Annotated in this window: 46 protein-coding genes (1 of these 46 running past the window's edge); 15 read left to right on the top strand and 31 right to left on the bottom strand. The window is 37.4% G+C overall.

The genetic code is table 11. The features are described 5' to 3' along the window. Positions 1 to 367 precede the first annotated feature (367 nt). Together LVD47_RS14860 and LVD47_RS14855 are read left to right on the top strand one after the other, a co-directional pair. The gene (locus LVD47_RS14860; protein ID WP_236978208.1) at positions 368 to 1654 is read left to right on the top strand and encodes a cytochrome-c peroxidase; all 1287 of its coding nucleotides are present in this window, start codon (positions 368 to 370) and stop codon (positions 1652 to 1654) included. A gap of 435 nt (positions 1655 to 2089) precedes the next feature. Continuing rightward, positions 2090 to 2470: a group III truncated hemoglobin gene (locus LVD47_RS14855; protein ID WP_236978206.1), complete on the top strand. Its 381-nt coding sequence runs from the start codon at positions 2090 to 2092 to the stop codon at positions 2468 to 2470. A gap of 64 nt (positions 2471 to 2534) precedes the next feature. On the opposite strand, the gene LVD47_RS14850 is transcribed toward LVD47_RS14855, so the two are convergent. Then, on the bottom strand, positions 2535 to 3920 hold the full coding sequence (locus LVD47_RS14850) for a vanadium-dependent haloperoxidase (protein ID WP_236978204.1): 1386 nt from the start codon (positions 3918 to 3920) through the stop codon (positions 2535 to 2537). A 20-nt stretch (positions 3921 to 3940) separates the two neighbouring features. Next, a complete protein-coding gene (locus LVD47_RS14845) occupies positions 3941 to 4429 on the bottom strand; it encodes a hypothetical protein (protein ID WP_236978202.1) in 489 nt (162 codons plus the stop codon). A gap of 212 nt (positions 4430 to 4641) precedes the next feature. On the opposite strand from LVD47_RS14845, the gene LVD47_RS14840 reads away from it, so the two are divergent. From LVD47_RS14840 to ilvD, 4 genes are all read left to right on the top strand, one after another. Next, positions 4642 to 5319, top strand: a complete 678-nt coding sequence (locus LVD47_RS14840; RefSeq protein ID WP_236978201.1) for a response regulator transcription factor — start codon at positions 4642 to 4644, stop codon at positions 5317 to 5319. A gap of 94 nt (positions 5320 to 5413) precedes the next feature. After that, positions 5414 to 6808: a sensor histidine kinase gene (locus LVD47_RS14835; protein ID WP_236978200.1), complete on the top strand. Its 1395-nt coding sequence runs from the start codon at positions 5414 to 5416 to the stop codon at positions 6806 to 6808. Between the two features lie 378 nt (positions 6809 to 7186). Beyond that, positions 7187 to 7783: a Crp/Fnr family transcriptional regulator gene (locus tag LVD47_RS14830; protein ID WP_236978199.1), complete on the top strand. Its 597-nt coding sequence runs from the start codon at positions 7187 to 7189 to the stop codon at positions 7781 to 7783. Continuing rightward, entirely contained in the window at positions 7783 to 9477 is a 1695-nt protein-coding gene (gene ilvD / locus LVD47_RS14825) for a dihydroxy-acid dehydratase (RefSeq protein WP_236978198.1), read from the top strand. Before LVD47_RS14830 ends, ilvD begins: the two co-directional genes overlap by 1 nt. A gap of 32 nt (positions 9478 to 9509) precedes the next feature. Here ilvD and LVD47_RS14820 read toward each other — a convergent pair whose 3' ends face one another. The 12 genes from LVD47_RS14820 to fabD form a co-directional block, all read right to left on the bottom strand. After that, the gene (locus LVD47_RS14820) at positions 9510 to 10139 is read right to left on the bottom strand and encodes a nucleotidyltransferase family protein (RefSeq protein ID WP_236978196.1); all 630 of its coding nucleotides are present in this window, start codon (positions 10137 to 10139) and stop codon (positions 9510 to 9512) included. Position 10140: 1 nt separating this feature from the next. Beyond that, positions 10141 to 11166 carry an XdhC family protein gene (locus LVD47_RS14815; RefSeq protein WP_236978194.1) on the bottom strand — a complete coding sequence of 342 codons (1026 nt, stop codon included), beginning with the start codon at positions 11164 to 11166 and terminating at the stop codon, positions 10141 to 10143. Then, a complete protein-coding gene (locus tag LVD47_RS14810; protein WP_236978192.1) occupies positions 11163 to 12374 on the bottom strand; it encodes a molybdopterin molybdotransferase MoeA in 1212 nt (403 codons plus the stop codon). Before LVD47_RS14810 ends, LVD47_RS14815 begins: the two co-directional genes overlap by 4 nt. Positions 12375 to 12383: 9 nt before the next feature. Continuing rightward, positions 12384 to 13463 carry a HesA/MoeB/ThiF family protein gene (locus LVD47_RS14805; protein ID WP_236978190.1) on the bottom strand — a complete coding sequence of 360 codons (1080 nt, stop codon included), beginning with the start codon at positions 13461 to 13463 and terminating at the stop codon, positions 12384 to 12386. 124 nt (positions 13464 to 13587) lie between these two features. Then, positions 13588 to 14211: a molybdenum cofactor guanylyltransferase gene (gene mobA, locus LVD47_RS14800; protein WP_236978188.1), complete on the bottom strand. Its 624-nt coding sequence runs from the start codon at positions 14209 to 14211 to the stop codon at positions 13588 to 13590. Beyond that, positions 14192 to 14674: a cyclic pyranopterin monophosphate synthase MoaC gene (moaC, locus tag LVD47_RS14795; protein WP_236978187.1), complete on the bottom strand. Its 483-nt coding sequence runs from the start codon at positions 14672 to 14674 to the stop codon at positions 14192 to 14194. The genes mobA and moaC overlap by 20 nt, the downstream gene beginning before the upstream one ends. A gap of 227 nt (positions 14675 to 14901) precedes the next feature. Further along, positions 14902 to 16113: a hypothetical protein gene (locus LVD47_RS14790; RefSeq protein WP_236978178.1), complete on the bottom strand. Its 1212-nt coding sequence runs from the start codon at positions 16111 to 16113 to the stop codon at positions 14902 to 14904. A 156-nt stretch (positions 16114 to 16269) separates the two neighbouring features. Beyond that, positions 16270 to 17253 (bottom strand): GTP 3',8-cyclase MoaA, encoded by a 984-nt coding sequence (moaA, locus tag LVD47_RS14785; RefSeq protein WP_236978176.1) that lies wholly within the window; start codon positions 17251 to 17253, stop codon positions 16270 to 16272. Between the two features lie 229 nt (positions 17254 to 17482). Further along, the gene (locus LVD47_RS14780) at positions 17483 to 17728 is read right to left on the bottom strand and encodes a MoaD/ThiS family protein (RefSeq protein WP_236978168.1); all 246 of its coding nucleotides are present in this window, start codon (positions 17726 to 17728) and stop codon (positions 17483 to 17485) included. Positions 17729 to 18462: 734 nt separating this feature from the next. Continuing rightward, the gene (gene abc-f / locus LVD47_RS14775; RefSeq protein ID WP_236978166.1) at positions 18463 to 20385 is read right to left on the bottom strand and encodes a ribosomal protection-like ABC-F family protein; all 1923 of its coding nucleotides are present in this window, start codon (positions 20383 to 20385) and stop codon (positions 18463 to 18465) included. A gap of 6 nt (positions 20386 to 20391) precedes the next feature. Continuing rightward, a complete protein-coding gene (locus LVD47_RS14770; RefSeq protein WP_236978164.1) occupies positions 20392 to 20946 on the bottom strand; it encodes a YqgE/AlgH family protein in 555 nt (184 codons plus the stop codon). Between the two features lie 11 nt (positions 20947 to 20957). Next, a complete protein-coding gene (gene fabD, locus LVD47_RS14765; protein ID WP_236978162.1) occupies positions 20958 to 21836 on the bottom strand; it encodes an ACP S-malonyltransferase in 879 nt (292 codons plus the stop codon). A 213-nt stretch (positions 21837 to 22049) separates the two neighbouring features. Here fabD and LVD47_RS14760 point away from each other — a divergent pair, with 213 nt between their 5' ends. The 3 genes from LVD47_RS14760 to LVD47_RS14750 are packed head-to-tail and all read left to right on the top strand — an operon-like array spanning position 22050 to position 24680. Then, the gene (locus tag LVD47_RS14760; RefSeq protein ID WP_236978154.1) at positions 22050 to 23111 is read left to right on the top strand and encodes a sensor histidine kinase; all 1062 of its coding nucleotides are present in this window, start codon (positions 22050 to 22052) and stop codon (positions 23109 to 23111) included. Positions 23112 to 23121: 10 nt separating this feature from the next. After that, positions 23122 to 23823 (top strand): LytR/AlgR family response regulator transcription factor, encoded by a 702-nt coding sequence (locus LVD47_RS14755; protein ID WP_236978146.1) that lies wholly within the window; start codon positions 23122 to 23124, stop codon positions 23821 to 23823. Continuing rightward, complete coding sequence (locus LVD47_RS14750) at positions 23820 to 24680, top strand: fructosamine kinase family protein (protein ID WP_236978144.1); 861 nt, start codon at positions 23820 to 23822, stop codon at positions 24678 to 24680. Before LVD47_RS14755 ends, LVD47_RS14750 begins: the two co-directional genes overlap by 4 nt. Here LVD47_RS14750 and LVD47_RS14745 read toward each other — a convergent pair. Next, positions 24670 to 27042, bottom strand: coding sequence for a T9SS type A sorting domain-containing protein (locus tag LVD47_RS14745; protein ID WP_236978142.1), 2373 nt, complete (start codon positions 27040 to 27042; stop codon positions 24670 to 24672). The two genes, LVD47_RS14750 and LVD47_RS14745, sit on opposite strands and share 11 nt — an antisense overlap. A gap of 94 nt (positions 27043 to 27136) precedes the next feature. Here LVD47_RS14745 and LVD47_RS14740 point away from each other — a divergent pair, with 94 nt between their 5' ends. Continuing rightward, on the top strand, positions 27137 to 28564 hold the full coding sequence (locus LVD47_RS14740) for a hypothetical protein (RefSeq protein WP_236978135.1): 1428 nt from the start codon (positions 27137 to 27139) through the stop codon (positions 28562 to 28564). A gap of 707 nt (positions 28565 to 29271) precedes the next feature. On the opposite strand, the gene LVD47_RS14735 is transcribed toward LVD47_RS14740, so the two are convergent. From LVD47_RS14735 to LVD47_RS14695, 9 genes are all read right to left on the bottom strand, one after another. Then, positions 29272 to 30690: a glycosyltransferase family 2 protein gene (locus LVD47_RS14735; RefSeq protein ID WP_236978133.1), complete on the bottom strand. Its 1419-nt coding sequence runs from the start codon at positions 30688 to 30690 to the stop codon at positions 29272 to 29274. Next, on the bottom strand, positions 30691 to 31773 hold the full coding sequence (locus tag LVD47_RS14730; RefSeq protein WP_236978124.1) for a hypothetical protein: 1083 nt from the start codon (positions 31771 to 31773) through the stop codon (positions 30691 to 30693). Between the two features lie 4 nt (positions 31774 to 31777). Then, positions 31778 to 32980: a YaiO family outer membrane beta-barrel protein gene (locus tag LVD47_RS14725; protein WP_236978122.1), complete on the bottom strand. Its 1203-nt coding sequence runs from the start codon at positions 32978 to 32980 to the stop codon at positions 31778 to 31780. Continuing rightward, positions 32977 to 33348 (bottom strand): response regulator transcription factor, encoded by a 372-nt coding sequence (locus LVD47_RS14720; protein ID WP_236978120.1) that lies wholly within the window; start codon positions 33346 to 33348, stop codon positions 32977 to 32979. The genes LVD47_RS14725 and LVD47_RS14720 overlap by 4 nt, the downstream gene beginning before the upstream one ends. Before the next feature lie 105 nt (positions 33349 to 33453). After that, positions 33454 to 36033: a response regulator gene (locus tag LVD47_RS14715; RefSeq protein ID WP_236978118.1), complete on the bottom strand. Its 2580-nt coding sequence runs from the start codon at positions 36031 to 36033 to the stop codon at positions 33454 to 33456. A gap of 109 nt (positions 36034 to 36142) precedes the next feature. Continuing rightward, positions 36143 to 36598 carry a hypothetical protein gene (locus tag LVD47_RS14710; RefSeq protein ID WP_236978116.1) on the bottom strand — a complete coding sequence of 152 codons (456 nt, stop codon included), beginning with the start codon at positions 36596 to 36598 and terminating at the stop codon, positions 36143 to 36145. A gap of 202 nt (positions 36599 to 36800) precedes the next feature. Continuing rightward, on the bottom strand, positions 36801 to 37289 hold the full coding sequence (locus LVD47_RS14705; RefSeq protein ID WP_236978114.1) for a hypothetical protein: 489 nt from the start codon (positions 37287 to 37289) through the stop codon (positions 36801 to 36803). 12 nt (positions 37290 to 37301) lie between these two features. Beyond that, positions 37302 to 38072, bottom strand: a complete 771-nt coding sequence (locus tag LVD47_RS14700) for a (Fe-S)-binding protein (RefSeq protein ID WP_236978112.1) — start codon at positions 38070 to 38072, stop codon at positions 37302 to 37304. Between the two features lie 139 nt (positions 38073 to 38211). Continuing rightward, positions 38212 to 39537, bottom strand: a complete 1326-nt coding sequence (locus tag LVD47_RS14695) for a 4Fe-4S dicluster domain-containing protein (protein WP_236978110.1) — start codon at positions 39535 to 39537, stop codon at positions 38212 to 38214. Positions 39538 to 40072: 535 nt separating this feature from the next. Between LVD47_RS14695 and LVD47_RS14690 the strand changes: the two genes are divergently transcribed. Beyond that, positions 40073 to 40567: a phosphoribosyltransferase family protein gene (locus tag LVD47_RS14690; RefSeq protein ID WP_236978108.1), complete on the top strand. Its 495-nt coding sequence runs from the start codon at positions 40073 to 40075 to the stop codon at positions 40565 to 40567. Here LVD47_RS14690 and LVD47_RS14685 read toward each other — a convergent pair. The 4 genes from LVD47_RS14685 to LVD47_RS14670 form a co-directional block, all read right to left on the bottom strand. Further along, positions 40564 to 41418 carry a patatin-like phospholipase family protein gene (locus LVD47_RS14685; protein WP_236978106.1) on the bottom strand — a complete coding sequence of 285 codons (855 nt, stop codon included), beginning with the start codon at positions 41416 to 41418 and terminating at the stop codon, positions 40564 to 40566. The genes LVD47_RS14690 and LVD47_RS14685 overlap by 4 nt on opposite strands. A gap of 231 nt (positions 41419 to 41649) precedes the next feature. Further along, positions 41650 to 44280 carry a TonB-dependent receptor gene (locus LVD47_RS14680; RefSeq protein WP_236978104.1) on the bottom strand — a complete coding sequence of 877 codons (2631 nt, stop codon included), beginning with the start codon at positions 44278 to 44280 and terminating at the stop codon, positions 41650 to 41652. Between the two features lie 197 nt (positions 44281 to 44477). Beyond that, positions 44478 to 45383 carry a citrulline utilization hydrolase CtlX gene (gene ctlX / locus LVD47_RS14675; RefSeq protein WP_236978097.1) on the bottom strand — a complete coding sequence of 302 codons (906 nt, stop codon included), beginning with the start codon at positions 45381 to 45383 and terminating at the stop codon, positions 44478 to 44480. Between the two features lie 3 nt (positions 45384 to 45386). Further along, positions 45387 to 46187 carry a queuosine precursor transporter gene (locus tag LVD47_RS14670; protein WP_236978087.1) on the bottom strand — a complete coding sequence of 267 codons (801 nt, stop codon included), beginning with the start codon at positions 46185 to 46187 and terminating at the stop codon, positions 45387 to 45389. A 105-nt stretch (positions 46188 to 46292) separates the two neighbouring features. Here LVD47_RS14670 and LVD47_RS14665 point away from each other — a divergent pair, with 105 nt between their 5' ends. The 3 genes from LVD47_RS14665 to LVD47_RS14655 all read left to right on the top strand — a co-directional run bounded on the left by LVD47_RS14665 (position 46293) and on the right by LVD47_RS14655 (position 49583). Then, positions 46293 to 47465, top strand: coding sequence for a hypothetical protein (locus tag LVD47_RS14665; protein WP_236978078.1), 1173 nt, complete (start codon positions 46293 to 46295; stop codon positions 47463 to 47465). Further along, entirely contained in the window at positions 47443 to 47778 is a 336-nt protein-coding gene (locus LVD47_RS14660) for a translation initiation factor (RefSeq protein WP_236978076.1), read from the top strand. Before LVD47_RS14665 ends, LVD47_RS14660 begins: the two co-directional genes overlap by 23 nt. 380 nt (positions 47779 to 48158) lie before the next feature. Beyond that, complete coding sequence (locus LVD47_RS14655; RefSeq protein ID WP_236978074.1) at positions 48159 to 49583, top strand: T9SS type A sorting domain-containing protein; 1425 nt, start codon at positions 48159 to 48161, stop codon at positions 49581 to 49583. A 94-nt stretch (positions 49584 to 49677) separates the two neighbouring features. On the opposite strand, the gene prmC is transcribed toward LVD47_RS14655, so the two are convergent. The 3 genes from prmC to LVD47_RS14640 all read right to left on the bottom strand — a co-directional run bounded on the left by prmC (position 49678) and on the right by LVD47_RS14640 (position 52963). Next, complete coding sequence (prmC, locus tag LVD47_RS14650; protein WP_236978066.1) at positions 49678 to 50508, bottom strand: peptide chain release factor N(5)-glutamine methyltransferase; 831 nt, start codon at positions 50506 to 50508, stop codon at positions 49678 to 49680. Then, positions 50480 to 51622 (bottom strand): carboxynorspermidine decarboxylase, encoded by a 1143-nt coding sequence (gene nspC, locus LVD47_RS14645; protein ID WP_236978063.1) that lies wholly within the window; start codon positions 51620 to 51622, stop codon positions 50480 to 50482. The genes prmC and nspC overlap by 29 nt, the downstream gene beginning before the upstream one ends. A gap of 147 nt (positions 51623 to 51769) precedes the next feature. After that, positions 51770 to 52963 carry a saccharopine dehydrogenase family protein gene (locus LVD47_RS14640; protein ID WP_236978061.1) on the bottom strand — a complete coding sequence of 398 codons (1194 nt, stop codon included), beginning with the start codon at positions 52961 to 52963 and terminating at the stop codon, positions 51770 to 51772. Between the two features lie 243 nt (positions 52964 to 53206). On the opposite strand from LVD47_RS14640, the gene LVD47_RS14635 reads away from it, so the two are divergent. After that, on the top strand, positions 53207 to 53918 hold the 5' portion of the coding sequence (locus LVD47_RS14635; protein WP_236978060.1) for a Gfo/Idh/MocA family protein. The gene runs 557 nt beyond the window's last position; the window shows 712 of its 1269 coding nt (coding positions 1–712); it begins with the start codon at positions 53207 to 53209; its stop codon lies beyond the right edge, outside the window.

Genomic DNA, 53918 nt, shown 5'->3' with positions numbered 1-53918 from the left:
CTGACACCTTTAATGATGCCTTTTCCTTTATCGCTCACTACCACAGTTCTTAACCGCAGCAGCATAAAGGCGGTTTGAAACCAATGCCTGTGGACCGATTCCGAGGGGCCCCTCCCTCATCTTTTACTCAGCATAAGTAATAAACAAAGAACTTTTCCTTTGTTCAATCCTTGTCAGGACACTCAATATCCTGAATTGTGAATGAAAAAAATTTCTTAAAATTATCTAGATTAACAGTCTAGAACTGTGGATTTCTATTTTTTTATTATTTTTGTATCAATGCAAAATACGATATCCCATGGCCAGAAATTTACTTTTTTTCACAGTTATTTTAATTCCATTTTTTTATTCCTGTACTCAAGACGTTATGAACGTCAGCAATTTGGATGTCAAATTGGAAAATAGTGTCAGGGATGCGGCTCCTAACAATGCTTTGGATTATTGGATATTAGCCAATTCCAAAGATTATAAAAATATACCTCAGGATCCAAAAAACCCTTTGACAGAAGAAAAAGTCAAACTAGGAAACTTTCTATTCTTTGAAACAGGTATCGCTTTAGATGCCCGTTTTGATGCAGGGTTACAAACCTATTCGTGTTCCTCGTGCCATATTGCAGAAGCGGACTTCAAACCCGGAAGGATGCAAGGAATAGGTGATGGAGGAATTGGTACCGGGAATGCGGGTGAAACCCGCCTTAAACATGAAGTTTACCCGGATGCTGCTTCCCTCGATGTACAGGGAATTCGGCCCCTGACGGTACTCAATGTAGCATATTCTGCTAAAAATACAAATTGGAACGGATCATTTGGATCCAAAGAAGCAAATGAGGGTTATGAACACCGTTTTTCAGAGGATGTAGATGAAGGATTAAGCCTGAACAAATTGGGCTTTGAAGGGTTGGAAACTCAATTGCAGGAAGGATTTAAATTACACAGGTTCAAGATGAACCAAACAATAGCAGATACTCTAGGATATACCACTTATTTCGACGAAGCCTTCCCTGATGTTCCGGAATCAGACCGGTATACTCCTCAAAACGTTGCGTTGGCAATGGCAGCCTATTTGCGAACCATTAATACAACGGAAGCACCTTTCCAAAAATGGCTAAAAGGAAATAAATACGCTATGACCGAGCAAGAAAAAAGAGGTGCATTATTATTCTTCACAAAAGCGAATTGTACATCCTGCCATGCGGGTCCGGCTTTTAGCGATACACGGTTTTTTGCAGTCGGCGTTAACAATCTAGATGATTTACCAACCTTTGTAGATGAACCCCGTGCACGCAATAAAAACTTTGGACGAGGATTTTTTACAGGAAATGCCGATGATCTCCATAAGTTTAAAGTTCCTACATTGTATAATCTTACGGGAACACCATTTTACTTCCATGGAAGTAGTAAAAGAGACTTAAGAGAAGTAGTAGAGTATTTTAACGATGCTATCCCTGAAAATCCGGACGTCCCGGAGGAAGTAATCGCTTCCAATTTCAAACCCCTGGGATTGACGGAAACGGAGATAGATGATATAACAGCCTTTTTGGCAAATGCATTGGATGATCCAACGGTCGAACGCTACAAACCCACCTCCCTGCCATCCGGGAATTGTTTCCCGAATAATGACCCGGTGTCGAGAAGGGAAATGGGGTGTGAGTAATACGGCAAAGGAATTATTGGCCATTATTCCAATCATTGAGAAATGTAAAATTGGCTTTTAATGCTAAAATTAGACCTCTCCAGAGCAATAGGTAGTTCGTATCAATTTTATTTTATCGTATTCTTGAATCTCCTATTGAGAGATTACCATAGGACTCTACCTTTCACAATAGCAAGGATATTTTATAGCGATTCATACACGCAAATAAATTACGCGCGAAAAACCGGTGATCCTCACCAAGAAAGAGATAATTATCAGTACCCGTTTGAAATAATTTAAATATAAATAATCCTTTATTTCACCCACCGACATGCAGTCTTTTAAACATAAAAAAGGGTTGACCGAAATCAAATTGGGTTCCAATAAATGCATGAATATCCTTACATTTGCATTATTACCTTTATTGAAAGAAGTAGCTAATTTAATAGTACCCAAATGAAAAAGAAAAGGGATATACAAACCGTCAAAGAGATTGAGATCTTCGTTGATACCTTTTATTCCTCCGTCCGTAATGACGACTTGTTGGGTTCGATTTTCAGTGATTCAATTGGAGATAATTGGCCTTCCCATTTGCGTAAGATGTATACATATTGGGAAAATGTTTTGCTTTACAATTACAAGCCTTCTGACAGTAAATACTCATCACATTCAGACATGTTACTGAATAAAATACACTACGATCGCTGGATACAATTGTTCGAAGAAACAGTTGACCAAAATTTTGAAGGTCCTATTGCCGAGAAAGCCCTGCAAAAGGCTCGCAAAATGATCGAAATTTATTCATTCAAGTCAGCCTACTACAAAGGCAATTTCTGATAACCGGAAAACAATGACGAGAAGATTTTAAATTTTTAAAGAGCGTATTTCAAAGTTTAGGATTTTATTTTATCCAATCAATCTCCATATTGACTTTTCTTCCTATCTTTTTACCCAATTTCGTTCCCGCCTCTGAATCCATCCGGAAATGAACTCCCATCGGTATACGTGAATAAGCATTTTCTTCACACATCTCCTCAAAATTATTGAAGGATCTCGGCGTTCCTTTAAACTCAGTCCGATCCTCGTGACAGCGATCAGTCATTGAGAAGTTATACCCCATAATATTGGAAAGTACAGTTGCAGCTGCAGCACTAAATGTCGCATGTCCGGATGGATATGTAGGAAAAGGAGGAGTAAAGTAATGTGATCCATCCGGACACATAATAGTATTCCATGATGAATCCTGTATGACATTCCGGATATAATCTATCGGTCTGAGGTAATTAAACCGAAATTTCTCGCCCCAGGACCTAATCCCCGCATCGCAAAGTGCTATACCCAATTTTGCATATAGGTACAAAGCCTTTTCCATATTGTCGATATGTCCTCCTTCAATAATCTGATTTCCAATTGAAATCCATCTACCGGCAGGAGTAAAAGTAACAATGGGACAGTCATCACTCCAAAACTCGGCTATCCAGCGATCTTCGCCATTGTGTCCTTGTTTGATACGGTTGACAAGATTTCGGGTTTCCAGTGCCTGTGCATAGATTTGTGAATTAGGATTATCACTATAAGGCAATGGAGGGTCACATTTGTCATCCTCATCCGCTACAAAAGTTCGTACCTTCCCCCACCTCGGCGTCAAAGCCGGTGTATAATCCGGATAAGTGGGTTGCCAAAGACCTTGCCCTAAAGGAGGATGGTAACCAGGATCGATGGTACGGAGATAACCTCGGTGCCCAAAATCATCACGAGTTGACCAATCATACACAGCATCAGCTATTCTACGTCCATGGGATATCGAACGCTGACGGACCTCAGAAAAACCCTCTATTCCTATTTTATCGTAAATACTATTGGCCAATGAAATCATTCGGGCTTGCTGTTCTGTAGGAGCCGTTTCAAAATAATGCTGAAAAGCCCTTTCATAGGCAGCATTTAATACCAATTCCCAATTATACTTTTCCCCAAAAGAAATACCTGGAACAGATAAGCCAGGCAATTGACTTGCTATTGAACGAAAATGGTCCGACTTACCTGGTATCACAGCTTCATATGCCGTCACCCCAATATAGGCCATTGTCCGGGATGATACCGTAGGCCTGTATCCCGGCGTATACCGTTCTATTTCCAGTAAAAATTTATTCCACTGCAGAGCAATTTCCGGAGTGTGAATGGTGTCTGTATCATCGATATCAATTGGATGGTCCTCCTTACAGGCAGTGAAAACAATTAGCAAAGATATACACCACAATAAATGCTTATTTCGTAAAATCCTGTTCATAATAGTCTGCTTTAACTCTTTCATATACACTCTCGTGATTGTATGGAATGGACTTTTGTCCTAACCTTTTCCAGGGCATCTTTGGATCTGATGTCTCCCAAAAGCTTTTCCATTTCCATCTTCAATTCCTGGTTTTGAAAATTCAAAATTCTGATAGAATCCGCCATTATGGCATCATATACTTCCATTGCATCGATTTTCCCATGTATGTCATCTCCCAGACGATCATATGAATCCACTTTTCGGAGCATAGATGCATTCTTAAGACTTAATAAGGTCTCCCTTTCTTTTATAGGAATATCGCATGGTAACAAATTCTCCACTTCATGTAAAGTAGCTATCCAATGAGATTCTGTTCCCCATTGAATTTCATATATTTTACAAGAATTCGACTTTATAGTACGGGCGAAATGTAATATCTCTGACCGTCCTCCCTCCTTGCAAGAATTTAAGGTTGTTAATACTACAACTCCCAAACCGACTAATTTAATTTTCTTCGGTATATCCACTTTCTACTCCACTATTTTACAAATACATTTTAATGAATCTATAAAAATCCCATTTTTGGAAATGAGAAAATTTTGAACAAAGATATTTCAACTTTCGTTTGATTATTCTTATCAAATCCTTAGAATCTACTTAGAATTCAATGGCTAAAGTGGTTTGTTAAGTGGAAATATCGCATCTTGTACATTGACAGTATTCCAGTAAATCATTACTTATGAAAATACTTTTAATAGAAGACGAAATAAAAGTAGTGTCATCCCTTTGCAAAGGATTAAGTGAAAATGGGTTTTTAGTGGAGTATGCATATAATGGGAATGATGGGTATGCCAAAATATTACAAAACGATTATGATATTATCATTACTGATATTATTATGCCCGGCATGAACGGGTTTGACCTGGTTCAGAAAAGTAGATCACTGGGGATAAAAACTCCAATTATAATGATTACGGCACTTGGAGACACTGAAGACAAAATAACCGGCCTGGAAGTAGGGGCAGACGACTATATAGTTAAACCTTTTGAATTCAATGAACTCCTGGCTAGAATCAGAGCTTTATCACGACGAAACAACGAACTCAAATCCAATAAGGGAATCCTTCGTTTTGAAGATCTGGAAATCAATACGAATAATTTGGAAGTAAAACGCCAGGGACAATTAATAGAATTGACACCTAAAGAATTTGCCCTAATTGAATACTTCCTTCTAAACCAGGGGCGTGTCATATCAAAAACAGAAATCGCTGAAAAAGTCTGGGACATCAACTTTAAGACACAAACCAATGTAATAGAGGTATATGTATCTTACCTGAGAAATAAAATTGACAAACCGTTTAATAATAAATTAATTCATACGCTTTTCGGGTCGGGATATATCTTAAAAAAAGATTGAATCGCTCCAAATATACGTTTAAATTAAATTGCGAAGGTTTTCGAGTGTCTGCTATTGACAACTAACAAGCAAAATAAAATAAAGGGAAAATCCAATGCAAATCCGCAAAAAAACCACCTTACAATTTATTCTGATAGTAGCGGGCATATTGATTACTTCATTTCTATATATCCACTTCCAGTTTAAAACGTCACTTCAAAAAGAATTCTATCAAAATCTCGAATCCAAAGCTTTGATGATGGGCAAAATGATCATCGATGATAAACCTACCGTCCGGCCACTTAATACCCCGCGCACTATCGGATCAGATAGTTTGGCAGAAATGTATAAAGAAAACATATCTATATTTGATACTACAGGAACCCGCATTTATTCTTTCCATCCATCTCTGATATCTTTACCTTCAAGTATAATTACAGAAATTTTAAAATCTGAAAAGCATAAATTTTTAATTGGGGATCTGAATGCCCTTGGAATAAAATACCTGGATCAAAATAGTCTACCTTATATTGTTGTAGCTGAAGCAAATTTCAACCCCATACACCTCAAACGACTTACTCAAATTCTATATTGGGTATTCTTCCTTTCGATCATCCTTGTGGCATTGGGAGGATGGATATTATCCCACCAATCACTCCGACCCCTCAACCGCATTATGAACCAAATTGATCTATTTGAACCTTCTAACCTTAATCAACGAGTAACTGTACCAAACCAAAAAGATGAGTTGTCCAGATTAGCCATTACATTCAATAAATTGCTTGAAAGAATTGAAAATGCATTTAATACTCAAAAGATGTTTCTATCAAATATTTCACACGAATTAAAAAATCCACTAAATGTTATAACCTCACAAATTGAAATTATCCTGAATAAAGATAGAAATACGGAGGATTACAAAAAAGTACTTTCGTCAGTTTTATCGGACACCCGTGAACTTAATAAAATAGCTACTAAGTTAATGCAGCTTGCCCGTATTACATCGGACAATACTCCTGTTAAATTTACTCCGTGCAGGATCGATGAAATTTTGTGGCAGTCAAAAACACAGCTAATTAAACAACAACCGGAATATACTATAAAGCTGGATATCCTTAACTTACCTACAGAAGAGTCACACTTAAATATTGAAGGTAATGAACATTTATTGAAAATAGCTATCATAAATCTGATGGACAACGGTTGTAAATTTAGCCCTGATAAATCTGTAAGCGTATCACTTTCATACCATGAGGCCAAAGAATTTATCGTTACAATAACTGACACAGGACCCGGAATTTCTAAAAAGGACCTACCATATGTTCGAAATGCTTTTTACCGGGGAAAACGCAATTCTTCTATAAAGGGTTCTGGAATTGGCCTGGCTCTGGCTGACAACATATTTACTATGCATTCAATTTACATGAATATAGAAACCAATCAAGGAAAAGGGACTAGAATTGTGTTACATTTCCCATTACAAGCCCATGCGCCATACAATCATTCATAAAGGGATTGAAAATTAAACCCCGTTTTATTCCTTTATACAATTTATTTTATTAAAAAAATACCACTTTCATAATTTCTTATCAATGGATATACCAATAGGTAGGTCAAGTTTAATAAAAAATCAATTATCGGGAAGAAGTCCCCCATAATCCCGTTGAGTTAAACATTTTATTTTGCATACATACGACATCTATCGTCCTTTCCGGATTATATGTGAACCACAATTGTATAAAAGAAGGTCGGTGAAGAAATAAATTTTTTATGGTCACATAATAATTAATAAATCAAAAAATAAAACTTATAGGGTAACAGAAGAAAAATAAATATTTAATTATTTTATCTTTTTTGATGTATGTCAATATTTTACAAAAATATATTCATGATTTTTGTAAAAAAGATAATGAACTCAGCTCTAAAAGAAATCATCTCAAAAGTGATCCGGGTTAATCCGCCTGAACTGGAAGAAATAGGAAAGTTTTTTAGCCGCCAATCCCTTTCCAAAGGCGAATTTTTGTTAAAAGAAGGGAATTTTTGTTCCCACTTATATTTTATTGAAAAAGGATGTCTTCGGCTATTTTATATAGATTCCAAAGGACGAGAATTCACAAGATTTATGGCTTTTGAAAACACCTTCCTTTCATCAATGACCGCATTCATTTCAAGAGAACCTTCTACTGAGTACATTCAGGCTATGGAAAACAGTATTCTTTATTCTATTGGCTACGATGATTTTCTGGAATTGAGATCTTCTTTTCCCTCAGGGAACTATTTTTACATCTATATACTGGAATATGGAGTAACGGTTATTACAGCCCGTCTCAATAATATCCTTACAAAAAGTGCTTCCGAGCGCTACAGACAGTTACTCTTCAATAATCCCGAAATCATACAGAGATTATCTAATAATGATCTGGCAACTTATCTCAATATATCTCCCGAAACATTAAGCAGGTTAAAATCAAATTTATCATCATAATGAAACCATTAAATAAAACATCAAAAAATATTACACTGAATGATTCTCAACCTAATTCTCGGGCTATGCTTTACGGTATTGGTTTCCGGGAAGATGATTTCCACAAGGCCCAGATTGGAATTGCCAGTTTGGGTTGGGATGGAAATCCCTGTAACATGCATCTCAATGGCCTGGCAAAGGCTGTGAAAGATCAATTAGCACTATCAACGGAAATGATAGGTTTGGGATTCAACACCGTAGGGGTAAGCGATGGGATCAGTATGGGCACATCCGGTATGAGATACAGTTTGGTAAGCAGAGAAGTAATTGCCGATAGCATCGAGATCAATGCAGGTGCTCAATTCTACGACGGCCTCATAACAATCCCGGGATGTGACAAAAATATTCCGGGATGTATGATCGCTATGGGGAGGTTGGATCGACCATCAATCTTGATGTATGGCGGAACAATTGCTTCCGGATGTTACAAAGGACAAAAATTAAATCTCGTTTCTACCTTTGAAGCTTATGGCCAAAAGCTGGTAGGATCATTAGAAGAAAAAGACTTTCTGGAAATTGTGAGGAATGCCTGTCCGGGGGCCGGCTCATGTGGTGGTATGTATACAGCAAATACGATGGCTGCTGCAGCCGAAGTAATGGGAATCAGTCTACCCTATTCGTCTTCCAATCCGGCTCTCAGTCCTGAAAAACAAAGAGAATGTATTGATATAGTACCGGCTATGCAAAATCTGTTGGAAAACAATATAACCTTCCGCGATATCATGACAAAACAGGCCTTCGAGAATGCTATTACTCTCACCACAATCCTCGGGGGTAGTACCAATGCCGTACTGCACCTATTAGCGGTAGCAAAAAGTGTGGATATACACCTGGAACTAAATGACTTTAAGCGAATTAATGAACGTATTCCACTCCTGGGAAACTTCAAACCCAGCGGTCAATACTTAATGGAAGACCTCCACCATCTTGGTGGGATACCGGCCGTAATGAAATATTTATTGGAAGAGAAATTAATCCATGGAAATTGTATGACCGTCACGGGAAAAACAATTGCCGAAAACCTTGCAGAAGTAGAGCCGTTGGATTTTATAAATCAGGAAGTCATACGTCCCGTTCATATGCCCATCAAAAAAACAGGACACCTACAAATTCTTTACGGGAACCTTGCTGAAGAAGGGTGTGTGGCTAAAATTACAGGCAAGGAAGGTTCTTTGTTTACCGGTCCGGCTAAAGTATTTGATAAAGAAAACGATTTCCTGGATGCTATTTCAGCCAATAAAATCAAGAAAGGAGATGTAGTAGTTATTCGTTATGTAGGTCCCAGGGGAGGTCCTGGAATGCCCGAAATGCTAAAACCTTCCGGAGCTTTAATTGGTGCTGGTTTAGGTAAATCCGTCGCTTTGATCACGGATGGACGTTTTAGCGGAGGTACACATGGATTCGTTGTAGGACATATAGCACCTGAAGCTATCGACGGAGGAACAATTGCATTCGTTCAAAATGGAGATATGATTCAAATAGACATTAGTGAAAACCAAATTTCTCTCCTGGTACCAGAAGAACAACTTAGAAAAAGAAAAAAGCATTGGGTCCAACCGGACATCGATGTTCAAAGTGGTGTTCTGGCCAAGTTCGCAGCTTCCGTAAGCAGTGCTTCACAAGGTTGCGTCACCGATAATATCAATTTACGGTGATCAGAAAATAAACTAATTTTAATGAATAATGATCACAGTTTTTTTGAATTTCTATAATGCCTTCTGTATTCTTCCATAGTATCAATATCATACAAACTACGATTTTCAATACATGCAATCATGACATCCTCCGGATTATCACGGATAATTTTTTGGGCACCACCTTTTCCCTTCAGTCCCTTTAAAAGAGGAAAATATTTCGATGAAAAAATAGCAGGCACTCCTGCTTTTTCTCCCATACCAGTGGCTACAATACCTTTATCCCCTTTATTAAAGGCCTTTATTAATTTTTCCAGGTGACTTATCTTGATAAATGGCTGATCTCCCAAAAGCATTAAAACTCCGCCCGGGACTTCTTCTATTTGGGATAGATAATTTCCCAGACAGCCAATCGATCCCCCCATTCCTTCTTTCCAGTTTTTATTAATCAATACCGTCACATTCTCCAGTTCACTCCTAAGTGCTTTCTTTATTTCTGCCTCAAATGCTCCCAGGACAACAATGACCTCGGAAGTTTTTTCTACAGATTTTGCCAATTGAATGGCACTTCCCAACAACGTTGTATTTCCCCAGGGCAACAGTTGTTTCACTACATTTCCCATCCTTATCGATTCCCCGGCGGCCAGTATGCAGACAGCAATATTTTTGGAAATTTCAGACATGTTATAATTTCACCCCCGAATGGATCCGCCCCACTTTATCTTTCAATGGTTTGGGCTCCTGTTCCCGGAAAACAGATAAAATCTCTCCTACTACGGATATGGCAATCTCCCGCGGTGTCTCCGCACCAATATTTATACCTGCCGGACCTGAAACACTATCAAAAAATTCAGTGTCGATTTCAGGCAGTTGTCCCCACAACTCTTCGAACAATTTCTCCCTCCTTGTCCTTGGCCCCAGTAACCCTAAATACCTGGGCCTGTGTTCCACAAGTTTCATCATATATTGCAGATCCAATACATAGGAATGGGTCATAAGTACGACCGCCGTCCTTATATCCACCCAATCCGATGAAAAAAACTCGGGAGCGGAATTGATTATCTCCCCTGCACCCGGAAAATGTTTAGGTTCCCTGGGGTCAGATGAAGGGGCTATTATCGTCACTTGCCAACCACAACTCGCAGCCAGGGATGACAATTCGACAGCATCGTGCTCAGCGCCTATTATCAACAGTTTCAAAGAGGGTTTTAACTCATCGGTAAAGCAATCGAGCTTCCTATCCGGCTTTTGCAACGTACCAAAAGGAAAAACCTGGCCACTTTCCAGTATTAAATGGGATCCAAAAGCCTCATTTGTCCCTTCCTGCCTTGAATAATAGGACTTCACCAACACAGGACTCCGTTTTTCGACAGAACTTTTAAACGCAAGAATTAATGCTTCTGAAGGACAAAACTTTTCGATTAAAATAAATAAAATTCCTTCACAACCCAACCGGTACCTGCCGTCATAAGTCATAATTTTGGGGCTACCATCTTTAAAAACAGACATACTCTGACGCAATATTTCTTTTTCCACACATCCTCCACTTACCGCACCGGTCATTTGATCATCTTCTCGAATTAACATCCGTACTCCGGGACGGCGATATGAAGAGCCTTCCAGTTCAACCACTGTTGCGAGAACACATTCCAGACCCGATTGTCCGGCAGTTACAAAATCATCTATGATATTGTCCAATTCATGAATCATTGATTCCAATTTAATAAATTCCTCGTAGGAATAAAGGGAACCAAGGTTCCTTTTTCCAATCGTCCTTTCCCAGGATCTAAACGAACGAATCCATCTGTCTTCCCCAGGCTTATTAAATCCCCGGAACCGTTGCCTCCAATTACAAATACTTTTACTATACCATTTTCCGACTGGACCTTTGCATTAGAAAATATGGTCAATTTATCATGAGAAACCGTACTATCCCCCAATTCCAACATAAATTCCGGCACATCCAGGCCCCAGGATTTATACAACCAATCCCTGAAATAAATATGATAGTTGGCAAAAGTGGAAACGGGATTACCCGGAAAAGAAAATACAACTGTATTATGCTGCTCCTGCAAACCAAACCAAAAAGGTTTTCCCGGCCTTTGCAATACCCTATGAAACACTTTTTTGACCCCAAGCTTATCAAGGGATTCGGGAATAAAATCAAATTTCCCTTTGGAAACCCCTCCGCTTAGTAACAAAACGTCATTTTTTTTCAATGCCAACTCCAAACTTGAAAGAATATCCCCTCGCTCATCATTAACATGCAAATTTTCAGCCGAAATATTCTCTTCCAATAAAAGGGACCTGAGGCTCGCAGTATTGGACTGCCTAATCTGGTGCGGTTCGGGAATTTCATTAATTTCTACTAATTCATTCCCTGTAGAGATCGTGGCTATAACTGGGTTTTTGTGTACCAATACCTGTGATTTACCCACTGCCGCCAATATTCCAACTTCCGCACCTGAAATTTTACGGTTTTTAGAAAGAAGGAGATTCCCGGACTTTTTATCACTTCCTTCTTGATGTATATTTTTCCCGACTTCCGGTAGCGACTTTAAAACGGCGTATCCATCCACCAAATCGAGATCCTCATACATCACTATTGTATCGGCATTTTCCGGGACAACCGCTCCGGTCATAATTTCATAGCACGCTCCCGTATCCTTCAACAAAGGAGGAGGAGTCCCGGCCGGAATAATTCCCGAGACAGGAAATCGCAAATTTCCACCTTCCAGCCCTTTTGAATTAATCGCAATTCCATCCTTTGTAGAGCGGTTAAACGGGGGGAAATTCCTATCTGCAAAAATATCTTCCGCCAACACACGGTTGGTACTCCGAAGTAAATCCATGTGCTCCATACCGAATGAAAAAGTATGGGACATCACCCTTTGATATGCTTCTTCGAATGAAATCATTAGCGAATTCTATTTTACTTTTGCGAATTTTGACTGCCATTCCAAATACGCATTAATACCCCCTTCCAGGTGGAATACTTCAACGGCTGGATTGGCATTGAAAATATCAATGGCCTTTTGGCTCCTTATTCCTGATTGACATACAAAACATACAGATTTGGTAATATCTATCTCCCCCCGTCTTTCATCCAATTCCATCACCGGAATATTTTTAGCCGGTTCAAAATGAAACGACTCAAATTCCTCAGGAGTTCTTACATCAATAAGCTGTAAATTGCCCTTAACTATAGAATCAAATTCATCGGATGAAATGTTTTGATTCGTACAATAATTAACGCCGTAATTACCTTGTAGTTTTTTAATAACGAGATTTTCAGGTACAACCGGAAAGGTAATTTTCCGATACTGGTGCGTTAAAGAATCAAAAATGAGAAGTTTTCCGGAAAGGACCTCCCCCACTCCACTAATTACTTTCACTGCTTCCAGCGCCTGCAAATTTCCGACTATTCCGGGTAAGATTCCTAAAACACCATTTGTATTACAGTCGGGAATCTGTCCTGCTGATGGCATATCAGGAAACAAGCACCGATAGGTAGGCCCATCGTTGTAGTTGAACACACTTACCTGTCCTTCGTACCCGTGAAGAGCGCCGTATATAAAAGGTTTGTCCAAAATAACACAGGCATCATTGATCAGGTAGCGTGTGGGGAAATTATCCGTTGCATCTATCACTAAATCAAACGGGGCTATAAGTTCTAAGGCATTTTCAGTGCTCAAATAGGTTTCATAGGTATGGATAACGGTACTCGAATTTTGTCTGTGTAGCCTCTCCGCTAGAACTTGCACTTTAGATTCGCCAATATCGGATTCCGTATACAATACCTGACGGTGTAAATTAGATAATGAAACTTTATCTCCATCGACTATCCCAATGGCTCCGACACCCATCGCATTTAAATATTGCAATACGGGAATCCCAAGTCCTCCAGCCCCCACTACCAAAACCGAAGATTTTTTTAATTTCTCCTGGCTTCCTGGCCCAAAGCCCTTAAGGATCGTTTGACGGATGTATCTATTGTTTTGTTTCATATTTTCCAAGCAAATTTACAATGGCAAGCTGCAAGTTAGAGTATACCAGTACTTCGCTTTGCAACTTTCTGTTTCTATCTACTACAAAAAAGCCTATCAGGTCAGTTTGACGTTGACAGATTTTCTACATTTTATCATGAACTCCACTCCCGGCCCCGGACTCCCGTATTCTTACCTGCTCATAATCTTCCATTGTGTTAACGTTCATTAAAATTTTCTCGTTATCCGGAAAAACCAATTCTATGTCTGAATCAATCAAAAATTTCCTCGGCCCCATCCTTTCGCCCCGATCCAAACGCTCCCGAAAAGATTTTAATCCGGTTGATTCCCAGATAGTAACTAATGGTTCAGGATAACTGTCTTTATTTTTTGCATAAGTAGTTGCCATTTTCTTATCATTTCTTCGATCAAATATGTATCGAACAGCTTCCTTATCTAGTAACGGTAGGTCGCAAGCCAAAACAAACCATGAAGCTTCTTTATCAAAGTCATGAGCACTCATTATTCCATTCAACGGCCCCGGGAATTCATTTTTATCTACTATTCGTTTAAAACTACTTTCCAATTGAGAGGCTTGTTCTTGACGAAGACTCATAAAAACATCATCACAAACCGAAGACAATATAGAATAAACATATTCCCTTTGTGGTATCCCGTGATATTCAATCAATCCTTTGTCTGCACCCATTCTCGTACTTTTCCCTCCGGCGAGCACGAGTCCATATAATCTATTTCCGGTTAAAGTCATGTTTTCCACCTGATTTATACTCTAGCTGGATCTCTGTTATTCCGATATCGTGGGAGAGGGCTTTGCACATATCATAGACAGTCAATGCACTCACTGTAACCGCAGTCAATGCCTCCATTTCCACCCCTGTCCGGTCATTGCATTTTACAGTGCACTCAATTTTCAAAGAATGGGACTCAGGAAGGGGTTCCACATCTATATTCACTTTAGACAAAGCCAAATGGTGGCATAAGGGGATTAATTCCGAAGTTTTTTTAGCTGCCTGAATACCCGCTATTATAGCAATCTGAAAAATACTTCCTTTTTTATTTGAGAACTGGTTTGATTCCAGCTCTTTGTACACATCATCAGGGAAAATAACCCTGCCGGAGGCCGTTGCCATTCGTGCACTTGTCTTTTTGCCTGAAACATCTACCATGGTAGCATCGCCATCTTCGTTAATATGGGATAATTTTTTGTTCATGCTTTTGATTTTTCACTAAGATAAAGAAAATGCAAAGGTCAGGGAAAGGAATTAAACTCAAAAAATTATTACTTACTCACCAATGTAAATCCCGATAGTGTATATTCTTTCTAAAGATTCCTAATTCCCCACAGGCACTAAAAGAGATACTGAAACCTCTGATCATAGATAGCTAAACACGCATACTCTATTGTATAATGAACCGGTAGATATATCCATTGCGTGAATTACATATCATAATATTCCGGCTTGAATTTTAAGAAAATAATAATGTCATTGTCCGAATAGGATAGTCCCTCAAAATCATTTATCAAATAAGGCTGGAGCCAATCTTTATTCAGGTCGTAAAATTTCTTAAATACCATAGCAGGTGTAAATAGAACAAAATATCCATCATCAGTGTAATCCAATACTTTTGCCCGCAGGACATAATCCCGGGCAACTATCTTATGCCAATCAATCTTAACAGCGCTTGAATTCCCGGTTTTTATATTTTTACGTACCAGGTAGTTGGTCCCAAATCCCCGGTCTATCATACAAAACAGATTATCTCCTACCCGCTGAATTCCAAAAATATCAGTGACTATATTTTCATCCCTGTAATAGTGAGGATCAACCCGGTTTTCAGACACAAAAGGTAAACGGTCCAAATCAACCATTCCTTCCGTAAACACCAATCGATCAATTTCGTGAATACCATTCTTTGTCATTTCATATATAATATAGTTTGGGTCACGCACTGTGCAATGGTACAGGGTTTCACTATGAGGCGCTTTGATCAATTGTATATCTCCATAGTTATTTCGATACCACTCCGGAACTTCTGTGACACCTTTGTCAATAATTTTCTTTTCTTTCTCAGAATATAGAAAAAAGTCGTAGTATTCGTCATCATCCAATAGTCCTTTCGGTTTGTCTCTGTTATAGCTATAAAGAACAATATCTTCCTCTAAAGGAAGGTACAAGGTAGCCTTATTTACCGTTTTAAAATCATCCAACATCTCTCCCTGGTGACTCACTTTAAATATCACATTTCTAATCACATCAGGAATGAATACTCCTTCTTCATCAGCATAAAATCCTTTTGAAAAGGTTTGACCGTCTTTCACAATATTTCTGGTATCAAACCTATGCAAAAAATTACCTTCATAATTAAAATAGAGGTAATTTCCATGATCCGAATAAGACATTCCGTTTTGTCCAAAAACCATAAAAGAATCCAAAAAGTACGCATTTTGTACTTTTGAAAAAAGACTCTCTTCTCGGGAAGTATCCCCCAATCGTAGAAATTTCACATCCTCTACAAGGTCAAAAATGGAAACAGCTTTTTCCGGGAGATTAATCTTCTCTTCTTCCTGATTCTTCTGACAGGAAATACAAAAACTAAGCATAATACCCAGGTAAGCCGTATTCCAAAATTTGCTGAAAGTTTTTCTCACGATTGATATAAGTATATTTGTCAATCCCCTTAATGTAAGGCAATATCAAATTCTAATCAAATATTTACTAAATTCTTTGGTAAGCTAAAGAAACGAATCGCACCTACTGAGTGCAAAGCACCTAGTTCGCAGCTAAAGGTACTTTTCTTCACGAACTCATCCACCAATTGATGTCATGGAATTCTCAAATACGCCATCGTACATTTCCTGTTCTTCAAACCCCGTGGCAGAACGCGTCTGCAATGCATCCACAATACTTTCCCTGAATGCTTCGCCCGATGAATCCAACCGGATAAACTCCCGTATATTCAGTCTTGGTTTCCCATACAAACAAGTAATCACATCTCCGGTCGCTGATATTCTCAACCGGTTACAGCTTCCACAAAATGTACGTGTAAAGGATGGGATCAAACCAAAAGTCCCCCTAAATCCCTTAATCCGATAATTAATAGATGTCGACGTTTTCTCCGAAGGAATTTCTTCGATGTCCGGATAGAAGGACTGTATATGGTCAAAGATTTTTTTATAATTCCATTTTATCGTATTGAAGGACTTCGAACCTCCATTAAAAGGCATTTCTTCCAAAAACCGGACAGATACATTATGTTCACGGGTAAGGTCCAACATAGGGATAATTTCTTCTATATTCTGACCTTCCAAAGCTATACAATTCACTCTGATATTAAAACCTTTGGCTATCATTGCCATCAAATTGTCCATGACCAATTGGTGCTGGTCCCTGCGAGTTATTCGCTGAAAAGCACTCTCGTTAATGGCATCAAGGCTGACATTTACATCAGTTACTCCGAGCTCTTTCAATTCATCCAAATACGGGCCGATAACAGTATTGTTTGTAGTTACCGATATGGTTTTCAATCCCTCCAAACCTGCAAGATACCGTATCAAAACCATCAGATCCTTCCGTACAAATGGCTCACCTCCCGTCAACCGGATTTTGTCAATACCCTGCTCTACTAATATCGAACTGATTTTACATAGTTCCTCCATTGTTAATAAATCATCCCTTTTGGCAAATTCAATTCCTTCTTCGGGCATGCAATAGTTGCATCGAAGGTTGCACCGATCCGTAACGGCCAACCGAAGGTAATTTATCGCTCTGTTATGGTTATCTACTAACATACATTCTATTTACAATTCCGCTTCTTTCCCAACTTTCCACATCATTTCAAAGATAAAGATTAATACTGACTCCCATTATAAAGATATGAGCTTTTAGCGGTAAGCTTCAAACTATCCTTATCCATCAAAAACCTTTTACTCTATCTTTGCCTGACATCCTAAGTAAACATAGACTTCAAATCCGGTATGCGGAATTGATCCATATTCACTTCCACTTCCAATCCCGGAATTAACCGCCACTTACAGGAGGGATAAGTGCTATTTCGTCGGTTTTAGTGATCTTGGTTGAGTCCATGGCAAATTCCTGGTTTACAGCAATCTTCAATGAAGAAAGTTCCTTCAATCCGGGGTACTTCTCACCCAAAAACTCCCTTATATTCCCTACAGTCCCCAATTGAGAGAGCTCATCAGACAACGCTTTGACTTCGCCTTCATCTATAATATCCCGTGTTATGCCAAAAAGTAAAATCTTCAATTGTCTGCTATTTTAATACATGAATACTTCTTACACCTTTCCATTTAACACTGTTTTATTCTATTTGTTGCTCCAATCAGGTTTAATATTTCTTTTCTACCATGTATCCAAATCTTACTATTTTACACAAATGAATAAAAACTGCAATAATACATTGAGGATTTAAAATATTCTGACCTCAAGAGGTCTTAAGAATTTATACCAGATTACAGCCCGCCACCAAGTGGTCCGTAGGGTAGATGTCGCAGATTTTCGTAGAAATAAAATGATTGTCTGCGATAATCCGCGTACATCAGCGGGAAATATTTGCAATCAAATTAGCTTTGTACCTTAACTCAATTGCATCGATAAATCCCGGAGGGATTGGATTATGTAAGCCCAAACCTCAAATTTCAAATCGACCCCATAGGGTGTCGAATTATATCTTAAAAACACCTGTTAACCTGAATTATTCACTATAACTACTAATAATAAATTATTAAATATATAACTAATTTATAATGATCTATTTAAAGTAAATTCATTTGCTCAAAAATGGAAGTTGTTTGAATTATATTCATGAATAATCCAGGTCAAGCCTTAATATGTCAAACCCCTTCCTATTCTGTACTCAGTATCCGGCCTTTTGTTCTGTTATTAATTTGCGGGATGATTCCCGTTGTGACCGGTACATCTCAAAATGCAAATACAGGCTAGTGCATCAAACACAAGTGATGTATGGAGGACGACACACTTCAGATCTCTATCTCCTCATATTCCTCTACTAATCGCTCCCATTCTTCCATGGTAGAATCAATCTCTGAAATCAATACACCGTGTTTTTTCATTACTTCACTGGCACTATCGGACTGATAAAAGTCAGTGGCTGCCATTTCTCTTTCCAACACACTCTTTTTCCCTTCGAGCTTTTCAATTTGCTTTTCCATTCGATTGATCTTCTTCTGCAAGTCCTTTCGCAAATTAAACAACTGAACTCTTTCTTCTTTGGTCAGTGTTTTTGCACCTGTCTTCTTAGGCTGGGAAGCAATTTCAATCGAACGCATGTTATCTTCGTTGCGTTTCTCCAGAAAATAATTTACATCGCCGAGGTACTCTATCACTTCTCCGTCTCGGAATTCGCAGGTCCTGGATGTTAATCCCACTAGCAAATCCCTGTCGTGTGAAACCACTAAAAGTGTCCCTTCGTAATTCATCAAGGCTTCTTTGAGAATGGCCTTCGTTTGGAGATCCAGGTGATGTGTAGGTTCATCAAGTACCAAAAAATTAATAGGGTATAATAACAAGCGAGCAATAGCCAATCGAGTTTTTTCCCCACCAGACAACACTTTAATTTTCTTATCAACATCTTCACCACTAAAAAGGAAAGATCCCAAAATAGACCGGACTTTCGTACGCATATTTTCGGGGCAATCATTTTCCATAAACTCCAACGGGGTGCTATTCGGCGGTAAAAATTCGACCTGGTTCTGGGCAAAATATCCCAGATCTACATTCTGACCTACTTTGACGATTCCGGAAGTAGGTTCCAGGTCTCCGACGATTATTTTTGTCAAAGTAGACTTCCCTTGGCCATTTTGGCCGACAAAGGCGACCCGGTCACCCCTCAATATTTCCATCGTGACCCCCGAAAACACATTTAATGCCCCGAAAGATTTAGCAGCATCCGTGATTTTCACCACTTCATTAGCCGATCTTTTTACAGGTAAAAATGAAACTCTGATGTGTTTATCGGACTCTATCACTTCCTCTACTTTTTCCATTTTCTCCAGGCTCTTTTCCATTGATTTGGCCATGGATGCTTTAGTTGCTTTCGCCCGGAACCTTTCGATAGTACGTTCCTTCTCTGCTATCAACTTTTGTTGGTTTTCATAGGCGGCCTTTCGAATCTCCAGTCTTTCATCTTTTTCTTCCAGATATCCGGAATAATTAGCTACATAATGGTCTACTCTGCCATTGTCCAATTCATAAACTTCCGATACGATATTATCCAAAAATTCTTTGTCGTGTGAAATCAGGATGACGATTCCCTGGTAGTCTTTTAAAAATTTCTCCAACCAAATTATTGAATCAATATCCAAATGATTGGTTGGCTCATCGAGCAAAAGAATTGAAGGACGCGCCAAAAGTATTTTAGCCAATTCCACACGCATTTGCCAACCTCCGCTCAATTTCTGGACATTCTTGTCCATGGTTTTAGCCGTAAACCCCAATCCTTTTAACACATGTTCTATTTGCGCATCCATTGTAGACGCACCTAAATAAGCCAGTTTATCAGTTAAATCTGCTATTTCCTGAATGAGATCCTGGTATCCTTCTGACTCATAATCGGTCCGCTCAACCAGGTCAGTATTAAGGACATTAAGTCGATCTTCTATAGTCCGTATGGATTGAAAAGCCATTGCGGCATTTTCCCGTACGGACAAATCATTACTCAAATCTATATGCTGTGTTAAATAGCCAATTGTATAGCTAGCGGGTATGTCAATTTGACCTGCATCCGGGATAATTTCCCGGGATATTACTTTCAACAATGTACTTTTACCAGCTCCGTTTTTCCCCAGTAGTCCACATTTTACATTATCCTTGAATGTCAGACTTATATTATTGAATAGTGCTCTATCACCAAAAAATAAACTCAACCCCTGAATTGCTAACACACTGACTTAATTTAAATTTGAAAATTCGGACATTGAAGCTATTACCTCATAGGTTCCACCCTTATTATTCATCACCTGGGACCAAAGCTTCATTTCAGAATCCGAAAATAAGTAATTCTTATCCATATTGGCTAAAACCCAGGACTTATAAGATAATTCTTCCTCCAACTGCCCGGATGACCACCCTGAATACCCAATAAAAAACTTAATGTCATCTGGAGTAATTACTTGATTTTCAAATAAAAACTTCACTTTATCAAAATCTCCCCCCCAATATACTCCATCCACTACTTTTACACTATTTTCAATAAGATCCCCTTTATTATGTAAAAAATGGATAGTATCGTGTGCTACCGGACCTCCGAAAAATAATTTCATATCTGAATCAGGAAAGCCTTCAAGTAGTTCGTGGACATGGACATCCAGAGGCTTATTAACTATAAATCCTACTGTTCCATCCGTATGGCAATCACAAATAAGTACAACTGCCCTTTTAAAATTGGTATCTATCATAAAGGGTTCAGCAAGGAGTAATTTCCCATTTTCAATACCATAATCCATAGGATAATCTTTTATAAGGATTCTGAATCAATTGATCGATCTATCTTTTTAAGCATTCCCTGTAAGATACCGCCTTTTCCCCCTACTTCATAAAATTTATCAGCACCATCTTCCACCATTTTTTTCATGGTTTGCGTCCACTTCACCGGTGCGGTCAATTGGGCAATCAGGTTTTGTTTTATTTTTTCCGGGTCCCTTTCCGGAAATCCCGTTACATTTTGGTAGATCGCACAAGTAGGTTCTGTGAATGGCGTCTCAGAAATGGTTTGAGCCAAATGCTCTTCCGCCGGTTTCATCAGAGGGGAGTGAAATGCTCCTCCTACTTTCAACACCAATGCCCTCCTTGCCCCCGCTTCTTTAAGCTTTTCTACGGCTTCATGAATACCCGATACGGAACCGGAAATAACGAGTTGACCTGTCGTATTATAATTCGCCGGAACGACGACATCTTCGATCCCTTCGCAAATTTTTTCTATTACATCATCATCAAGCCCCAAAATAGCAGCCATAGTTCCTTCCGTTATATCGCAGGCTTTCTGCATAGCCAGGGCTCGCTCCTTAACCAAATTCAATCCCGCTTCAAAGGTTAGAGCTCCTGCAACCGTAAGCGCCGAAAATTCACCAAGGGAATGACCAGCCATCATTGCTGGATTTCGATCTTTTCCTCTTGTGAAAGCCGTTATGACACTGTGAATAAAAATAGCAGGTTGAGTTACTCTAGTCTGTGTTAATTCCTCTTCTGTACCACCGAACATTACCTCACTGATATCCCAGCCAAGTATTTCATTAGCTTTTTTGAAAAAAGACTTTGCTTCATCAGATGAATTATACAAATCCTCACCCATATTTACGAATTGGGCCCCTTGCCCGGGGAATAAAAATACTTCCATGTTGTCAAATCTTATTTATACGAATTAAACAAATATTACCTTAATTTTTAAACTTTCCGAATCTTCTTTACATATTTGACCTGAATTTTTAGCGAAAACTTCTGACATTTTTTATTCCTACCCTCCCTAATAATGTCGTTGGTCTAACGAATCCAAAATATTGTATAAAAAGCTTTTGTACCTTGTAAAAATTTTTTTCATTTACTCCTGACAATGGAAGGTATAATCAAAAAGAAACTATTCAAGAACGCCCATATTTATAGCTATGCGGCACAATACTCCAAACCACTGCATATTGTATTTTGGATTGTCTTTTTTTTGGCTTTGACAATAATTGACACCAATCAATTGGATTCAAAAACAAATATTATATCTAATCTAACACTAACAGTTTTTTTTGCAGGCATTGTATATATGAACATACTATACCTGATTCCCAAATATCTATTTAATAAGAAGACCTTTTTATATGTGGTTTTTTTACTTACGGGAATTGTATTGATCACCCCTGTATATATCAGCCTTCAAATATTGATCTTGCGTAATTATCCTTCGCTGGCCAACCAATATTACTTTAATTTTAGTACCATTATTTTACTGGAGCTATTCGTAGCAATTGCCTCGTTGGTTTATGCAATTATTATCGATTGGCTTAAAAAAAGAGTTGAAATATCAGAACTTTACACAACAAATATAGAAACGGAACTCAATTTTCTAAAAACACAGATAAACCCACATTTCCTGTTTAACTCCCTGAATAGCATATATGCCCTTACGCTCAAAAAATCAGATGAGGCACCAGAATTGGTTTTAAAGTTATCGGAAATAATGAGATATATGCTGTATGATTGCAATGAAGACCTTGTTCCCCTAGAACAGGAAATTAGTTATATTCGTAATTATCTGGAGCTTGAAAAAGTCCGTAAAGGAAGATTAAATGAAATTGTATTCAACGTAGAGGGGGATCCGGATGGCAAATTCATTGCCCCTTTGCTTCTCATTACTTTTGTAGAAAATAGCTTTAAACACGGTGTCAATAATGTGGAAGAAGGATATGTTCATATTGATTTTAAAATTGACGAAAAAGAAGTTTATTTTAATATAGTTAACAGCGTATCTCCACAAATTCACATTGTTAAGTTGAAAAAAAATAGTGGTGGAATAGGATTGGAAAATGCCAAGCGAAGACTTGAACTATTATATCCTGATAAACACCATCTCAAAATCAAAAAAAGTATTGACAAATTTGAAGTTTCTCTTTTATTAAATATTTAAAAATTACACGATGATAAAGACCTTAATAGTTGACGATGAACCCCTGGCACAAGAAATTCTGGAAACATATCTCAAATCCTACGAAGATTTTGAATTAACAGGGGTATCAAGCAATGCATTGGAAGCAAATAAAATGCTTAAAGAAAATGATATTGATGTCATGTTTCTGGACATTCAAATGCCACAACTCAATGGTATTGATTTTTTAAAAATCCTGGAAAATCCCCCCCTGGTTGTCTTTACAACTGCATTTAAAGAATATGCACTGGAAGGATTTGAATTAGAAGCAGTTGACTACTTGCTCAAACCAATCTCCAAAGAGCGCTTTGACAAAGCAATTGAAAAGGTAAGGCACGACCTGGGACGAAATGCCGAAGCATTTGAAGATAGTATTTTCGTAAAATCAGATAAAAAATTACACCGGCTTTACTATGATGAAATTTTTTATATTGAAGGACTGAAGGATTACGTAATTATTAAGACCGAAACGTCCAAAATTGTCACTTTACAGACGATGAAAAGCCTTGAAGAGAAATTGTCAAACAACAATTTTAAACGGATCCATCGCTCTTACATCGTAAACCTGGATAAAATTAAATCCGTAGTGGGGAACAACCTCGAAATACTTATCAAGGGAGAAAAGGTAAAACTTCCTATAGGCAAAAACTATAAAGATAATTTACTCGACATAGTAAACTCCAGAAGGCTTTGATCGAAAATAGGGTTCAAACGTTACTTGAAAAATATGAAATAGCACTTAATAGCATGCGGCCGGTATCCGGGGGTGACATTAATGACAGCTACCAAATTCACACTCATTCCGGAGAGACCTGGTTTCTTAAATTAAACCGTAAAAATGCTCCAAAAGAAATAATTACGACCGAATACGAAAGTTTAATTTTATTGAAGAAATATGGAGTAAAAAATATCCCCGGATCATTCACACTATTGGAAAACAAGACCACCGCCGGCCTTCTGATCGAATATTACGAAAGTTCTCCAACCAATAATAACTGGGACCAATTCTTTAGCGACCTTGCAAACATGCACAAAACTTCCGGTGAACAGTTCGGAGGCAAAAACAATTATATAGGCCGGCTTCCACAAAAAAATACTGAACACCACTCATGGAAAGATTTTTACATCACCTGCCGGTTGGAGCCCCAGATTCAAACAGCAATAGATCAGAAAAGGCTCTCTCTCTCGGTAATATCAAAAGTAAATTCCTTATTCCATCGTATTAAGGATACCTGTCCTGAAGAAAAACCGTCATTAATACATGGAGATTTGTGGGGTGGAAATATATTAATTACACAAAAGAAAACACTTTTGATAGATCCTTGTGCCCACTTTGGTCACAGGGAAATGGATTTTGCCATGATGGATCTGTTCGGAGGATTTCCACCTGTATCGTCACAAACTAGCTATAATGATATTTATCCTATTGAACCCGGATTTGATTTACGAAAAGAAATGTATCAATTGTACTATTTGCTAGTCCATCTCAATATTTTCGGACTAGGTTATTTGTCACGAGTTGAACAAATAATACATAAGTTTAGCGTATAAGAGTACATCGGTTCCTGATCTTTTCTCCTCCTGCACAAATCTCCACTACGTATATCCCCTGGGGAATATCATCAACCGGAAGATCAATAATACCTTTCGAATTATTGAGGTTATTTTCCTGTGTTTTCACTAATTGTCCTTCAATAGAGTAAACATTAATTCGATCTACTTCTCCAATCCCAGAAGATGGATCTATCATAATAAAATTAACAGCAGGGTTAGGATATATTTTCATAGAAGGAATTTCACCTGCAATAGCAGAATCAGCATCCTCTTCCTCCGAGAGGATGACCGTTTGATTTGGTAAATAATAATCTCCTTGCCCCGAATGAATCTTTATATTATTGAGGTTAACAACAGTACCTCTGTCCTTTGACCTTATAGTGGTAAATCCTTCGATTTCATCCTCTACGATAATTCTTAGTTTAAGAACAAGTCCAAAACCGGTTTTCCCCAATGTACGTACCCTGTATTGGCCCACGTGAACCTTATTTCCTTCACCAGGTGTTTCAAGTTCCATTGTGGGTTGATGAGATTTCAACCATGTTGAATGGTCACTGGCAACTTTTATATCTTCACCACTTATATTGTCTTCGTACTCGACATCAAGAGACATTCCATTGACGTCCTCCAGGGGATGCTCTTCATCACCCGCATAAATTTCCAATACGATCTCATTACGTCCGGTAGAGACTGATTTTGTTTCTACCCAAATCGGGGTTTCCAATTGAGTTACTGGATTGGAAAACAATCCGTGCACCTTTCCGTAATTATAGGGGATGGCCTGAATATCCAATTCAGAAATAATTCCATCACCATTGGCGTCAAAATGATTTAATTTTTTGTCTTCAAAATTATTCCATGATTGATTATACTGAGGCTTCCATATTAGACCTCCATTTCTTTGTGCGCCCTTCTCCCCAATATATTTCGCGATGTTTTCAATATCACTAAGATTCACTACTCCATTTAAATCAGTATCTCCTGGCCACACACAATCCGTGCAAGTATTTGAATAAGCAGTAGAAGATTCTTCAAAATTTATGAAATGATAACTTTCAAAAATTTCTCCATAACTGTTTTCGTATGAATAGCGAATTTTGATCCGATCTTCACCCTGAAAACCTCCATCAGGGGTATATACTATTTCCTTTCCATTTTCAGAGGTGCTGGCTGTACCAAAATCTCCATTCTCCACGATTTCAAACTCAAAATCTCTGTTAGGAGAATAAAAAGGAATGATTGTTTCCTCATCTTTGTCAATATATAGTGTAAACTCATCCTTTGCGGGTCGAAAATCATTTACATAAACCTTTACCCTGGCAGTATCACAACGTACATTTGAGCAAGTAATATATTGGAAAAAGGATATTCCCCTAAAACTTCTTTCAGGGATAATCTTCACTCTCCCTGAACCATACCTGCTAACTGAAATTCCTGTATTCACTTCCCCGATAGCATAGATATTATTCCAAAGGTCGTTTTCACCAATATCAACTATCACTTCTTTATCAGGGTGGATAAATACATAATCACTATTATTAAAATTATTATTCACCCAATAATTTTGTAATAAAAATTGATATACTACAGAGGATCCGGATTGATTGGATAGTACAACCTCCTGAAATCCTGGCTCAGATTGATCTAAATAAAGCACCATCTCCTCACCTTGAATAAAACTACTGTCTATAGTAGTCTGCTGAATTTCATAATCATCCCCGGGAATGGGAAGCGAAAGCAATTTCTCTTCCACACTGGAAAAAATTAAAGTATCTGCATTTGCCGAAGGATCAAGAACATAAATTGACACTTTACCTTCATCACAATTGCCAAAGTCATCGCAGACTGTATAATACAAATATTGCAAACCTTCATTTAGCCCATTGACCCGAATATTATTATTTTCAATCGACGCCCTTACGCCTTCGTGAAAGGGAATATTTTCAATTTCAATTTCATCTGAATATGATTGATCATTAAGTAAAACCGGTAAAATCAGACTTTGACCTGCATATGCGATGTACGTATCATTCCCGGCAGTGACAAACTGGTTTTTAAAAGCATACGATTGTAATTGACCATTAGTAAAAATAACTGCCGTATCGTATTCCGCTACTCCTAAATTATCGTATGAGAAGGTGTAACTACCTTCGGTTTCAACTAACTCAATATCTCCGAATTTAGGAGATTTAATTACCCTTGGGGAATCATCACCGGATAATTCCGTACTCCATATTGTATTAACCAGAATTTTTTCAGACTTGTAATAAGGCAATTTATCCTGTGCATAAATATTAATCGACAGCAATAATCCAAAAAAAAGGAAGAAGAGTGATGTCGGGGTATATCCTCTGTTCATAGTCGATATGTTTACAGAATTTGATGCAATATACAAATATTAGTAGTATTATTAATATTTTCATTTTATACTTTCGGTATTTACAAATGTTAAAATGGAGAACACCAAAATCTACAAGTTACTAAGAGAAACACCTGCACAAGACCTGGAAAAAATAGAATCCTTTCTAAATAGTGGCTTTAGTACGCAAAGTATTACTATAAGGAAATTTTTTCGCCTGATTAAAAAGTCAATAACAAAAGGCAAAAATGCACCGGATCGACATGTAATTTGGAAATCGCTTTATAATTCCAGACCTTTTAAAGATGGTACATTCAGAAAACTATGTACAGACTTGCTCACAGAAATTGAATCCGCGCTAGCTCACCTTTACTTTGAAGAAAACGACAAAGCGCAAGCCGTTCATTATCTTCATTATCTCAAATCAAACGAATTAGGAGATACTTTCTTCTTTAAAGAAATTACTAAAATCAAGAATCAATTCAAGAAAAGGAGAAAATCTTCCGGATCCTTCTATTATTACCAATATCGGTTGGAAGAATTGGAATACAACAGTAAAAATTTATCAGGGTCAGCATGGAATATTGCCAACATTGAAAACATAGACCAAAACCTCAATAACTTTTTCATCATCGAAAAATTGCGGGTGGCCCTAAGTTATTTTTCCCGGCAAAAATACATTCAAATTGAAAAAGAATTACCATTTCTCCATACCATATTTGATCTTGTGGAAGAAAATAAATTTTTCAATAATTTTCTTATCGAATTGTATTATTACGCCGTAAAAACCTATGAACCTAATGATGGTGATTCTCATTACTACAACCTCAAACAGGCTCTTCTTCAGAATTTTGCATCTATCGATATCCAAAATTCGCGGGAATTATTTACTATTGCCCTATCCTATTGTATTGGAAAAATAAATCAAAATATACAGGAATTTTATCGTGAAACATTTGAATGGTATCAGACAATGCTTAGAGAAAAAGTATTGTTTCAAAAAGGACAGCTACCTTCAACTACATTCAGGAATATTGTATTGATATCAATTCGCCTAAAAGAATATGAATGGGCTAATCAATTTATCGATGAAAATTCTAATTACCTGGAAAAGGATAAAAGGGAATCTACCAAAATGTTGAGCCTTGGCCAACTGTATTTCAACACCAGGGATTACAGTAAGGTTATTGAAAGCCTCATGAACGTTGACTACCTTGATGTTTCATACAATCTACAATCCAAGTTAATCCTGGCAGCTACCTATTACGAAATTGGAGAACTGGATTTGTTATCCAATTTTTTGGCCACCTTCAATACGTATATCCGTAGAAAAAAACCTTCCATGTCTTCCGACAAATATCATCGCCATCAACGATTTATCTCCATCCTCAACCAAATGATAAAAACCCGGGAAACGGATCGAGAAAAATGGTCAGAAATTCATAAAAAAATGAAAGAAAATAACAGGATTGTTTCCTATTCCTGGCTCCTTGAAAAAGTAACTGAAAAAATTAAGAACTAATCATCTGGATCTGACCAAAATTTTAGGGTTCAGGGTCATCAAAAGACTACTATTTAACGTTTACCATGTTAATTAGTGGAGCACACAAATACCCAATCGCGCTCATAAGAATGTGACATTACCGAAGACAATTTTCTCCTCTTAAAGCTTTTGAAGCTTTCCAATTTTCCACACCTGCAGCAATTTTTGCCCCAAAAAGTGGTCTATATTTTTGTTAATCGAACAATAGCTCTGAACCCAATATAATTCCAAATAGACTATAAAATGCAAATTGAATGTTTTTCCTGCGATTGCTTTGTTAAAAAGCCTTGTTGTAGCCCTCCTATGACTATGTTCTTGTCTCTCTCTCAGAAAATCCAAATCAAATTTATGCTGCTCCCTACAATCTATTTAGTATAAGTTGTGTTTGATTAATAATAAAATTCAGAGAACTTGAGAACAGGCATTGCGTCGTAAAAGGGGCGAATACATAGTGGACTATTAAGAGTTTCTTTTAGGAAGAAGAAGATCGCTGATTTCATGTGGTAAGCACACCCATCTTCTCAAGCCTGGATCGAAAAGGGGAAACTACTGCGTTACCGCCCTTTGCATTATCCCGGTAAAGTTTCAAAAAGCTACCTTGTATACAGCCCTTTCGCTTTCTCTGAATCAATAAGTATTCGTCGTCGAACTCAGGTATAATAAGTAATCTAAGGTAGGGGAATAGATTATCCATTTTTCGCAATTCCCCTTCTCGTCATTGTCCCCCAGGATTTTTTACCTGAAAAATAGTCGATATTTCCTTTCAAAGCACTCCATACCAAAAAGGGATGGTAAATAAAAGGTTCGAGGAAAGCTGCCAGGATCAGTCTCCATTGGTCCCCCCTATCTTTGTATTGCATGTAAGTCCGTTGATCCGTCCACAAAGCATACATAGAAATCATTACAGCAAATGAATAAACCAAGATAATTGTAAGGATAAGAAATTTTACATTTACATATCCTAATACCAAAAGCAAAATCGTAATAATGATGCCAAGGAATTCAATTATTGGTGCTAACCATTCAAAAAATAGCCAATAAGGAAAACTCACCATACCAGTAAACCTATATCGGGGATTAAAGAGCATTTTCCTGTGAAATTTTAGGGTATCCATAGTTCCCCTCGTCCACCTGTTTCGCTGCCTTCCCAAAATTTTCCATGAAGAAGGTGCCTCTGTCCAACACAACGGGTCAGGGATAAACTTTACAGCATAAGGAATCCTTTTCTCCTCCATAATTCTCCGCATCCTCACTACAAGCTCCATGTCCTCACCTACGGTATCATGCCGGTAACCTCCAGCCTCGATTGCCAACTTTCTATTAAATAAGCCAAAAGCTCCGGATATCAGCAATAGGCCATTGACCCTTGCCCATCCCATCCTGCCTAATAAAAAGGATCGCATATATTCCAATACCTGCCATCGGCAAATCCAGGAATTCGGCAAACGTACTTTTTGAAGCCTACCTCCCTTGAAAACACAATCATTAGCGATACGAATCACTCCTCCGGTAGCAATAATTTTTTTTGACCTTTCCCGTATAAATGGTATGACCATTTTGATTATAGAATTCGGTTCCAAAATACAATCCACATCAATACACGCAAAAAGTTTCCCTGAAGAAACATTAATTCCTGCATTTAAGGCGTCAGACTTACCCCCATTTTCTTTATCCACTACGACCAAACTGCTAAAAGAAGGATGAACGGATCTATATACACCTTTAATTTTTTTGCAAGAGACATATTCGTATGGGTAAAAACTGGTTTTTTCAAGCTTATAGGCTTCAATAAGCAAATCCATGCTATTGTCTTTGCTTCCGTCATTAATGATCACTAATTCCATATCCGTATATTGCAGAGACAACAACGATCGAACATTAGCTACAATATTTAAAGCTTCATTATAGGCCGGAGCTAATATGGATACCCTTGGAACAATAGGAGAAGAAAGCATAAGGTTGGACTTCACATATCCAAAAGCATGGATATACTTTCTAATTTCCATATAAGACAATAATGCAAGAATCAAATATGATAACATTATCCCAAAAGCAAATACAATAAAAAAAGTGATGATTATATTTAATACTAAAAAATCAGTCATTTAATTAATGTAATTTTTCTCATCATTAATATGCTCTATGAGCTTAACATCGATGTACCTTCCATGCGTATATTTGAAAAGATCTCTACCAGCTATTTTTAATGCCCTAAGTGCAACTAACTGAGTGGGGATATAATCAGCTTGTATAAATCTTTCTATGATCTCAACCGCTTCCAAACTCCCATCAAGACCCAATAATTCCAATACAGAATTTTTAATATCCGAATCATCGATTTTCATTAATTCTTCAGCTATTTCATGAAATTCAAAGGGATATAAAAATTTCAGGGCTTTTAATCCCTCTAAAATAATAGGCTTTTCTCTTCTTTCAGTGATTATACTTTTTATCTGTTCTACTGACTCAAAATCATTAAATAAATAACATAAACGTATTCCAAAAACCACCATAGAGGGATGTCTGGACGATAACCACTCTTTTCCATTCAACACATTACCAATCCTTTCCCTTTTCAATTTCTCTAATATCAATACCTGGTCCCAATCCGAAACCCGTGAAAAGTTTCTGTGTATCCATCGAAAATCATTGAGTTGTAACAGCGCAGCCCTGATTTCACTACGAAGCAGTTTTCGATTTGTAATTTGTAGCTTAGTTAATGCTGAAAATGCTTCATCCACTTTAAATTTTCCCGCTAGCTTGGCACCTTTCACCTTTTTATCCCATGATCTGGATTTTAACAACTTAACAGTAGCATCATGCAATTTTAATTGATAAAATAAGTCCCTAAACAACGTTCTATTTTCCCCTTTGAAGTGATCGGTAGTATCCAGGAAAAAGTCTAATAATAATCTTTTCTTTTCACGACTATTAATTTGTGCTTCAATTTTCTTTTCTGTTTCCTTAATATCAAGCCCTTCACTTAAATATTCAGCTACCAAATCACTTATCCCATTGCGCAAATTTTGCAAAATGACCGTACGCTTTTTCAACCTGTACCCGTAGTAAAACATATGCAAAACCAGGCCCAAACTCACTAAAGAAAAGAATAGGAAAGAAGTTACAAAAACCAGGGTCAAACTATCTAAACCATACATTTCCAAACGATCCTGCCACTTTTCAACCATAGATTTAAAATTGATACAAATACCCTGCTTGTAAAGAAATCCTATTTGAAAAGGGAAGATCTGCTGCTCTTTTTTCCCGGGCATACTCCCCTGAAATCGATATAAAATGGCGATCTTTAACAGGAAATTGATACCTTGTTCCCAGCCAGTAAGAAATACCCGAGACCCGATTCTCAAGACTATACCGCTGGGGAAGATATGATCCGACCCCTGCATTAAATTTTATATGATGCCAATTTGATGAAAGATATCGAGTAGACTCTGCAGAAACTGAAAAGTTATTGGAATTACCCTCGTTTACAACATAAGCCCCGCGCCCACGAAACATCCAATCCCCATTGTATTGTGTCAGAGTTGGTGTAAATACCACGGAGCGAATATTACGAAAATCAAAGTACCGAATTCCCATGCTTGATTCCCATCCATGGGTAAATGCCCAATTCACATCAACACCCATTTTATATTTTGGGAAAAGAATTGAATTAGAATAACTAATACCCAGGAACAAATAGATCTCAGAGGTAATTAAAGGATAAGCCTCTAATTCCCATTGTATTCCTGCGTTATTAAATTGATTAGCATACACCACCCTCCCAAGGTATTGAGACCCTTTATGTCCAATTCCCGCCTCTACCTGCCCGAAATAGCGGTCAGAAACAGCAGGTAAAATATCAATGTTACCTAATAGGCTCAAATAGTTTCGAGAAAGCCGGTTTCTCAGTTGCCTTTTTAACTCAATGGCTCTTTCCAGGTTCCATTCCTTAGCATTTAGCAAGTCATAACCATCCTGAACCTGATTATCCATTAGTTTCGAAAAAACCTTGTACAATTGAATGGTTTCGTCCTCAGGATAAATGACTAATGCCTGCTGAACCCTTTCTTGCAGTCCGGAAGAATTATCTTGCCAAAATTTTAAACTACAATACAATCTCCACCATTCGATAGACCTCTGTTTATCAGGTATTTTCTGTAATAGACTATCTGCCTGTAAAAACTTCCTTTCCCATCCCTGGATCCTTGCCAGATACAAAGTAGCGTCCGTATATTCGGGGTCCAAACTCAAAAGATCTTCAAGCAATTGAGAGGCTTTTTTCAAGTCCCCTCTAATGGCCATTTCTCTGGCACTCAGGAACATACTATCTACAGATTGCCCCTTTACCATTGCAACAAGAACAGTCAAAAGTAAGGTGTAAATAATTCTTCTCAAGATTTTAGAATTAACTTTTTAATTCTCACTACAATTTCATTGGGAGAAAATGGTTTTGTTATATAGTCCGAAGCCCCCATATTAAAGGCATCGAGCACTATATTTTCCTGACCTGCTGCGGAAAGTACAATTACCGGAATTTCGGACTCCTTTTTTTTGACAAACTCCAAAACCTCCAGCCCATTTCTAAAAGGCATCATCAGATCGGTAACGACTATATCGGGATCACTTGATTCAAGCATTTCAATAGCTTGTTGACCGTCTTCGGCCGTTAAGACATTGAAACCCTCTTTCTCTAATTTCAATTGTAATGTCCTTCGAATAATCCTCTCATCTTCTGCAATTAATACTAATTCTTGATTCTTCATTATATACCGGGTCTTTATAGGATTAAGACAAATTTCCCGGGCTTAGCTGAGAACTAAGTTAGTAAAATACTTTATCTCCTGACAATTAACCGAAAGATTTGTAATTTATCCTTCATGAATTCGAATGGATATTTCATTGAGATGTCTTTCTATTCTTCTGCCCAGCATTGATATATAACCTATATTGACCAGGGAAATCATTCCTGTTTCTTCAATTCTTTTTTCAATTTCACCTAGATCCCTGCCAATTTGTGCCAGTCCAATTGAAAGAACAGATGATCGAAATTTATGGACAGTTTTACGCATACCCTCCGGGTCTTCATTGAATACTTTGCTTTCCATCGTTTTTAAATACTGTGGGTAGTCCTCTAAAAACATGGCCTTTATTTCCGAAAAAATATCAGGATTCTCTTTATAATCATCTATTACTTCCTGGTTAAACATTCCATTGGAATCAGTAGTTTTCACTTCCTGGGTTGTTAAATTTTCAGCATCCAGAAACCTTGCAACCATTTGAAGCATCGCTCTTTCTCTAATTGGTTTTGATAAATATTCGTTCATTCCAATTTCCAGGCATTTTCCTCTTTCCCCACTCATTGCATGTGCAGTCATAGCAATAATTGGAATTGTTTTTCCTCTTTTTCTCAATTCTAATGTAGTCTCATACCCATTTTTTTCAGGCATTTGTATATCCATAAATATCAAATCATAATCATGTTCTTCCACCATTTCAAGTGCCTCTACCCCATTATATGCCAATTCGCCCTGTAATCCATTTTTATTGAGGTAGGCAATCATCAGTTTTTGATTTATTATATTATCTTCTACAACTAATATTTTCCCGTCATGTTTGCTATTTGGATTGAAGGTTTTTTCTACAATTTTGCCTTTTTTCTTATTGGTCTTATCTGAAAGGACCTGAACCGGAATTTCCACTAGAAACCGTGTACCCTGCCCGAGGGTACTTTCTACTTTGATATTACCACCCAATAAATTAATTAATTGCTTTACAATACTTAAACCTAAGCCTGTACCGCCAAATTTTCTTGATATATCTTCAGAAGCCTGTGAAAATCGGTCAAATATAAAAGGTAATCGGTCCTGCTTGATTCCAATCCCCGTATCGATTATCTCGAAAAAAATTGAAGTATGATTTTTTACCTGTCCACCGGCATATGCGCTTACAGTAACCCGTCCTTTATCTGTAAACTTCACAGCGTTTCCACACAGATTATTCAGAATTTGTGTAAGACGCAATGGATCACTCTTTATTACTTTTGGTATGTTTGGATCAATATTAAGGTTGAAATCGATTCCCTTAGAGTTGGACTTCTGTATCATAGGAACAGATACTGATTCGATCAGACCGCCCAGCTCTACGGGGATTTTTTCAATTTTCATTTCCCCGGATTCGATCTTAGAAAGATCCAGGAGGTCATTTATAATCAGTAATAGGTTTTCCCCTGATTGAATAATCGAATCTAACTGATCTGCTTTTTCAATATCTCCCTCATTTTGTCTTAGCAAGTACGAAAATCCTAATATTGCATTCAAAGGCGTACGGATTTCATGACTTATATTCGATAAAAACAGATCTCTTGTTAATACCGATTGTTCTGCATCTAACCTTGCTTTCTTTAATTCCGCTTCTATTTTTTTTTGAGCGGTTATATCTTTACATACTGAAATCGCATATTCTACTTTTCCATCATTTGAAAAAATAGGAACAGCTCCAACATCTAAAATTAATGTAGTATCATCCCTTTTTAGGAATACTTCTTTAAAGGATGAATTTTTCCCTTTTAGGGCAGTAGCAATTGGAAGTGATTTAAGGTCTATTCTATTATCACTCCTATCAAGTAATTCGATATCCTTCAATAATTGCTCAACCCTTTCAGGTATAGATTCTAAGTTAAAATATTTCCTTGCCGAATTATTAAAAAATTCTAATCGACCAGACGACTCAACAACCATTACACCAATAGGAATAGAATCTAAAAACTCCCTGAGTTTTGCATTCGCATTCGAGATTTGCATTCTATTTTTTTCTATTACTGTAATTTGTCTGATCAGGAAAAACAAACATAATAGAATAACTAAAATTGAAATAATATCCGCCACAATCGAAATTCCCAATGCCATGTCTTGTCGTTCCTCTGCTTCCAGAGAACGTAAAGCAAGGAGCTCTTTTTCCATACTAATAATCTCATTGCTAACTTTTCTTATTCTTTGAGTAATATCTACACCTTGCTCTAATCTGGCAAGATTATTATCACTGGAATAGGAAGGTCTACTCGACATCGAAAGAGTTTCCTTTTCAAATTGAATTTTCTGCTGGCACAATTGTTCCAATTGTAAGGTCCGATCTTCTTGTACAGGATTATCACTTACCAGGAATTGTAAGGAGTCTAACAATACCTGCAATTCACTCCCTATGGTATCAATTAATAATTTACTACTGGTTATAGGTTGTATAGAAAATCCCCTTTGTTCCGATTCCAGCTGATACACTTTGTTCTTAATTAGCACCGTGGTTTCGAGAACTTCATGTGTATGCGTGACCCATTGGCTGTATTCATCTGCTTTAAATTGCCGATTATTGGCATAAAAATGAATTCCTACAACGGCTGCTAGTGAAATCAATACAATGATTACTAAGTGTGATCTGGAAAGATATGTACCCATTAATCGGCTTTAAACACTATTAAAACTAGGGGATAGCTTTTAATTAATATACGTAATATATTAAAGAATATTTTCTAAATCACAAGTTTGGAATAATAAAATTACTCTACTAAGATATTAAATTAATGTCCTTTTTAAGCAAAGGGCTTATAGCCATACCTTTTACATCCGCTTCTACTTCAATTCTAAAGACAGACTTCACACCCCGGACCCATTTGGCCGTTTTTATTAATCCTTTGAAAATAAGATTTTTACTTTCCCAGCGATCCATATCAGATTGCAGAACTTTAAAAGGAAGGGCAAATTCAATTTCTGTAGGTTCTTCGGCTTTTATCGTAAACTTGCCCACAACCTCGGATTCTCCCAGTAAATATTCATTAATTAACTTTCCTCCTCTTCGCCCTCTCATAAACCGTTCGACAATTCTCAATCGAATTGATTCAACTTCACTATCCTGGCGACTCTCAAAAATCAATTTTCCATCGACTCGTTTTTTCTCCATGGAGATCTTTTCCGGAACCTCAATCGTTATTTTAACACCTTCAATTCCTAGCCACTTTTTCACTTTTTTCAACATAACTTTATTCTTGTTAATGATAGCCAATTATCGAAATCAACTGTTGATGGAACGGAAATGAGAAAACAATTAGTTCCCTTTTGTCAAAAATCTAGACAAAACTCCAAAATACTTAGACAGTAATACTTCCCTCAGCCCTTTGGAGGCATCCAAAAAGTAAAATACATTCTAAGTTCAAACGCAATATTGGTTAAAGAAATTTTGTCTGCCAACTATTTATGAGGGGTTTCAGACGATCGGTTTTCCACTTCCCTTTGTCTGTTACTAATGTATCATAAAAAAGAGTTTCATCTTCAATTACACCCTTTTTATACAGCTTAGGTAAATCCTGTGCCCCTACCAATTGAGGGTTACCTTCTGTATCACGATAAGAAAAAGTCATGCGATCAAAAAAGTCAATATTCAACCGGCTGCCAATTTCACGAATAAAATGCACAGACTGATCGATTGAGCACCCACTGGCCAATTGCCTGTCTTCATCAACAGCTAGGACAATAAAAAGACTGTCATCCAACCATGCTTCAGCCGCTAAAGGTTTTCCATGTGTATTCCATTGGGACAAGAACCTCTCTAATTTTTTCGAAATACACTGCACTTCTTGTTCATTCAAGATTCGATCGGCCTGATACACCCAAATCCTTGCTGAATTCTTTAGAACATCTACACTTACCGCTTCCATCAGATAATTAAATTATGTTTTATCCTGCAAAATTAATTCACTTATATCAAATACCATTACTTTCTCATCTTTTTCTTTCAGTCCATCCCCTAGCATCGTCAGACAAAAAGGGCAATTAACTGCCACAATTTCGGCTCCAGTACCTAATGCTTCATCCGCCCTCTCTGCATTTATTCTCTTGTCTCCTGGTTCATCTTCTTTGAACATCTGTGCACCACCGGCACCACAACACAGTCCACAATTACGTGATCTCTGCATTTCAACAATTTCATTGTCTAAATGTTCGAGTACATCTCTCGGGGCTTCATATATATTATTCGCTCTCCCCAAATAACATGAATCATGATAGGTTATTTTTTTACCCTTGAAAACATCTCCTCGTACTTTTATCCTACCTTCTTCTAATAATTTTTTAAGAAGTTGCGAATGGTGAATGACTTCGTAGTGCCCCCCCAATTCAGGGTATTCATTTTTTAATGTATTGAAACAATGAGGACAAGTAGTCACAATCTTCTGTACACCATATCCATTAAGGGTCTGAATATTTTGAAGGGCTAACATCTGAAACACAAATTCATTCCCGGCCCGCCTTGCAGGATCACCTGTGCACATTTCCTCATTACCCAGAATAGCAAAAGGAATCGCTGCTTCATCCAAAATCTCTACCAATTTTTTGCTAATTTTCTGTGACCGGCTGTCAAAACTACCAGCACATCCGACCCAAAATAATAATTCTGGTGTTACACCCTCACTTTGCAATTCTGCAAATGTTTTAACTTTCATGGTTTTCAAATTTTTCTATTTGCAATCCCTCCATTCCCACCGGAACAGGCACCTATATTGTAATTCCTTCCGGAGATGTGTCTTTTTTCCATAGTAATGTCCTTTCAATAACAACTAACTCCCCACTCCCGATCCTCAATTACTTACTCCAAGCATCCCTTTCTTCCGGCACCTGCCACACTGCCCCCGTATTTTCCAAACTATTGAACATTGGCATCCAATCCCCCGGACCCGAAGACTCTGTTAATATTTCATATCTCCTCATTTGCAGTATAATATCTAATGGATTAATAAGTACAGGGCATGCTTCCACACAAGCATTACAAGTAGTACATGCATGCAATTCTTCTCGCGTAATACGGTCAAATAAAGTCTTTCCGTCATCAAATTCTGCCAGGCTTACATTACTTTTGTTTTGGTCCAAAGTCTTTCCTATTTCTTCGGCCCTGTCTCTCACATCCATCATAATTTTTCGGGGAGATAGTTTTTTGCCCGTAATATTTGCCGGACATTCACTTGTACACCGTCCACATTCCGTACAAGCATAAGCATCCATTATATTTTTCCAGGATAGACCGGTCACGTCTTTCGCTCCAAATTCCGGAAGGTCTCCAATTGACTCATCCATTCCGGAATTTTCTTCAGTCAGCCCCAACATGCTCTTCACCTCATTCATAACTTCAGGCATATTTTGAATTTCTCCTTTAGGCTCCAATCGGGCGTACCAGGTATTTGGAAAGGCCAAAAAAATATGTAAATGCTTCGAGATTGGCAAATATAGTATAAATCCAAATACAACCACAATATGCCCCCACCATCCTATTCGCTCCAACATCACTAAGGATTCATAAGACAAATTCCCGAACATAGCCGGGCCCAGCCAATTAGAAACAGGTAATACTCCCGTAGAAGGATAATGTTCGGGATCCATCCCTTGTAAAAGAACATCACTTCCATTCATCGTAAAAATAGCTGCGATCAATAAAAACTCACCTGCCAAAATTATAAGAGCATCTTTAGTCGGCCATCCCTTCATTTCAATACTATGAAACCTCTTTAACTTAAGAATCACTCTCCTAATTACAAACACAATGGTAGCCACTAATGCTAATAATGAAAGAACCTCAATCATTCCAATAATAAACGTATAAAAGCCACCCAAGGGGTTGGCCAAAACACGATGTTTGCCCATTATTCCATCTATTATAATTTCTATAAGCTCCACCTGTGTAAGCAAAAATGCTGTATAAATAAAAAAATGTAATAAAGCCGGAACTATCCTCTTAAACATTTTCTTTTGTCCAAATGCAACAAGTAAAACATTTTTCCATCTTTTACTCTTTTGGTCATTAATTATTTCACTTCTTCCAAGCCGGATATTGCGAAAAACCCTGCCATATAATTTAATAGCCAGAAAAGCAACTGCTATCAATACGATTAAAAAAATTATCTGCCCAATTTCCATCCCAGATTCATATAAAAAACAAAAATAATATATCAAATATGTCAATAATTGTTCAAATTCTCAATCTAAGGACACCAATTTTGAAATAAATTATCCTCATTCTGCAAAAAACAAATACTTTGTCAATCTTGAATTCATCATTTCTTACAGATCAAAAGGTACAATCTACAAGGTTACGTAGACAGATTCGATATAACCCAGGCTCCACGAAAAATTATAGTATCAGCGGGCGCAGATGGGGAATTTAAAAGTAAGCGACCTAAAGCTTTATCGGGATAAAACAAGGTGAGGGAACGAAGTTGGTTTAACTTCTCCATCCAAGATTGAGGATGGGTAGTATGGTTGTAAACACTTGAAAACAGCGATCATTCTCCTTTCGGGAGCTCTAAATAGTCCACTCAGTATTCGCCCCTTTTAGTCAAACCTCCTTATTTTCAAGTGCTGTGAATCCTAAAAATTCTACTAACTCAGGTAATAAGAAAAATAATGAATACTTTAGCAGATGAGATGAAATATCAATTTATATTTTCGCTTTATGGAAATTATCCAACACAGACAAATAAAACAAAAGATCAAGAGGCTGGCTATTCAAATCCTTGAAAACAATTCTGATCGGGACAAGATTTTTCTAATTGGGATAAACAATAATGGGTTTCGTTTTGCTGAATTAATCAAAAAGGAAATGGATCGGCTTACATTAGCGTCGGTAGAATTAGTAAATGTCCGACTTAATGCGGCCAACCCTTTAGCTCAATCCGTTGATCTTTCTGTTAACTATGAAATTTTATCCGGAGAAACACTAATATTAGTAGATGATGTAGCTCACACGGGTCGGACTCTATTTTATGCAACGAAACCTCTTTTGGAAATTCTTCCGGGAAAACTGGAGGCTGCAGTACTCGTTGACCGCACCCATAAACTTTTTCCTATACACGTAGATTACGTAGGGTTATCACTAGCAACAACCTTAAAAGAAAATATTTCTGTTGACCTCGATGATGGCAGAGCTTTTTCGGTAGAACTGGATTAACTTATCCTTTCGTAATAATCAGATTTTTTACTAGCCTGTGTTCCATTATATTTTGATTCAATTCGCAATTGGATGCCTTCAAGGATAGCAGGCAAATCTCGCAGGGTCTTTTGATACCCTAATTCTATCATTTCATCTACTTTGCCAAAATCGAATTTACCATACCGATTAGCCATACCAGTCGGACGTATAATAAAATCACAATCCGGGTAATTCACCACAGTCCGATTGAGTAAAGAAATAGTCAATGTCCGCTCCATAACCCTTTTGAAACCTTTAAAAGATTTTCTTCCTACAAAAACATTTTCGACCACATTACAACCGATTACATAGTCGCATTCCTGCCTCAATCGTTTGGCAGGCATATTATTGGCTACGCCGCCATCTACATATAAGTTACCATTAAGTTCGACAGGTCTAAAAAATACCGGTATTGCACAGGATGCAGACACGGCTTTCGACAAATTCCCCATGGAAAGAGTCTCGTGTTCCCCCGTTTCAAGATTGGTTACACCGACATAGGTTTTTACCGGTAATTCTTCAAGATTTTCGTAAGGACAATAGGCACTAATCCTATTCTCCAGGTAATCCAAAGGTATTAGACCAAGTTTCGGATATTTCCAGCGAACCATTTTGAGAATTTTGCTCCCTCTTGCAAAATCCCGGAACTCCCTTATTGAGGCTCCACCTGCATACAGGACACATGCCATTGCTCCGGCACTGGTTCCATACACAACGTCCGGTTCAATCCCATATTCCCGCAATGCTTTAATTACACCAATATGAGCAATTCCATAAGAAGCACCACCGGAAAAAGTTATTCCTATTGTAAAGTTCTTGGGTAATTTCATCAAAACATAATTTTAGTTCGATAATGCAAATTAATCTAAGCAATTTGACTTGCAGTCAACCTCGTACTTATGAAAACGTTTATCAAATAAAGTTGTTGATACCAATTGCGCTTCTATCCGGGTATTTATCTTTTTTATAACATAAAAATATTTAATTTCTTTTTATTAAAACAAAAAGGGATCTCCTGATAAAGAAATCCCTTTAATTGTATTACTCAATTTTCTTCGCCGTTAGAAAGAATATTTAGCTGATATATTCCAGGTCCTGGTTTTTCCAAACATAACTTCGTTTTCTCTATTCACACCATTCCAGTTTTCAGCATCATTGTTACTGGCAGCGATGGCTGTGTTTGCATATGAAATATATTCTGTGCCCAGTGCATTGAATACATTTGCTCTCAGGTTTAAATACTGACCATTTCCTACAGAAAATGTATAGGATAATCCGAGATCAAGCAAACCATACGAAGGCAACTCCATTGATTCATTCCCTACCCCTAACCGTGAATACAGACTGCTGTAATGATTGTAATCTACATCCAATTTCAGACTTTCAACAATATTGTAATTAACTCCAAGACCAAAAGATGTCTGAGCAGGTCCACCTACTTTTACACCATCAACATTAATCCCTGAATCCTCGTATTGCAGGTTTTGACTATCATCAAAATACTTGCTCGAATTGTTTCCTTCATACGCCCAATCTCCAACTGATAAATATCCCTTGAGGTCAAACCTCGTGAAAATTTCATAAATAAAATCAATTTCGACACCAGTATGCAATTGATTCTGCACAGTATTTCTATAGCCACCATTTGCCAAAACATCTCCATTTGGAAGTTCATCGCCCTGATTGAGGGTTCTGGTTGTAGTTCTGTCTTTCCAGGAAGTTCGATATAAATTCAAGTTAGCAGCAAATTTCTCCGAAGAAAATTTATACCCAGCTTCAAGTCCAAAAATCTTCTCACTTACGGTCAAAGGATTAACGGTATTTGAAAAATTTAGATAAATATTATCGTGATAAGGTTGTCTCAAATAATACCCGGTATTAAAGAAAACCGTATTGTTTTGATCAAAAGAATAAGATAATCCAGTCTTTAAGTTGTACCCCAGATTATTTACTTTTTCAGATTCTTCATTTGCTTCCGTTTGGTTATACAATTCAAACCTAACGTGGGATTGATTGGAAACTGCACCCTGTAGGAATGTCGCTATCTTTTCGTTTGTATATTCCAATTGTCCGAATAACCCGGCGTACGAAATCGTTTCATCATTTGAATAATCAATTTGTTCTTCAATAGGAGCATTATTAAACAAAGATGACCATGGTGCTGCTTTATAGGTATTTGAAACAATATGGTTATTAAATCGCGCATGATCAGACTCATCAAATCCGTTTAATCCCATAAGGTTTACCAGCTGTCGGAAGTGAGATCCGTGGTAAGTCCTCAAATCAGTTCCCAGGCTTAATGTCAAATCACTTCCCAAAAGTGTTTCATATTTTGATACTAAGCCATACCATGCATGGTTATTAACTGATGCCCGGATTCCCGTACCTGTAAAAGATCCACCATTCCCTATTCCGCCATCAATGGATCGATTATACTCCTGAACAGCTGACCAGTTAATATATCCATCTGCCGTCAACGCTTCAGGAAAGTACTGTGGTGAGGGTCCGTTTCCATAAGGTCCGGTTCCTCCACCTCTTCCCCATGAAGCATATGCTACTGTTGCCAGTGAAGATTTATTATTGATATCCCATTCCCAGTTGAGATTGGCTACAGGTTTATGGTAATAATTTCTTCGTATAGATATATATTCACCATTAAGATATCCGAAGTTTGAATTAAATTTTAGATTTATTTCGTCACCTCCCTGATAGTATTCTGAAATAGGTTTGGAAAAGTTTTGGTCGTGCCACTGTGGAGCCCCGGTGATCAAAAAATTAAATTCGTGGTTGTCATTAGGTTTGTATCCGATAGAAGCAAAATAGTTTTGACCTTTCCCTTTTGTACCTTCAGCCCATCCGTCACCTTGCCAATGTGTCAATAATATAGATGCACCCCATTTTCCTTTCAATCCTGTATTGTAGGAAGCAGTTGCTTTCAAATAATTATCGTTACCCATTAAAAACCCTACAGATCCTCCTTCTTCCTGTTCAGTTGATTTCATAATAATATTCACAGTTCCTCCCACAGAAGATATAGCTAGTTTAGAAGATCCTAATCCACGCTGAATTTGTACAGCATTTGCCACATCGGTCATACCTGACCAATTTGACCAATACATATTTCCATCCTCCATACCGTTAATTGGCTGTCCGTTTAACAAAAAGGCAGTATTGGTCTGGTCAAACCCCCTGGTAAAAACCTCTGAATCACCATAGCCACCAGCCTGGTTTGCGACATAAATAGAGGGAGTTGACTTCATCAATTCAGGGAATTCTACATTTCCCCCCTTAGCTTGAATTTCTGCTGTACCTATTGTTGAAACAGCCACTGGTGTTCGCCTATCTCTTACTATATCCATAACTCCGGTAACTACCACTTCCTCCAATCCCATAGCACTGGCATTTAAAGAAATGGTACCTAGGTCAATAGTTCCTGATTGGCCTGTAATATCAACTGACTTGCTTTCAAATCCCACATATGAAATTTGGATAGCTTCCGCTGCTTCTGTCACCTCAATTTCAAATGCCCCATCTATATCAGTTATTGTTCCATTTGAAGTTCCCTTCTCAATTACTGTTGCTCCAATTAATGGATCTCCGGAATTAGCATCTACGACAATTCCTGTAATAGTTTGTGCTCCCAGAAAAAATCCGAGTCCACAAAACAAAGTCATTAGTAACATCTTTTTCATAATCTTTATTTTATAAAATCTAAAATTTGAGTACAAAATTGGGAATTTTAGGCGAAATTGACATTAAGTCAATATTAATTTTTATCAACATAATTATTAACAATCATATATACTTATTTATATATAATGATCAAATTGACAAAAAAATCTAACAGTTTATGAATTATTAAAATTTAGTAGGGCGTGTGTTGGGGTACTTACAAATAATTTTCGGCGATCATACAACGGACACTACCACCTCCTACTGATTCTATTGTGGAAATATCATGCTTAACTATCAGGGCGTGCGCCTCAATTCTACAAATTTGATCCCTTGTCAATGATTCAAACGCCGATGTTGACATAGCCAAAATTCGTTTTCCATTTTTATTCACCAGTGGCAGAACATTTCCCGCAAACGATTCCATTTGAGAATGGTCTATTTCAATAATTTCCTTGCCCGTTTTGTTGAAGTGGTATTTGAGAATTTCCCAATCCCGATAAGGTATTGCTTCGCTATTGATTACGACAAACCTCTCCCCCAGGCCCATTAATACATTTGTATGATAAATCGATATCCTGTTGCGGTCAAGTGCATCGAATAATATGGGTGTAAACCCCATAAGCCTGGCCCACTTAAAAAATAGGATTTCATTCGTTCTTGGACTCCGGTTTCCATAAACAATCCCATTAGCATGATCAATAACCATACTTCCGGTACTTTCCAGAAAGATTCCTAATTGTTCATAATTTTCAAGTGAAATTTTGGTGAGCACTTGATAGGTGTTGGTAAGATTTTCAAGATACTTACTATTTCTTTCTAACCTTCTGGACGGAGAAAACATTGGATAAGTAAATATCGTATTATCAGGATGGGTGCTAAACCAATTATTAAGGAAGACAGCATCATAAGTATTAATATCAGATGCATCTTCTTCCCAAATGTCAATATGTATTCCAGCTTCTTGCAGGGTCCCGACAAGCCCGTCAAACTCTGTCAATGCCTGGCTTTTTATCTGCTGCTTAGTACCATCTGGCCTTTCTTGAAATGCATTAGTAATTGCTGTTTCGGGATTATATCCAAAATTGGAAGGACGAAGCATTATAATTTTTTCCGCCAGCATATATTAGCTATTTTGTGCCTCAGATTTCATTTTTTCTGCAAGACTTTTCCCCAAAAACCAATCTATGAAAAAGTGCATTAAATATATTAGTGGAGTAAGCAATATAGCCATAGAACCTTTATAAATATAATTTACAACCCCTATAGCCAACACAAGACTCAAGGACCAATCAGCACCTATATAAAACGCAATGAATAATACGACAAAGCTGTCGAGGATTTGTGATATCAAGGTAGAGCCAGTAGCTCTTAACCAGACTTTTTTCTCCCCCGTAATTTTTTTAATTTTATGAAAAGCAAAAACATCTGTAACCTGACCAATTAAAAAAGCAATTACAGATCCAATAATTATCCATAATCCCTGTCCAAATACCAATTCATATGCATAGTTATAATTGCCTACTTTTGCTAATTCCGACGCTTGCTTCTCGGCAGACCAGGCAGGATTTATATGAGATTGGGGCCAAAAATCGGCAGGGATAAGATGTATACCCATAAATACCATTAAAAAAGCGTAAATGATTAAACCGACAGCCAGGTTCGAAAGAATTTTAACGCCCCTTTTTCCGTAATATTCATTTATGACGTCTGTCATGACAAACTCTAACGGCCACAGAAGGACGCCGACAGTAAGGTTGAGTGATAATTGGCTTTCACCAAAAAAAGAGAAACTAAATGGATCAATTCCCAAATTCCGCTCAAGCGAAAAAATTTTAACACCTATGAATTCAGCTATTATGGCATTAGCTACGAAATATGCTCCCAGAACTAAAAACAATAAATGCTGACGTTTAAAATTATTCATAGGTTGAAAATAGGGAATCAAATATTTATTTTTATATCCTTATTATATTAATTTCAATAAATTGACATTATCTGTTGTATCCTGAATTTTATTAAATTAATTCCGGTGAAATTTTTGTCTAAAGAAAGTATTTATTCAATTCACTCTATACATGGAGTCATTATTTCCCGTATTCCACTTTGGTTAGCAAGTATTATACTTATATTAACTTTGCAACCAGCGAAAGCCCAATCCACCCAAAATCTAAGGGAAGAAATAAATGAAATCATTACTTATCAAACTATAAATAATGACCTTGGCAAATTACCTATTCATGCACTAATAATTGATGGGGATTCTGAGTTTTTTATTAATACCCAGAGTCAAAAAACAGATACAAGCTACCTGGATAGTTTATTTTGTTTGGGTGGAGCTTCTAAAATATACGCAGGTTTATTACTTTCTTTTTGGCATCATGAAAATAAATTATTGCTGACAGATAGTATTAAAATTTCACCTAATACAGGAACCAATACTTTCACCACTACCCTCAAGAGTTTGGCCATTCATACTTCCGGATTACCGAAGATTCCCAATAACCTGGCCCTATATCAAATGCCCGGTCACCATCCCTATGAATATTATCCTGTAAAAGCCCTGGACTCGTGTATACACCAATCGGCAATCAATAATAAAAACGAATATTTGTATTCAGATCTTGGTTATGCCTTTATTGAATACTACCTTTCCAGTAGGCTACCAAAAAATATCAATTTAAATCATTACATCGGGCCGTTATTCCCTTCAATTTTCTCCAACACTTATATACACAATCCCGCAGAGGAATTAGTTTTACAGGGATTTGATCGAACAGGAAGAAAGGTTGGACCCGAAAAAAGTATGATTTTTGGACTTTCCAGAACCGCTTACACCAGTCTGCGTGATTTAAAATCACTGGCAGATTTGTATTTCAATGACTATATTACACAAAATCACTCCTGGCTTTGGTATTTTCAAGAACCTGAATACCAGTATCATATTGATGAAAAAGAAAATTTCTTTTCAAGTCTTGGATGGCATTTATTGAAAATTGATAACCAATTTACTATATTAATTCAAGGAGGAGTATCGGAAGGAAATAGTTGTTTTATCGCAATTCTTCCCGAGACTCAAACTGCTGTATTTTTATTATCAAATCAACCGGTATCATTAAATTCTCTTGGTATAAAAATTATGAGAATGATCAATAGAAACTGGTCAAAAGAAAAAATAAAACGTGAGCAAAAAAAAGAAAATTAACGTGTATTCCACCAATCCTGATTTTGTCAACAGGTTTTTTGATGAAGAGGAAGAATTTACCCCCGATCCGGAGGAACAAAGTTTGCGTATTTGGTTGGATAGAATTAAAGGCAATAAAGTTATCACCATAGTCAAAGGATTTGAGGGTAGTGAAGATAATCGCGAAAAACTAGGAAAGCTCCTGAAGAAAAAATGTGGAGCCGGTGGATCTGTTAAGGATAATGAAATTTTTATACAGGGAGATCACAGAAATAAAGTTCTTCAAATTCTGAAAGAACAAGGATACACCAAGACTAAAAAAGCCGGGGGATAATCCCTACCTCCAAGGTGGATATCAATAATTTTTTTGTATTATTTAAATAACTGAATATCAATATAAAACGTAATCTTTTATTAAAAATTTGACAATTTGTGTTGCGTCGGTGTCAGGTATTCAAAAATAAATATTTACATTCGGTGAAATTTTAACCCAAGCACCATTTGAGGAGGGAATTTGTAAATATCTCATTTGAAATCAAATACGTTTTTCACTTCTCTTTAAGACTTTCATAGGATAGTTTTATGCATTTTAGGTTAAATCGGAAAATTTAGATGTTTAAAATGTTAAGATTCAACATTTAACATTTGAAGTCCAATAATTCGATCATTTAACAGTTTCTTAATAAACGATTTACTAAATACGAATTAACTGATATGAAGAGAACTTTATCCTGCTTGATTCTGGCAGCGCTATTTATTTTCACAACTGATGTTTTAATAGCCCAAGAGAATCAGCAATTTGGCCCCGGAGTATACGAAACACTTGAAAGGAGTATTGACCTAAGAAATATATGTGTTCCCAATCCCAAAACCGAGTACGAATATGATTTTGATATTTCGTTTGAAAAAAATGTAAATAAGGCAATAGAAAGAGAAAGGAAAGCTTTTAAGACAGATGAAATAAAAAAATATTCACACCCAAAGTATTACAAGAATCCTACTGAATATGCTCAAAAAATTATCAATGCCTTGAGAACAGCATACAGTGGTGCATACGATATTAATGTAACTAATATACCCCTTGATGCTGCGGTAGTAAATGCATCGCAAAATCACAGCTGTAAAATGGTATCTTGTAATGAATTTGGTCATCAATCTTCATGCCTGGGATCGGTAAAAAGCCGTGTTAGTGAACAGGTTGGCGAATGGGGAAGTTGCTTCAATGGTTATTCCGAAAACATTGCCATAAATACCCTCACTAGTGTTGAAAAAGCTATTGAATGGGCTATATTTGGAATGATGTATGCTGACGTTGATTGTTGTAATAATGGCCACCGTGAAAATTTCTTGAAATGTACGTACAATGAAGACTGGGTAATGGGATTCGGCTATAAGAAAGGTAAGTATTCTTTTGGAGGATCCGGACGCAGCTATGACGCCTGGTTTATGACCTGGGATTACGTTAAGAAAAATAATGGTTCGGATTGTAAATGGGACAATAATAATGGAACCAAAGAATGCCCTGAAGTTTTAGTTTCAAAATTTAAATCCCTTACTCTTGATGGTAATTCCTCATGCACTAGTATTAATATCAAGTGGTCAATGGTTCGAGAAAATAACAGTTCTCAATTCGGAGTTTATATATCTGAAGATGGCAGCTCCTATACCTTACTTGAAAACATTACGGCTGCAGGGAACGATGAAAATACATCCTATCAAAGTATTTACAGTCCTTCTGGCGACGGCATAAAAGAAATTTCTGTTTTTATCAAATCAAAAGATAAAAATGGTTCATTTATTTCTTCTGAATTAAAAACACTTAACCTGGAATCTTGTCAATCCAAAGATGAAGAAAAAGCACAACCCTCTACTCCTGAACCAACGCCCCCTGCACAGGAAGAAGATGAAGCGGAGGAAGAAGTAGTTGATGAAACTCAAATTATTATAGCACCCAACCCGGCAGATGATTATATTTCTTTGAAAAACATTAGATATGGTGTATTTTACAGAATATATAACTCAAGTGGCCGACCGGTAAAGTATGGAATTTATACCAGTGAGATCAATATTTCTAGACTTTCCAGTGGGAACTATTATATCAATGCTGATGGCAAAAATGGAAAATTTGTGATCCAATAAAATATAATCACCTAAGATCCTACTTCAAACTATTGAAGATCTAAGGTTTAATTAAACGAAGTGCTGTATGCGAATCAATGCTGCAGCACTTTTTTTATTTCACACTGCGGCAACAAAATATTCGATCTTTCCCTTGCATATCCTTGATAATTTCTATCTCTTCGTATTTCCCTTCAGATTCAAACATCTCCACAATATCTTTTCCTTTCTCTTCGTGTATTTCTAAAAATATCCATCCCCCTATTTTCAGCTGTCTCCAACTATTGCGACAAATGGATAGATAGTATTCCAATCCATTCCTATCTGCCGTAAATAGAGCTGATTCAGGCTCATGGAAAATAACATTCCCCCCCATTTTGGACTTATCCCCAAGTGGGATATAAGGCGGATTACTAACTATTATGTTTGATTTTTTCGTTGCATTCCAATTCCAGTCAAGCATGTCACCCTGAGACCAATGAATATCTAAATTATGATATTGTGCATTTATTTTAGCTACTCTCAAAGCCTCCAGACTGTTATCTACTCCTATAATTTCCCAACCGGGTTTATTTTTTTTCAATGCTAGCGAAATACAACCGGAACCCGTTCCCAGATCCATCACAGTAAAGTCTGCATCCTGCACACGATCCAGAATATAATAGACCAGTTCCTCTGTTTCAGGACGTGGAATCAATACTGCCGGATCAACAAAAACTTTCAAATCGTAAAACCAGGTATATCCTATGAGATATTGGATAGGAAACTGGGCTTTAAGCTTTTTTAGATCATCGGTAAATTTTGCAGAAACACGATCAGATTCCCGGTATATTTTCCACATTGATTTTGTTTCCCGATGTCCGTATATGGGTACCAATTCTTTTATCCATTCTGACTTTCTATATTCTTCATCCATATTATGACAATCTGGATTTAAAATCCTCATAGGTGAAACTCCTTTGAACTCTATACTCTCCCCTACCATTAATGATCCCTATATCCGGATGTCTTACCCCATTGAACATAGTGGTTTTTACCATCGTATAATGAATCATGTCTTCAAAAATTACTTCATCCCCTACTTTCACTTCATTTTCAAAGGAATAAGGTCCCAACTGATCTCCTGCCAAACAACTTGTTCCTCCCAGTTGATAGACATGATTACCCTCTGTACCATATTTAGCCCCTCTAACCTCTGGGTTATAAGGCATCTCCAAACAATCAGGCATATGGGCGGTAAACGAAATATCCAGGATTAAACATTTACGCATTGGAGTATCAATTACGTCCATAACCGTCGATTTGAGAAAACCGGTTTGCCAGGCAATTGCAGACCCCGGCTCCATTATTATCTTAAGATGGGAATATCTCCTTTTTAAAGATAACAAAAGTTGGATTAAGTGTTCAATTTCATATCCCGAAGACGTAATCAAATGCCCTCCCCCCATATTCAGCCAATCCAATTGATCCAAAAGATGACCGAATCGCTCTTCGAAGGCATCCAGGACACGTGATAATGTGTACGAATTATTTTCACAAAGAGCATGAAAATGAAGCCCATTTATTCCATCTGGTACGTTTTCCAATGAGCGAATACCTAACCTACTTCCAGGTGATGCCGGATTATATAAATCTGTTTCTATTTCGCTATATCCAGGATTTACCCGAATCCCAAAAGCTAATTGGCTATTTACCGTTTTCATTTTCTTTCCAAAGCGGTAATATTGATCCAGGGAATTGAAGATAATGGTTTGACTCATCCGGGCTAATTCATCAATCTCATCTTCTCGATAGCCTGGAGCATATGTATGCGCCTTTTCGCCCATCTCATCAAAAATAGTTTTGGCCTCGAATAAAGAGCTTGCTGTAGCACCATCAAGATATTCCCTTACTATAGGAAAAACTGACCACATGGAAAAAGCCTTTAAGGCAAGAATGATTTCTATTCCAGCCTTTTCACGAACATATTTTAATTTTTCTAAATTAGATCTTATCTTCTGTTCTTCCAGGACATAAGCTGGGCTCGGGATATTAGGGTAATAGTATTTTTGCTTTATCATTTTCTACAGTATTCCATGTTGAACAGAAGGCTTTTTAAATTAATTATAAGCTCTTAACTTTTAGTAGTGAGATATTCAGCTCATTTTGCACAATTACTACTTTTTTCGTAACTCAAACCACGCGCACAATAACTCCAATCTCATGACCTATAGCTCCAAATCAATATCCAGTTTTACCTCCCAGGGAAGGCCGCAACTATTGAGCTCCTCCATAAAAGGATCCGGGTCAAAATTTTCAACATTGAACACCCCTTCGCCATTCCATTTTCCGGTCACCATCATTTTCGCACCAATCATAGCAGGAACCCCTGTGGTATATGATACGCCCTGGGTACCTGTCTCTTCAAATGCTTTTTCATGACTACAGTTATTATAGATATAACATGTCCTTTCTTTTCCATCTTTTATCCCTCTGATTCTACATCCAATTGATGTCCATCCTTTATAATTTGTACCCAATGATTTAGGATCGGGTAGTACAGCTTTTAAAAATTGGATAGGTACAATTTGTCTTCCTTCATAAGTAATGGGTTCGATATTAGCCATCCCTATATTTTGGATTACACGCAAGTGAGTAAGGTATTCATCAGAGAAAGTCATCCAAAACCTTGCCCTTTTGATAGTAGGAAAATTTTTCACTAAAGATTCCAGTTCTTCGTGATATATTAGGTACGAATTTTTAGGACCGATTTCAGGGTAATTCAATTTCTTCATAAATTGATGAGGTTCCGTCTCGACCCATTGACCATTCTCCCAGTACTTCCCTTTTTGCGTAACTTCCCTGATATTAATTTCAGGATTAAAATTGGTTGCAAACGGATGACCATGATCTCCGGCATTACAATCCACAATATCCAAATAATGTATTTCATCAAAATAATGTTTGTCCGCATAGGCCGTAAATATCGAAGTGACACCAGGATCAAATCCACAACCAAGCAAGGCCATTAAATTTTTCTGTTTGAATTGTTCGTTGTAAGCCCATTGCCATTTGTATTCGAATTTGGCTTCATCTTCCGGTTCATAATTAGCGGTATCCAGATAGTGTACACCTGCTTCCAGGCAAGCTTCCATAATTACCAGATCCTGGTATGGTAAAGCAACGTGTATCACCATTTCCGGATTGAATTTCCGGATTAAACTAACCAATGCATCCTTGTCCATCGCATCTATAGCCGCTGTTGTAATCCTATCGTCACCAATAGCCTCTTTTATTTCATCACATTTAGCTTTGGTTCTACTCGCCAATAATATTTCAGAAAAAACATCTTTTTGCTCTGCGCACTTATAAGCCACTACTCGTCCTACCCCACCAGCTCCAATGATCATTACTTTTTTCATCCTTCTTTTGAAACTATTTTATGTTAAAAAATTACTATTCAAGCGATTTCCCTCAAAGATATTCCCTTTATGCAAGGGGTTTCCAATCGCAATTTATAAAAGCTATACAATCCGTTACAATAATATAACATTATAATAAATATAAAATTTAAATTTAGGGTACCAACAATAGCACCCTCCTTTTTATTTTAGGTGCCTTGTTACTTTTTACACATGCTATGAAATTAAAAATATAACTAATCCATGGAAAGAAGAGACTTTATAAAGGGAGCAACAGCTCTTTCGACATTAACTATTTTGAAACCGGAAACCGTATTTGGATCCAAAGCCAATTCTGCCATTAATATGGGATTTATTGGATGTGGCAGCCGTGGAACTACGGATATTTCTTCCATGTCCCGGCACACTAATATAAACATAAATGCTCTGGCTGATATTTTTGCAGATCAATTGGATAAAGCCAAAATAAAAATGGATCAACTCAACGCCGCAAAAGGATTCGGCGAAGTACAGAAATCTAATATCTACAGAGGTTCCGAAGCATATCTGGAATTATTAGAAAATGACCAGGTAGATGCAGTCCTAATCTCTTCTCCCTGCTATACCCACCCCGAATTCCTGGAAGCAGCCGTAAAGGCAGGGAAACACGCTTATTGCGAGAAACCCGCAGCAATCGATGTGGCAGGATGCCGCAGAATAGAAAAATTAGGACAAACAGCTAAAGGAAAAGTCAGTCTCGCAATTGGATTCCAGGTCCCTCATGCCACCCCCTATGCCGAAATGATACGCCGCGTAAGACGCGGAGATATTGGTAAGGTGATCAATGTACAACTGTACTATCTGGCTTCAGAAATTCCTATTAAACCATATGATCATATGTCCTATGATGAAGCTCGCATCCGCAATCATTTCCATTTTAGAGAATTATCCGGAGGTACCCTTTTGGATCAAGGGA

Origin of the sequence: Membranihabitans maritimus (genome assembly GCF_021729145.1) — a bacterium.
Lineage (GTDB): Bacteria > Bacteroidota > Bacteroidia > Chitinophagales > Saprospiraceae > Membranihabitans > Membranihabitans maritimus.
The sequence above is the reverse complement of the archived record's forward strand: the minus strand, read 5'-3'. Positions and strand labels throughout refer to the sequence as shown.

What these genes read in the sequence shown, in the direction of transcription:
- LVD47_RS14860 (WP_236978208.1), top strand. Translation starts at nt 368, where the DNA reads ATGAACGTCAGCAATTTGGATGTCAAATTGGAAAATAGTGTCAGGGAT.
- LVD47_RS14855 (WP_236978206.1), top strand. Translation starts at nt 2,090, where the DNA reads ATGAAAAAGAAAAGGGATATACAAACCGTCAAAGAGATTGAGATCTTC.
- LVD47_RS14850 (WP_236978204.1), bottom strand. Translation starts at nt 3,920, where the DNA reads ATGAACAGGATTTTACGAAATAAGCATTTATTGTGGTGTATATCTTTG.
- LVD47_RS14840 (WP_236978201.1), top strand. Translation starts at nt 4,642, where the DNA reads ATGAAAATACTTTTAATAGAAGACGAAATAAAAGTAGTGTCATCCCTT.
- LVD47_RS14835 (WP_236978200.1), top strand. Translation starts at nt 5,414, where the DNA reads ATGCAAATCCGCAAAAAAACCACCTTACAATTTATTCTGATAGTAGCG.
- LVD47_RS14830 (WP_236978199.1), top strand. Translation starts at nt 7,187, where the DNA reads ATGATTTTTGTAAAAAAGATAATGAACTCAGCTCTAAAAGAAATCATC.
- ilvD (WP_236978198.1), top strand. Translation starts at nt 7,783, where the DNA reads ATGAAACCATTAAATAAAACATCAAAAAATATTACACTGAATGATTCT.
- LVD47_RS14820 (WP_236978196.1), bottom strand. Translation starts at nt 10,139, where the DNA reads ATGTCTGAAATTTCCAAAAATATTGCTGTCTGCATACTGGCCGCCGGG.
- LVD47_RS14815 (WP_236978194.1), bottom strand. Translation starts at nt 11,166, where the DNA reads ATGATTCATGAATTGGACAATATCATAGATGATTTTGTAACTGCCGGA.
- LVD47_RS14810 (WP_236978192.1), bottom strand. Translation starts at nt 12,374, where the DNA reads ATGATTTCATTCGAAGAAGCATATCAAAGGGTGATGTCCCATACTTTT.
- LVD47_RS14805 (WP_236978190.1), bottom strand. Translation starts at nt 13,463, where the DNA reads ATGAAACAAAACAATAGATACATCCGTCAAACGATCCTTAAGGGCTTT.
- mobA (WP_236978188.1), bottom strand. Translation starts at nt 14,211, where the DNA reads ATGACTTTAACCGGAAATAGATTATATGGACTCGTGCTCGCCGGAGGG.
- moaC (WP_236978187.1), bottom strand. Translation starts at nt 14,674, where the DNA reads ATGAACAAAAAATTATCCCATATTAACGAAGATGGCGATGCTACCATG.
- moaA (WP_236978176.1), bottom strand. Translation starts at nt 17,253, where the DNA reads ATGTTAGTAGATAACCATAACAGAGCGATAAATTACCTTCGGTTGGCC.
- LVD47_RS14770 (WP_236978164.1), bottom strand. Translation starts at nt 20,946, where the DNA reads ATGGATTATGGTATTGAAAATGGGAAATTACTCCTTGCTGAACCCTTT.
- fabD (WP_236978162.1), bottom strand. Translation starts at nt 21,836, where the DNA reads ATGGAAGTATTTTTATTCCCCGGGCAAGGGGCCCAATTCGTAAATATG.
- LVD47_RS14760 (WP_236978154.1), top strand. Translation starts at nt 22,050, where the DNA reads ATGGAAGGTATAATCAAAAAGAAACTATTCAAGAACGCCCATATTTAT.
- LVD47_RS14755 (WP_236978146.1), top strand. Translation starts at nt 23,122, where the DNA reads ATGATAAAGACCTTAATAGTTGACGATGAACCCCTGGCACAAGAAATT.
- LVD47_RS14745 (WP_236978142.1), bottom strand. Translation starts at nt 27,042, where the DNA reads ATGAACAGAGGATATACCCCGACATCACTCTTCTTCCTTTTTTTTGGA.
- LVD47_RS14740 (WP_236978135.1), top strand. Translation starts at nt 27,137, where the DNA reads ATGGAGAACACCAAAATCTACAAGTTACTAAGAGAAACACCTGCACAA.
- LVD47_RS14735 (WP_236978133.1), bottom strand. Translation starts at nt 30,690, where the DNA reads ATGACTGATTTTTTAGTATTAAATATAATCATCACTTTTTTTATTGTA.
- LVD47_RS14730 (WP_236978124.1), bottom strand. Translation starts at nt 31,773, where the DNA reads ATGGTTGAAAAGTGGCAGGATCGTTTGGAAATGTATGGTTTAGATAGT.
- LVD47_RS14720 (WP_236978120.1), bottom strand. Translation starts at nt 33,348, where the DNA reads ATGAAGAATCAAGAATTAGTATTAATTGCAGAAGATGAGAGGATTATT.
- LVD47_RS14715 (WP_236978118.1), bottom strand. Translation starts at nt 36,033, where the DNA reads ATGGGTACATATCTTTCCAGATCACACTTAGTAATCATTGTATTGATT.
- LVD47_RS14705 (WP_236978114.1), bottom strand. Translation starts at nt 37,289, where the DNA reads ATGGAAGCGGTAAGTGTAGATGTTCTAAAGAATTCAGCAAGGATTTGG.
- LVD47_RS14700 (WP_236978112.1), bottom strand. Translation starts at nt 38,072, where the DNA reads ATGAAAGTTAAAACATTTGCAGAATTGCAAAGTGAGGGTGTAACACCA.
- LVD47_RS14695 (WP_236978110.1), bottom strand. Translation starts at nt 39,537, where the DNA reads ATGGAAATTGGGCAGATAATTTTTTTAATCGTATTGATAGCAGTTGCT.
- LVD47_RS14690 (WP_236978108.1), top strand. Translation starts at nt 40,073, where the DNA reads ATGGAAATTATCCAACACAGACAAATAAAACAAAAGATCAAGAGGCTG.
- LVD47_RS14685 (WP_236978106.1), bottom strand. Translation starts at nt 41,418, where the DNA reads ATGAAATTACCCAAGAACTTTACAATAGGAATAACTTTTTCCGGTGGT.
- LVD47_RS14680 (WP_236978104.1), bottom strand. Translation starts at nt 44,280, where the DNA reads ATGAAAAAGATGTTACTAATGACTTTGTTTTGTGGACTCGGATTTTTT.
- ctlX (WP_236978097.1), bottom strand. Translation starts at nt 45,383, where the DNA reads ATGCTGGCGGAAAAAATTATAATGCTTCGTCCTTCCAATTTTGGATAT.
- LVD47_RS14670 (WP_236978087.1), bottom strand. Translation starts at nt 46,187, where the DNA reads ATGAATAATTTTAAACGTCAGCATTTATTGTTTTTAGTTCTGGGAGCA.
- LVD47_RS14655 (WP_236978074.1), top strand. Translation starts at nt 48,159, where the DNA reads ATGAAGAGAACTTTATCCTGCTTGATTCTGGCAGCGCTATTTATTTTC.
- prmC (WP_236978066.1), bottom strand. Translation starts at nt 50,508, where the DNA reads ATGAGGATTTTAAATCCAGATTGTCATAATATGGATGAAGAATATAGA.
- nspC (WP_236978063.1), bottom strand. Translation starts at nt 51,622, where the DNA reads ATGATAAAGCAAAAATACTATTACCCTAATATCCCGAGCCCAGCTTAT.
- LVD47_RS14640 (WP_236978061.1), bottom strand. Translation starts at nt 52,963, where the DNA reads ATGAAAAAAGTAATGATCATTGGAGCTGGTGGGGTAGGACGAGTAGTG.